Below are 57,671 nucleotides of genomic sequence, written 5' to 3'. Positions count from 1 at the left end.
GCCGGGCTCGGCGAGGCGTACGGGCCGTGCGGCGCGAACGGAGGCCGGTACCCGGACGGTGGCGGGGCGGTCGGATAGCCGGACGGGGCAGCGGGTGCGCCGGTCACGGGCGCCGAGGGCCAGCCCGCGCTGGGGGTGGTGGTGCTCGGCCAGCCGGTGGAAGGTGTCGGCCAGTCGGCCTGGACAGCCGTCGTGCCGGTCGGTTGCCCGAACCCGGGACCGGCCCCGGACACCGGCTGCGTGGGGGCGGAGAGCTGCGGACCGGCGGTCGGCTGCACGTCGTACGCCATGGTGGGTGTTCCCCCCGTCGTCGCGGTGACGTACGCGGGATCGCCGCTGGCCCCCGGTGTCGTGGTGAGCGGTCCGGTCGACGGCGCGACGCCGTACGACGGCGCTGGCCAGGCCACCGGTGGGACCGGCCCGGGTGGCGGGCCGGTCGGCACCGGCGCGCCCGGGGCACCGGGCTGCGGGTTGCGGCTGTCCCGGTTGAGCAGCAGCGCGCCGGCGACCAGGATGGCCGCGCCGAGCAGCACCGCCCGGAAGGCGTCGGTGACGATGTAGCCGAAGCTGGCCGCGACCAGGATGCCCAGGACGATCACCGTCACCGGCGACATGCTGGAACGGCCGCGCCCGAGCATCGACTCGATGGGGGACGCGGTGTCGCCCTCGTTCGGAATGATCAGCCAGGCGGCGACGTACACCAGGATGCCGATGCCCCCGAAGAACCCGAGCACCGCGAGCAGCACCCGCCACAGCACCGGGTCGGTGTTGGTGGCTCGTCCGATCGCCGCGCAGACGCCGGCCAGATACCGTCCCTCGCGCGGCCGGACCAGCCCGTACCGCGAGGTGAAGCCGGTGCCGCCCAGCGGTGGCGGCGCGGACGGACCGGGGCCGCCACCCTGCCCGGGTGGTGTGCCCGCGGCCCCGCCGGCTCCGTAACCGGTGCCGGCCGCGAAGCTGGGGCCCGGCCCGGTGGGCGGCCCGTAGCCGCCGTACGGATCGGTCGGTGCGGCGCCGGGGTGCGGACCGGACGTGCCGGGTTCGGTCCATCCGCCGGGCGGCGGGGGCGGCGACGTGCCTCCCGGTTGTGCCGACCCGGGACGGGGTGGCGGGACAGCTTCCTCGGTCATGCTTCGATCCTGCTGCCCGGTGCACCCGTTCGACCTCAGGACCCGACCCTGACCCCACCCTGAGATCCGGCGGCCGGAATGTCGGGGGCGTCCCCGTGGTCGTGGAGGCCGCAGCGTGTGACGATCGAATCACCGACCTCGACCATCCCGCCACCGCGACCAGGGAGCCTCCGATCAGCACCATGACCTCGCCTCCGCGCCTCTACCGCGCACCCGAGCACCGGATGGCCGCCGGCGTCGCCGCCGGTATCGCCGACCATCTCGGCATCTCGGTGCTGCGGGTGCGCGTCGCGTTCATGGTGCTGCTCGGGCTGAGTGGGCTCGGCCTGCTGCTCTACGCGGCCTTCTGGGCGGTGGTGCCGCTGCGACCCGGTGACACCGCGGTGCCGCCCCGGCGCGACGTGGCCCAGCTCCTGCCGTTCGTGGGGATCGGGCTCGGTGTCCTGTTGATCCAGGTGATGGTCTTCGACTCGGTCGGCGCGGCCGGCACCGCCGGCTGGCTGGTGGCCATCATCGCGGTCGGCGCCGGGGTCATCTGGCACCAGTCGGCGCCCGAGCGGCGGCGGCAGTGGGGCGACACGATGCCGGTGCCGTGGCTCGGCGCGGTCGTCGAGGAGAGCGACCGGCGGGCCTTCGTGCTCCGCTTCATCGGCGGGGGAGTGCTGGTCGCGGTCGGCATCATCGGCGTCGCGGCCGTCTACTCGCCGGCACAGAACTTCGACGCGGTGATCAATGGCGTGATCTTCGCGCTGGTCGGTCTCGCCGGCGTCGGCGTGGTCGCCGCACCGGTGCTCTGGCGGACGTACAGCCAGCTCCGCTCGGAGCGCGAGGGGCGCATCCGCGAGCAGGAGCGGGCCGAGTTGGCCGCCATGGTGCACGACCAGGTGCTGCACACGTTGGCGCTGATCCAGCGCAACGCCGGCGACGTCAAGACGGTGCAGCGGCTGGCCCGGGGGCAGGAGCGTTCCCTGCGCAACTGGCTCTACAAGCCCACCGCGTCGCCCAGTGAGCGCTTCGCCGCCGCACTGGAGCAGGCTGCCGCCGAGGTCGAGGACACCTTCGCGATCACCGTCGAAGCGGTGGTGGTTGGCGACCGGGAAACCGACGAGAAGGTCGGGGCGCTGGTCGCGGCAGCGCGGGAGGCGCTGGTGAACGCGGCCCGGCACGCTGGCGTGCAGACCGTGTCGCTCTACGCGGAGGTGGAGCCCGATCAGGTCAGCGTCTTCATCCGGGACCGGGGCAAGGGCTTCGATCCGGATACCGTGGAGGACCACCGGCACGGCGTACGCGGCTCGATCATCGGGCGGATGAAGCGGCACGGCGGACGGGCCGAAATCCGGTCCGGCCCGGGGGAGGGGACCGAGGTCCGGCTGATCCTGCCGATCTCCCGGGACTCGTCCGCAGCGGAGAGGAACAGATGACCATGGCCGAGCAGTCGACCGAGCACCTCGACCCGGCGGAGGCCCGCCCCGAGCGGCTGCGGGTGTTCCTGGTGGACGACCACGCCATGTTCCGGGCCGGGGTGCGTGCGGAGCTGGGCGCCCACGTCGAGGTGGTGGGCGAGGCGAGCACGGTGGCCGAGGCCATCACGCGGATCGCCGCCGTCGGACCGGACGTGGTGCTGCTCGACGTGCACATGCCCGACGGCGGCGGACGTGCGGTGCTGGAGGCGATGCGCCGTACCCACCCGCAGGTCAAGTTCCTCGCGTTGAGCGTCTCCGACGCGGCGGAGGACGTGATCGGGCTGATCCGCGCCGGTGCCCGGGGGTATGTCACCAAGACCATCTCCCCGGACGAGCTGGCCGCGGCGATCCGCCGGGTGGCGGACGGGGACGCGGTCTTCAGCCCTCGGCTGGCCGGCTTCGTGCTGGACGCCTTCGCGGCCCGACCGGACGCCCCGGTGGCCGACCCCGAGCTGGACCAGCTCACCAACCGTGAGCGGGAGGTGTTGCGGCTGCTGGCCCGGGGGTACGCGTACAAGGAGATCGCCAAGGAGCTGTTCATCTCCATCAAGACGGTGGAGACGCACGTGTCCAACGTGCTGCGCAAGCTCCAGATGTCCAACCGCTACGAACTCTCCCGTTGGGCGGCGGACCGCCGGCTCGTGTGACACCACGTCGGCGTGTGACACCACGTCGCCGTGTGACATCACGTCGCCGCGTGACACCAGGTTGCCCGGTGATACCGCCTCGCCCTGGCCGAGGATCAGACAAACGATCTTTGCGCCCTCGTCCACCCAGTTGGGTGATCGTGCCCGTGCAGCCGTAGTCGGCCTCATCCGGACGGGTCGAAAAACGGATGGTGACGGACGTCCCATCGGGCAGACATGAGCCCGACGTGTGCGCACCGGCCGGAGCCAGGTTTACGAGCGACGCAACGTATTTCCTGCTCAGTGCCGCCCGTGCCGACCGTTTTATGATCATTTTTCAAGTATCGGCAACGTGGCGGGCAACTAACGGCTTGATAACGGCACCTTCACGGAAGAGGCCAGTTGGTGTCACAGTGGCAGCACCTCACCATCGGTGTGTGGCACTCCGTACGGCCAACGACCACGTCCTCGCCGCTCGCGGCGGTTCGTGGCTGTGCCTCCTGCGTCGTGTCGCGCCTCGTTGGCGGGGGAGCCCGGCGGATCGGAACATCAGGGGTGTCCCCAACTTCCCTGTGGTCCCGGCGACCCGCGCCCCGGGGTGGTCGGGCGGTGTCACCCCCAAAACGTGCGTGAAACCCACGACGGAACCTGGTTAGAAAGAGGAGGCCCCTCGGAATGAGAGTCTCGAAGCGGGCGACGAGCGCAATCGCGCTCAGCGCGGCTGCCGCGCTTGTCGCGAGCGGTTGCTCGAGCGGTGACGGCGACGGCGACGCCGCCGCCAGCAAGGACGGCTCGATCATCGTCCACGGCGTCCAGCCGGAGAACCCGCTGGTCCCGTCGAACACCACGGAGACCGGCGGTGGCAAGGTCATCGACTGGCTGTTCACCGGCCTGGTCGAGTACCCGAACGACGGTGGGGCCCCGCGCAACGCGCTGGCCGAGTCCATCAACACCACGGACTCCAAGGTCTTCACGATCAAGATCAAGAAGGGCACGAAGTTCCACGACGGCACCGAGGTGAAGTCGAAGAACTTCGTCGACGCCTGGAACTGGGCCGCCTACTCGCCGAACGGCGCGCAGAACGGCACCTTCTTCTCCGACATCCAGGGCTTCGACCAGACCTACACCACGGACCCGGATGGTGCGGACGGCCCGCAGAAGGCCCCCGCGCCGACGGCTGACAAGCTGTCCGGCCTGAAGGTCGTCGACGAGCAGACCTTCGAGGTCACCCTGGCAGCGCCGACCGCGGTCTTCCCGACCAAGCTCGGCTACAGCGCCTTCATGCCGCTGCCGGACGTCTTCTTCACCCAGAAGCCGGAAGAGTTCGGCAAGAAGCCGGTCGGCAACGGCCCGGTGAAGTTCGTGTCGTGGGAGGACAACGTCCTCATCAAGCTGACGCGCTTCGACGACTACAACCTGCGCGACAAGATGAAGATCAAGGACGTCGACGTCAAGCTGTACCAGGACGAGACGGCCGCCTACGCCGACCTGCTGGCGAACAACCTCGACTTCATGGAGGTTGTCCCCACCTCGGCGCTCGCCGGTGACAAGTGGAAGACCGACCTCGGTGACCGGGGCCTGTCGACCGTCACGCCGTCGACCGCGCTGATCGCGTTCCCGACCTACGACAAGCGCTTCCAGAACCCGAAGCTGCGTCGTGCCGTGTCGCTGTCGATCAACCGGCAGGAAATCTCGGACAAGATCTTCTTCGGTACCCGCAAGCCGGCCGACAGCTGGGCGAACCCGCTGACCCCGGGCGCCAAGCCGGGCAACTGCACCGCCTGCAAGTTCGACCCGGCCACGGCCAAGACGCTGCTGACCGAGGCCGGTGGCTTCACCGGTGAGATGGTCTTCTACTACAACTCGGACTCCAGCCACAAGGACTGGATGGACGCCGTTGCGCAGCAGGTCAAGACCAACCTGGGCATCAACGCTCGGGCCGAGGGCGTGCCGACCTTCGCGGTCTTCCGCCAGAACATCAACGCCCACAAGATGAGCGGCCCGTACCGCGCTGCCTGGCAGCAGGACTACCCGGACGTCGAGAACTGGGTCAACCCGCTCTACATCACGGGTGGCTCCTCGAACGACGGTCTGTACAGCAACAAGGAGGTCGACGCCCTGGCGAAGCAGGCCAGCGGCGCGCCGAGCCTGGAGGCCTCGCACGAGGCGTTCTCCAAGGCCGTCGAGCTGGTCGACCAGGACGTCCCGAGCATCCCGATCTACTTCTACGGTCAGCAGTCCGGCCACTCGGAGAAGATCAAGAAGCTCGAGCTGAACAACGTCGGCGAGATCGACATCACCTCGGTCGAGCTCTGATCCGTTCGGTCTGACCCCGGGTCGGGCTCGCCACATCCGGTGAGCCCGACCCGGGGCCGTTCCGCGAGTGGGTGTTACAACACTCCACTCGCACGTTGTCACCACCGTGTCGGCCGTCCGACGCGCCCCCTGTCTGGAGGACCACCCCATGGGCCGTTATCTGTTGAGACGGCTGCTCCAACTCGTGCCGGTCTTCATCGGCTCGACGTTCCTGATCTACTGGCTCGTCTGGGCCGTCCCGGGCGATCCGTTCGCCGGCAAGTGCGGCGAGCGACGCTGCCCGGACCAGTACGTCGCCTTCATGACCGAGAAGTACCACCTCGACCAGAACGTCTTCGTGCAGTACGCCAACTACATGAAGAACCTGCTCCAGGGCGACTTCGGTCAGACGTTCTCGCAGCGCGACATCGGCGGCATCATCGCGACGGCGTACCCGAACACCCTGAAGCTGGCCCTGGTGGCGCTCGCCATCGAGGCCGTGATCGGCCTCGGTGCCGGCATCCTGACCGGTCTGCGCCGCAACGGCTTCCTGGACAACCTCGTACTGGTCTCCACCCTCTTCCTGCTTGCGCTGCCGGTGTTCGTCGTCGGTTTCGTGCTGCAGTGGCTGCTGGGCGTGCAGTGGCAGATCGTCAAGCCGACCGTCTCCTCGGAGATGCGGTGGTCCGAGCTGATCGTGCCGGGCTTCGTGCTCGGTAGTGCGTCGGTGGCGTACATCGCCCGGGTGGCGCGCACGAGCATCGCGGAGAACCGCCGCGCCGACTACGTGCGCACGGCCATCGCCAAGGGCCTGCCGATGCGCCGGGTGGTGGGCGTGCACCTGCTGCGCAACTCGCTCATCCCGGTGGTCACCCTGCTCGGCACCGACCTCGGTGCCCTGATGGGCGGCGCGATCGTCACCGAGGGCATCTTCCAGATCAACGGAATCGGCCGCGAGGTCTACCGCGCGATCATCACCAAGGAGAGCGCCACCGTGGTGGGCATTGTGGTCGTCCTGGTGGTCGTCTATCTCGTGATGAACCTGCTGGTTGACCTGCTCTACGCCGCCCTGGACCCGAGGATCCGTTATGAGTGACCCGAGTACCGCATCGATCGTCAGCACCCCGTCCGCGCAGCCGACCGACCCGGTCGGCCCTACCGTCGCCGGGCAGGGCAACGAAAAGCCGCGTGGCCTGCTCGGTGACGCCTGGCGGGACCTGCGCCGTAAGCCCCTGTTCTGGATCTCCGCGACGATCATCATGATCTTCCTGCTGATGGCCGCCTTCCCGGCGCTGTTCGCCCCGGGCGACGCGGTCAACGGGTCGCTGTCCCGCAGCCTCGTGAAGTCGAACGGGGACGCCTGGTTCGGGTACAACCTGCAGGGTCAGGACGTCTACGCGCGGGTCATCTACGGCGCGCGTGCCTCCATCGTGGTCGCCGTGCTCTCCGTGATCGGCACCCTGCTGGTCGGCGGCACCATGGGCATCATCGCGGGCTACCGCGGCGGTTGGGTGGACGCCCTGCTCAGCCGGATCGGCGACGTCTTCTTCGGGGTTCCGTTCGTGCTGGGTGCGATCGTCATCCTGACCACGTTCAACGGCTCGGGCTCCAACAACAGCAAGGCCGAGATCATGAGCCTGGTGACCATCTCGCTGATCGTGCTGAGCTGGCCGGTCGTGATGCGGTTGATGCGCTCCTCGGTGCTCGCCACCAGGGACGCCGACTACATCATCGCGGCTCGCGCACTGGGTGCCGGCACCGGCCGGATCATCCTCAAGCACCTGCTGCCGAACTGCCTGGCACCGCTGCTGGTCTACGGCACGATCATGGTCGGCTCGTTCATCGGCGCCGAGGCCACCCTGTCGTTCCTGGGTGTCGGCCTGAAGTCGCCGGTGGTGTCCTGGGGCATCATGATCAGCGAGGGTAAGGATTTCATCCGGGTCGCACCGGGGCTGGTCTTCTTCCCCGCCGCGTTCCTCGTCGCCGCCGTCCTGAGCTTCGTGATGCTCGGTGAATCGGTCCGCGAGGCCCTCGATCCGAAACTCCGCTAGGGGAGATCCAGTGTCCGACATTCTCGTGTCCGAGCAGTCCGCGCCGGGACCCGGCGGGTCCGGACGTCCCTCCGGCCGGCTGCTCGAGGTCGAAGACCTGCGGGTGGAGTTCCGTACCCGGGACGGCGTCGCAAAGGTCATCAACGGGGTCACCTACCACGTCGACGCGGGAGAGACCCTCGCCGTGCTCGGCGAGTCCGGCTCCGGTAAGAGCGTCACCGCGCAGACCATCATGGGCATCCTCGACACGCCGCCCGGCTTCGTCACCGGTGGGCAGGTCCGCTTCCACGGCAAGGACATGCTCCGCATGTCCGACGAGGAGCGCCGCCGCATCCGCGGCGAGGGCATCGCCATGATCTTCCAGGACGCGCTCTCCGCACTGAACCCCGTCTTCACCGTCGGGTTCCAGATCGCCGAGCAGTTCCGAGTCCGGCGGGGCATGGGTCGCGCGGAGGCCAAGAAGCGCGCGATCGACATGCTCGACCAGGTCAAGATCCCGAACGCCAAGAGCCGGTTCAACAACTACCCGCACCAGTTCTCCGGCGGTATGCGGCAGCGCGCGATGATCGCGATGTCGTTGGCGCTCGACCCGGAGGTGCTGATCGCGGACGAGCCGACCACCGCCCTCGACGTGACCGTGCAGGCCCAGATCATGGACCTGCTCGCCGAGCTTCAGCGTGAGCGGCAGATGGGCATGATCCTGATCACCCACGACCTCGGCGTGGTCGCCGACGTCGCGGACCGGATCGCGGTCATGTACGCGGGCCGGATCGTCGAGGAAGCCGACGTGTACGAGCTGTACGCCAAGCCGGCGCACCCGTACACGATCGGCCTGATCGACTCGATCCCGCGCCTGGACGAGAAGGGGCAGCAGCTCCGGACGATCAAGGGCCTCCCGCCGAACCTGATGAACATTCCGCCGGGCTGCCCGTTCAACCCGCGCTGCCCGATGGTCCAGCCGGTGTGCCGGGAGAAGGTCCCGCCGCTGCTGCAGGTCGGCGCCGCCCGGGCCAGCGCCTGCCACTTCGCCGAGGAGCTGGTGAACCGTGTCTGAGAACATCCTCGAGGTCAACGACCTGGTTAAGCACTACCCCGTCACGCAGGGTGTGGTGTTCAAGAAGACCGTCGGTCAGGTCAAGGCGGTCGACGGGGTCTCGTTCGGTCTGCGCGCCGGCGAGACGCTCGGTGTGGTCGGCGAGTCCGGCTGCGGCAAGTCGACCCTCGCCCGGGTGCTGATGAACCTGGAGAAGCCGACCGCCGGCAACGTGGTCTACAAGGGCCAGGACATCTCCAAGCTGTCCGGTGGGGCGCTGCGACGCCTCCGCCGGCAGATCCAGCTGGTCATGCAGGACCCGTACACCTCGCTGAACCCGCGGATGACCGTCGGTGACCTGCTCGGTGAGCCGTTCGAGATCCACCCGGAGGTGGCGCCGAAGGGCAGCCGCCGGGCCAAGGTCCGCGACTTGCTGGACGTGGTCGGGCTCAACCCGGAGCACATCAACCGGTACCCGCACCAGTTCTCCGGCGGTCAGCGTCAGCGCATCGGCATCGCCCGCGCGCTCGCGTTGCGGCCCGAGATCATCGTCTGCGACGAGCCGGTGTCGGCGCTGGACGTCTCCATCCAGGCTCAGGTGATGAACCTGCTGGAGCAGCTCCAGGGCGAGTTCGGGCTGTCGTACGTCTTCATCGCGCACGACCTGTCGGTGGTCCGCCACCTCTCGGACCGGGTCGCGGTGATGTACCTCGGCAAGATCGTCGAGATCGGCACCGAGGACGAGATCTACGAGCGGCCGACCCACCCGTACACCCAGGCGCTGCTCTCCGCGGTGCCGGTGCCGGACCCGACGCAGCGGAACAACAAGACGATCATCCGGCTCACGGGTGACGTGCCCTCGCCGATCAGCCCGCCCTCGGGCTGCCGGTTCCGGACCCGCTGCTGGAAGGCGCAGGACGTCTGTGCCGAGCAGGTCCCGCTGCTGGAGATCCGACGGGACTCGGACCACCCGAGCGCCTGCCACTTCGCGGAGCGGCGTCAGATCGTCGCCACCCACGAGGCGTGAGTCACCGGAACCGCCTGCCGACGTCACCACGACGACGGCAGGCGGTTTCGTCTGTCCGTGGCCCGGGACCGGCCGGAGCCCACGAGGGGCCGGCGGGCCGCACGAGTCAGCGTGGGTGGGTGCGGCTCACAGCGGGCCGCGGCCCGCACGGAGCAGCAGCAGGGCCAACTGGGTGCCGTCGGCGCCGAGCGCGACGCGGAAGCGCTCCAGGATCTCGCGCTCACGGGAGAGCACCAGGCGTGTGCCGCCGGACGCCATGCGGGTCACCCCGACCTCCTGGGACAACGCGGCCCGCTCCTGCCAGAGGGTGATCAGGGCGTGGTCGATCTCGTCGATCCGTTCTCTGATCTGCACGATCCGCGCGGAGGCGGACGGCTCCTCGGTGCCGGTCCGTGCCTCGGCCGGCCCGGTGTTCTCGCCCGCCGGCTCGCTCCCGTTGACCGCTGGCTGCTCAGCCTTCGGTCGGATCGGGCCGCCGCTCTGCTCCATCACGTCTGTCATCATCGGGTACCTCTCGCACGGTGGTGCCCCGTGCCCGGAACCCGGGACGGAAAAAGCCCCGGACTCCAGGAGCCCGGGGCTTTCGTAGGTCTGAATCGATCAGGCGCGACCCACGGCAGCCGGACTCCCGGTGCCGTAGTAAAAGTAGTAGCGCGCAGCGATCACGCCGTCGAGTATGCCCACGTCGATGCCGGGTGCGCAAGCATTCCGGTTTGAGATTCCCAGACCTCGGCGCGCGGCGCGGTGGCGGCACGCGGTCGGGCACGAGCTGCTGAGCGCCGAAGGCACAGTGTCCGGGTGGCGGCATAGACTTGTCAGGCGATGCATCCTCTCTTCGACATTCCCGCGTCCCCGCCTGCGCCGGAGTCCGCGCCGGCCCGCCCGGACCGGCCCCGGCCCGCCGCCGTACGCCTCGATCCGCAGCAGTTGCTCGCCGGGCTCAACGGGCCGCAGGGCGACGCGGTCAGCCACGCCGGCTCGCCGCTGCTGATCGTTGCCGGCGCCGGGTCCGGCAAGACCAGGGTGCTCACGCACCGGATCGCCTACCTGCTGGCCGCACGGGACGTCCACCCCGGCGAGATCATCGCGATCACCTTCACCAACAAGGCGGCCGGCGAGATGAAGGAGCGCGTCGCCGCGCTCGTCGGTCCGCGGGCGCGCCTGATGTGGGTGTCGACGTTCCACTCCGCGTGTGTCCGCATCCTGCGCGCCGAGCACGAGCACGCCGGCCTCAAGTCGACCTTCTCCATCTACGACGCGGACGACTCCCGCCGGCTGATGCAGTTGGTCACCCGGGAGCTGGATCTCGACCCGAAGCGCTACCCGGCGCGGGGGTTGGCCGCCCAGGTCAGCAATCTCAAGAACGAGCTGGTCGACCCGGAGCAGTTCGCCGCACGGGCCACCGGGCCCAACGAGCGGGCGCTGGCCGAGGCGTACACGCTCTACCAGCGCCGGCTGCGTGAGGCGCACGCACTGGACTTCGACGACCTGATCATGACGACGGTGCACCTGCTCCAGTCCCATCCGCACGTCGCGGAGAGCTACCGTCGGCGGTTCCGGCACGTGCTGGTGGACGAGTACCAGGACACCAACCACGCCCAGTACGTCCTGATCAAGGAGCTGGTGTCCGGCACCGACGGGCTGGAGCCCGCCGAGCTGTGTGTGGTCGGCGACGCGGACCAGTCGATCTACGCGTTCCGGGGTGCGACGATCCGCAACATCCTGGAGTTCGAACGGGACTTCACCGACGCGCGGACGATCCTGCTGGAGCAGAACTACCGCTCCACCCAGACCATCCTCAACGCCGCCAACGCGGTGATCGACCGGAACACCTCCCGCAAGCCCAAGCGGCTGTGGAGCGAGGCCGGCGCGGGCGAGCGGATCGTCGGTTACGTGGCCGACACCGAGCACGCCGAGGCGGACTGGGTGGCCCGGGAGATCGACCGGCTGGTCGACGCCGACGAGACCCGCCCCGGCGACGTCGCGGTCTTCTACCGCACCAACGCCCAGTCCCGCGTGTTCGAAGAGGTGTTCATCCGCGTCGGCCTGCCCTACAAGGTGGTCGGCGGGGTGCGCTTCTACGAGCGCAAGGAGGTCCGCGACGCGCTGGCGTACCTGCGTTCGGTGGTCAACGACGACGACACGGTGAGCCTGCGGCGGGTGCTCAACACCCCGCGCCGGGGGATCGGCGACCGCGCCGAGGCGTGCGTCGAGGCGCTCTCCAGCCGGGACCGGATCTCGTTCGGGGCGGCGCTGCGGCGGGCCCGGGAGGCGCCGGGCATCTCCAGCCGGGCGGCCAATGGCATCGCCGACTTCGTGGCGCTGCTCGACGGGGCCCGGGAGCTGTCCGAGACCGGCACTCCGGAGGAGGTGCTGGAGGCGCTGCTGACCCGCTCGGGCTACCTCACCGAGCTGGAGGAGAGCCTGGACCCGCAGGACGCCGGTCGGGTGGACAACCTCCAGGAGCTGGTCAGCGTCGCCCGCGAGTACACCGAGCGGATCGAGGCGCTGGGCGAGGAGGGGGACCGGGCCACCCTGGCCGGTTTCCTGGAGCAGGTGGCGCTGGTCGCCGACGCCGACCAGATCCCCTCCGACGACCCCGACCACCAGGGGGTGGTCACCCTCATGACGTTGCACACCGCCAAGGGGCTGGAGTTCCCGGTGGTCTTCCTGACCGGGCTGGAGGACGGCGTCTTCCCGCACCTGCGCTCGCTGGGCGACACCCGCGAGCTGGAGGAGGAGCGCCGGCTGGCGTACGTCGGCATCACCCGCGCCCGACAGCGGCTCTACCTCTCCCGGGCGGTGACACGCTCGGCCTGGGGGCAGCCGTCCTACAACCCGCCGTCGCGGTTCCTGGAGGAGCTGCCGACCGAGCTGGTGCACTGGGAGCGCACCGAAGGGTCGTACACCTCGTGGGCCGGCGGGGGCGGCGGCGTCGGTGGCCGCGCGGACCGCTCGCCCGGCGTGCGTGGCAACTTCACCGGGGGTACGCCGAAGGCGGCCCAGCTGGCGCAGCGGCTCGGCGTGGACGCCAGCCGGCTGACCACGGCCAGTGAGTTGCCGCAGGGGCCGAAGGTGGCAGCCGGCGACCGGGTGAACCACCAGCGGTACGGGCTGGGGCGGGTGCTCGCCGTCGAGGGGCACGGCCCGGGCGCCCGCGCGCAGATCGACTTCGGTGACCAGACCATGTGGCTGGTGCTGCGACACGCCCCGGTCGACAAGCTCTGACCTCACCGGGACCTGTGTAGCGGGTAGGGCCTACCTCACCGACGACCTTCCCGCTCACCGGCTGTCACCGCGACGGACCGCTTCGTAGGGTCACAGGACAGTCACTCCTGTCCGGGTCGGAGGTTGTCCCGTGAGCCACTCCATCAAGGGTCCGCCCGTCGAGAATCGGGCGTCGTCCGGGACGCTTCCCCGGATCGTCGACGTCGACGCGTTGCGCGCCGTGGCGCTGCTCCTCATCCTGGTCGTCAACGTCGCCTTCTTCGCCTCCGGCTATCCCTTCCACCTGGTTCCGGATCCCGCGCACGACTCGTGGGGCGACCAGACGGTCCGGTGGCTGGTCGAGCTGCTCTTCGCGATGAAGGCGTACCTGCTCTTCTCCTTCCTGTTCGGCTACAGCTTCACGCTCCAACTCGACTCCGCCGCGCGGCGCGGCGTCGACGTCGCCCCACGGTTCCGGCGACGGCTGGCCGGGCTCTTCGTGCTCGGCATCCTGCACGCGGTGCTGCTGTTCCAGGGCGACATCCTGGCCACGTACGCGTTGCTCGGCCTGGTCCTGCTTGCCATGCGGAGAGTCGGCGTCGGGACCGCGCTGCGCGTCGCCGTACTCCTGACCGGCGCTATCGGCTTCGTCCTCGCGCTCGCCGCCACGGGCGGGGTCCAGCTGGTCACCGATCCGGCGACGGCACTCGCGGCCGGGCAGCGGTCCACCGAGGCACTACAGGGCGGGATCGGCTCGGTGATCACCGAGCACGTACGCCAGCTGCCGGCGATGTTCGGCACGCTCCTCGTGCAGGGGCCGCTCGCCCTCTCGGCCTTCCTGTTCGGTTACGCGGCCGGGCGGCGGCGCCTGCTCACCGACGTCGTCGGCAACCGGCAGCTCCTGCGCCGGGTGCAGCAGCTGGGCTACCCGATCGGTCTGGCCGGTGCGGTGATCTTCGCATCGGGCGGCGGCACCGCCAACCTGACCGGGCTGACGGCGGGCGTGCTCACCGCACCGCTGCTCGCGGCCGCGTACGCCGCCACCCTGCTCCAGTTCTTCCAGACCGACCGGGGGCGGCGGGTCGTCGTCGTACTCGCCCCGGCCGGACGGATGTCCCTGTCGAACTACCTGGGTCAGTCGCTGCTCTGCGTGCTGGTCTTCACCGGAGTCGGGCTGGGCCTCGCCGGTGCCGTCGCGCCCCTGGTCGTCGTCCTCATCGCGGTCGCGATCTACGGTGTGCAGCTCGCTGCCAGCGCGGCGTGGATGGCCCGGTTCCGGTACGGGCCGATGGAGTGGTTGTTGCGGGCCTGGACCGAGCAGCGGTGGCCACGGCTGCGGGCCACGGACCCGGCATAGCTCTCGTCGAGACCGGCCTGCGGTGGCTCAGCAGCCGAGGTCCACGCCGCGTGTCCGCATGAACGGGGCCGGGTCGATCTGGTTCCACATGCCCTGGTGCACCTCGAAGTGCAGGTGCGGGCCGGTGGCGTCACCGGTCGCGCCCTCGTACCCGATGACCTGGCCGGCCTTGACCTTCTGGCCGACAGTGACCGCGATGCGGCTCTGGTGGGCGTAGTGGGTCAGGTATCCGTTGCCGTGGTCGACGAAGACGGAGTTGCCGTACCCGTCGGAGGCGTCACCGGCCTGGGTCACGGTGCCTGCGGCCGCGGCGCGGATCGGTGTGCCGGAGGGCAGCGCCAGGTCGATACCGGCGTGCAGGGTGCCCCAGCGCTGTCCGTAGCAGGAGGTGACGGCTGCGCCCGGCATCGGGTCGACCCAGGCGGGCGTGGGCTTGGTGGTCTTCTTCGGCTTCGGCTTGGCCTTCGCGGTGGCCGTCTTCGCGGGCGTCGGGCTGGCGCTGGCCACGGACGGGCTCGCTGTCGGGCTGGCCGAGGGGGCGACCGGTGTGCTCGACTCGCGGGCGGAGCGGTCCGCCCGGCTGGCGGCCTCGGCCCGGTTCTGCGCGTCCAGGGAGACGGCGGCGGGCGCCGGGTGGTCGGGGCCGGTGGTGGCGACGGCGACGCCACCGAGGCCCAGGGCCACCAGGGCGGCGGCGCCGAGCACGATGAGTCGGTTCCGCCGGCCGGCGCGCTGCGGCTGCACGGTCTGGGCGGCGTCGCGGGTGTTCTCGTTCTGGACGGGGCTGTCTTCCTGCACGGCGGACCTTCACAGTCGAGGGGCACTTGACCTCGAAATACTGGTGTCGGACCGAGTCGGGGTGGGCGCGGGGACCAGGGCACCGCACGCCGGGCGGCGTAGCCGCTGCCCGGATATGACCCGCTCTGCGGCGCTCTATCCAGAAAAGTGATCATGCTTGGTGGTGTCGCCGGTCACAATCGCGACTGTGACCCGGGATACATCCACCCGGCTGGAGCAACGAAAAACCGCCCGGATCAACAGATCCGGGCGGTCAACGGTCGTTACGCACCGTCAGGAGGCGGCTACCTCGCTGTAGATTGCCTCGACTTGCAGCTTGATGTCCACTCCGCGCTCCTGGAGGAACGGCACCGGGTCGATCGGCTGGCCCTTGACATGGATCTCCAGGTGCAGGTGCGTGCCGTAGGCGTGGCCGGTCTGGCCCACCAGCCCAAGCTGGTCGCCGGCCTTGATCTGCTGGCCTTCCTTCACGCTCACCGCGGAGGAGTGGCCATAGATGGCCTCGCTGCCGTCGGCGTGCTGAACGATCACCGCATTGCCGTACCCGCCGAACCAGCCGGCCTTGGTGACCAGCCCGTCGTGGATCGCCACGTAGGGAGTGCCCTCGCCGGCGACCAGGTCCACGCCGGTGTGCAGCTTGCCCCAGCGCATCCCGTAGGGCGAGTTGAAGTCGTAGCCCTGCAGCGGCAGCAGCCAGACCTCGGGCTCGGCGCTGTCCTTGCTGCGGCTGTCGCGCGAGGCGCGGTCGGCGTTGTCCGCACGGGCGGCCGCGTCCTGACTGGTGACCGACGCCTGCTTGAGCTCGTCGAGCACCGTCGGGCTGACGTCCTTGGCGTCCGGCAGGGCGCTCGCGCCGAGGGCGACGATGCCGGCCCCGACGAACGCCGTGGTGACGACAGCGGCGTAACGGCTGCGCGGTGGGGTGGGCACACGGCGACGACCGCGATATCGATCGGGCTCAGACGACAGGCGCTGGCGCACGCACACCCTCCGTTGTCGGGGTTCCGAAGCGGCCGGTGGGCGTTCGTGAAGCTCAAGTGAACGTCCGCTGACCGCGTCGTCACCCGTCCATGGACCTGATGACAACCGTGGACACGTTAGCCAACCACCAGGCGAGTCACAAGCTAGACGGCAAAACTGGCGTGTCGATCTGTCCGTTTGCGTCCACGATTGTCATGCATCGCGACGCCGAACGGTGCCCTCGATGCTGCCCGTTCGTCGCCGAGCGTGACCGATCCGGCGGAGTCGTCCGACTTGACTCGGGGCGGTGCCGGAACCACCCCGCCGGCGGGCCCGGATCGGCTCCGCCGGCCTTGCCGGGCGGTCGGGGTCCGCTGCCCGCCGGCCTTGCCGGGCGGTCGGGGTCCGCTGCCCGCCGGCCTTGCCGTCCGGCCGGGCAGGGCAGCCCGCCAGCCGGTACGACAATGCCGGGCGGGGACCGGCGGCGAGCCGGGTATCCGGCCCGGATTTCCTGGGCCGGGCTCGCCGGGTTACCGTTCGTTCAGGTGAAGGCCGTGATGCCGGTGAAAGGTGTGCGCTGATGAGCTCTCGTATTCGGGTCGTCGTCGCCAAGCCCGGCCTGGACGGCCACGACCGGGGCGCGAAGGTGGTCGCGCGCGCTCTGCGGGACGCCGGCATGGAGGTCGTCTACACCGGCCTGCACCAGACTCCCGAGCAGATCGTGGAAACCGCCATCCAGGAGGACGCCGACGCGGTCGGCCTGTCCGTCCTCTCCGGCGCGCACATGACGCTCTTCCGGCGGGTGCTGGAACTGCTCGGTGAGCGGGACGCCCGCGACATCGTCGTGTTCGGCGGCGGCATCATTCCGAACGGCGACATTCCCGAGTTGGAGAAGCTGGGCGTGGCAAAGATCTTCACGCCGGGTGCCACCACTCAGGCGATTGTCGAGTGGGTCCGAGAGAACGTCGCGCAGCCGGTTTCCTGAGGCTGGGTGCGAAAGCCGCTCGCCTATCCGATTTTGGGCACGGGGGAGGGGCCGGACGCACCCCTCACACGTCCGGCCCCTCTATGCACGATGCCCCGCCGCCACCCCTCGACCGACAGGGCATCGGCCGTCTCCCGTCATCACGCTTCTCAGCGCTCCGACATCTGACTCAACGACGCCCCCACGGCCGGGTTACGCAAGCCGGACAACATCGCCCAGATGGTTGATGCCGTCCGGGTCCCGGACGGAAACCGGCCGCGTCCGATGTCCGGTTGTGCATTACCGCACACCGCGCACCCGCTCGGTTGCCGGTGGTGCCGACCTCGCTAGGCTGCGGCCAATGGCCTGTTTCAACTGATGACAGGCGTCAAACTGTTTTTTGAACGCTGGTGGCGGCGCGACGGCGCGCCGCGGAGACGGGACGGGACGCGCAATCGTGGACCTGTACGAGTACCAGGGGCGGGACCTGTTCGAACGGCACGGCTTGCCCGTGCTGGCCGGCGGCGTCGCCACTACCCCGGAAGAGGCCCGTGCGATCGCCGAACGCCTCGGCGGTCGCGTGGTCGTCAAGGCGCAGGTGAAGGTCGGCGGCCGAGGTAAGGCCGGCGGCGTCAAGCTGGCCGAGGGCGCCGAGGAGACGGTGGCCCGCGCCACCGACATCCTCGGCATGGACATCAAGGGTCACACCGTCCACAAGGTCATGATCACGGTGACCGCGGACGTGGCCGAGGAGTACTACTTCTCGTACCTGCTCGACCGAGCGAACCGCACCTTCCTCTGCATCGCCAGCGTCGCCGGCGGCATGGACATCGAGCAGGTCGCCGCCGACACTCCCGACAAGGTCGTGAAGGCCCCGATCGACGCCGTGAAGGGCGTGGACGAGGCCAAGGCCCGCGAGATCGTGACCGCCGCCGGCTTCCCGGCCGAGGTCGCCGACCAGGTGGTCGAGATCGCCGTCGGCCTGTGGCAGGCGTTCGTCGCCGAGGACGCCACCCTGGTCGAGGTCAACCCGCTCGCCAAGAACGGCGACGGACGGATGCTGCTCCTCGACGCCAAGATCAGCCTGGACGAGAACGCGGCGTTCCGGCACCCGGACCACGAGGCGCTGGTCGACCAGGCCGCGGTGGACCCGCTGGAGCAGGCCGCCAAGGCCAAGGACCTCAACTACGTCAAGCTCGACGGCGAGGTCGGCATCATCGGCAACGGCGCGGGTCTGGTCATGTCGACCCTCGACGTGGTCGCGTACGCCGGGGAGCGGCACGGCAACGTCAAGCCGGCCAACTTCCTCGACATCGGCGGCGGCGCGAGCGCCGCCGTGATGGCGAACGGGCTGGAGATCGTGCTCTCCGACCCGGCCGTGAAGAGCGTCTTCGTCAACGTCTTCGGCGGCATCACCGCCTGTGACGAGGTCGCGAACGGCATCATCCAGGCGCTGGCGCTGCTGGAGCAGCGTGGCGAGCAGGTCACCAAGCCGCTCGTCGTCCGTCTCGACGGCAACAACGCCGAGGCTGGCCGGGCGATCCTGGACAGCGCGAACAACCCGCTCGTGCAGCGGGTGGACACCATGGACGGTGCGGCCGAGCGGGCCGCCGAGCTGGCAGCTGCGGGGGTCTGATCATGGCTATCTGGCTGACCAAGGACTCGAAGGTCATCGTCCAGGGGATGACCGGTTCCGAGGGTTCCAAGCACACCCGGCGGATGCTCGCCGCCGGCACCAACGTGGTGGGCGGCGTCAACCCGCGCAAGGCGGGCCAGAAGGTCGACTTCGACGGCACCGAGCTGCCGGTCTTCGCGTCCGTCGCGGACGCGATGGCCGAGACCGGGGCCGACGTCACGGTCATCTTCGTGCCGCCGCAGTTCACCAAGGCCGCCGTGGTCGAGGCGATCGACGCCGCGATCGGCCTGGCCGTGGTGATCACCGAGGGCGTGCCGGTGCACGACACCGCGTCGTTCTGGGCGTACAACGTGTCCAAGGGCGAGCAGACCCGGATCGTCGGGCCGAACTGCCCCGGCATCGCCTCGCCCGGCGCGTCCAACGCCGGCATCATCCCGGCCGACATCACCGGCTCCGGCCGGATCGGTCTGGTCAGCAAGAGCGGCACGCTGACCTACCAGATGATGTACGAGCTGCGTGACATCGGCTTCTCCACCTGCGTCGGCATCGGCGGTGACCCGATCATCGGGACCACCCACATCGACGCCCTGGCGGCGTTCGAGGCCGACCCGGAGACCGACGCCATCGTCATGATCGGTGAGATCGGTGGCGACGCCGAGGAGCGGGCCGCCGAGTTCATCAAGGCCAACGTCACCAAGCCGGTGGTCGGCTACATCGCCGGCTTCACCGCTCCTCCCGGCAAGACCATGGGTCACGCCGGGGCGATCATCTCCGGCTCGGCCGGCACCGCCGAGGCGAAGCAGGCGGCGCTGGAGGCTGTCGGCGTCAAGGTCGGCAAGACGCCGACCGAGACCGCGAAGCTGATGCGGGAGATCATGTCCGGCAACTGAGCCGGTCAGGCAACGTTGAAGGGGGTCGACCGCAGCCGGTCGGCCCCCTTCGGCGTACCTGCGCCGGCGGCGCGTCCCGCTGGTGGCGCAGCCCGCTCAGTCGTTGTTCCAGAACGGGTAGTTGCCGGTGGCGCGCAGGATCGCCCCGCCGATGATGTTGATCACGCCGAACACGATGGCGAGGTAGCCCAGTAGCGGTGACTGCCCGTACCGACGGGCGTCGCGGATGGACAGGTAGCCGAAGATGATGCCCAGGATGCCGCAGCAGATCAGCCCGAGCACGATGCCCAGCACGCCCCAGAGCGTGGTCCGGTCCCGTCCCCGGGCCGGTGGGGGCGGGGGCGGCGGGTACGGCGTCGTCACAGCGTCCTCCGGGCGGTCGTGGGCGGCGAGCCGGCCGGACCGCGACCGGCGGACCCGACCCGGGTGGCGGCGACTCGCGCCCCCTCTGGCCGAGGCTAGACCGGGCCGGCCGGGCGCGGCCCAGGTTCGGTCAACTCGCCGCCCTTCGGGCGGGTTAACGGACTGCCACCGCCCGCGCGACGTGCCAGAGTAGAGCGGATGTCCCCCGTCACCCCTGACCGTCCCAGCCGTCCCGGCGGTGTGAGCGCCGACGACCGGCCGGTCGATCGTGCCGCCCGGGCCCGACGGGTGCCCGCGCCCCGCGTTGGCGGGTCCCCACGTGGGCGCGCGCCGTTGCCCGTCGCCGCCGGGGTGGCGGCCGGCTGGGCCGCCCTCACCTCCTACCTGCCGGTCGCCGTCGTGCTCGGTCTGGTCCAGCTCGGCACGGATTCGACGACCCTGGTCAGCACCCTGCGCACGGCGCTGGCCGGTTGGCTGCTCGGCCACGGCGTGCCGCTGCACACCGACTCCGGCCCGCTCGGGCTCGCCCCGCTGGCGCTGACGGTGCTCGCGCTCTGGCGGCTCAGTCGGGCCGGCGTGCACGTCAGTCGCGCGATCGGCGCCCGGGACACCCGCTCACCGCGCCGCGCGCTGCTCGCCGCGGGCGCGGTCGGCATCGCGTACGCGCTGCTGGGCGCACTCGCGGCGGTGCTGGTCGGCGCCGGTGGGCCGACGGTGTCCCTGATCCGGGCGGGCGCCACGTTCGCGGTGGTCGGCACACTCGCCGCGCTGATCGGCGCGGTCCGGATCACCGCCGTCACCCGGCTGCTCGTCACCCGGCTGCCCAACCCGGTACGGGACGGCGTTCGCACCGGTCTGGTGGCCGGGCTGCTGCTGCTCGGGGCCGGTGCCGGTGCGGCCGGCCTGGCGGTGGCCACCGGCGGCGGTGACGCGGCGGACATGATCGGGGCGTACCGGACGGGGGTCGCCGGGCAGGCCGGGATCACCCTGGTCAGCGTCGCGTACGCGCCGAACGCGGCGATCTGGTCGGCCAGCTATCTGCTCGGGCCGGGCTTCGCGGTCGGCACCGACACCGCGGTTCGCACCAGCGAGGTGTCGGTCGGCGCACTGCCAGCCGTGCCGCTGCTCGCCGGCCTGCCGCGGGGCCCGGTGGACGGCATCGGCGCCCTGCTGCTCGCGGTGCCGGTGTTGGCCGGAATGGTGGCCGGCTGCCTGCTCGCCCGCCGGGTGGCTCGACTCGTCGGGCCGGAGCGGGCCCCACAGCGGTGGGCCGAGGTGCTGGGGCCGGCGGCGCTGGCCGGGCCGGTGGCCGGCGTGCTGCTCGGTGTGGCCGCCGCGGTCTCCGGCGGGCCGCTGGGCGCCGGTCGGCTGGCACAGGTCGGGCCGGTGGGCTGGCAGGTCGGTGCGGTGGCGACAGCCGTCATCGCGGTCGGGGCACTGCTCGGCGCCGCCGCCACCCGGGCCCTCACCCGCACCCCCGCGCAGTAGACGCGCGCGGGGCGCCCCGGACGAATCCGGAGCGCCCCGTCGAATCCGAGCTTGTCAGGGCTGGGTGGGCAGGGCCACGTTCGCCACGATGCTCAGGATGATCAGGATGATGCCCAGACCGACACCGACGGCGCCGCAGATCAGGCCGGCCTTGGCCTGCCCGGCGTTGTTGGCCAGGCCCTGGGCGACCTTCTGGCGGGCGAGGTAGCCGGTCACCACGGCCGCGATGCCGATCGGGATGCCCAGGTAGAAGCAGCAGATCAGCGGGATCGAGGCGATACCGAGGATCATCGACACCAGGCCGAGGGTGTTGTTCTGCCCCTGGCCTCCCTGCGGGTAGCCGACGTTGGGGGGCGTCGGGCCGCCGTACTGGGGCTGCTGCTGGCCGTACGGGTCCTGGTACGGCTGCTGCCCGTACGGCTGACCCGAGGTCGGCTGCTGACCGTACGGGGCGGCCGGCGGCTGGCCGTACGGGTTCTGCGGCGGCTGGGGTGCGTTCGGGTCCTGGTTGGGCTGCTGGCCGTACGGGTCCTGGCCGGGGTTACCGGGTTGCATTCGAGAGCTCCTTGAACTGGTTCCGTCAGTTGCTGCTGTTGTTTCCACCCATGATCGCTGTCAGTCCTCGGAAAGCACAGCGCGGCAAGACCACGACATCGTCACGGTGCTGCCGATCGACGGTTGCCGTTGGGGGTGGTGACCGGGCGACACGGGTGCTCCTCAGTGCAGCGACACCGCTGGTGCGCCGATCGGCGGACCGACGAGGTGTTCGGCCCGAGCGAGCGGCAGCGTACCGGGTCGATGCACGTCGGCACTGTCAAAGATCGGCGCGCCGCCCAGCCGGAGGGCGTCCTGACCTGCCCGATAGGGTGGCCCGGTGACCGAGCCCGCGCCTGTCGCCCGCATCGTCGTCCTCATCTCCGGCTCCGGGAGCAACCTCCAGTCGCTGCTGGATGCCGCCGTCGATCCCGCGTACGGTGCGCAGGTCGTCGCGGTCGGCGCGGACCGCGACGGCATCGCGGGCCTGGACCGGGCCGAGGCCGCGGGGGTGCCGACCTTCGTCGAGCGGGTCCGTGATCACGACACCCGGGAGGACTGGGACCGGGCGCTCACCGCGCACGTCGCGAAGCACCAACCCGACCTGGTCATCTCCGCCGGTTTCCTCAAGCTGGTCGGCCCGCACTTCCTCGCCGCCTTCGGTGACCGCTACCTGAACACCCACAACACCCTGCTGCCGGCGTTTCCCGGCATCCACGGCCCCCGGGACGCCCTCGCCTACGGCGTGAAGCTCACCGGGGCCACCCTCTTCTTCGTCGACGCCGGCATGGACACCGGGCCGATCGTCGCGCAGGTCGCGGTGCCGGTGCTCGACGACGACGACGTGGACACGCTCACCGAGCGCATCAAGGAAGCCGAGCGGCGCCAGCTCGTCGAGCAGGTCGGTCGCCTGGTCCGCGAAGGCTGGACCATCACCGGAAGGAAGGTCACGGTTCCGTGAGTCCCACTCAGGACGGGCGCCGCCCGATCAGGCGGGCGCTGGTCAGCGTCTACGACAAGACCGGGCTGGTCGAGCTGGCTCAGGCCCTGCACGCCGCCGGTGTGGAGATCGTGTCCACCGGAAGCACTGCGGGCACCATCGCCGCCGCCGGTGTGCCGGTGACGCCGGTGGAGACGGTGACCGGGTTCCCCGAGGTGCTCGACGGCCGGGTGAAGACCCTGCACCCGAAGGTGCACGCGGGTCTCCTCGCCGATCTGCGAAAGGACACGCACGTCGCGCAGCTCGACGAGCTGGGGGTGGCGGCGTTCGACCTGCTGGTCTCCAACCTCTACCCCTTCCAGGCGACCGTGGCGTCGGGTGCGGGCGTCGAGGAGTGCGTGGAGCAGATCGACATCGGTGGCCCGGCCATGGTGCGGGCCGCCGCCAAGAACCACGCCTCGGTCGCGGTGCTCACCGACCCGGCCGGTTACCCGGCACTGATCGGCGCGCTCGGCGAGGGGGGCTTCACCCTGGCCCAGCGCCGCGCGCTGGCCGCCCGGGCGTTCGCCGACATCGCCGAGTACGACGTGGCCGTGGCCCGGTGGTGCGCACAGGAGCTGGCACCCGCCGACGACTGGTGGCCGCAGTTCGCGGGGCTGGCGCTGCGCAAGTCGACCGCGCTGCGGTACGGCGAGAACCCGCACCAGGCGGCGGCGCTCTACACCGACCCGGACGCCCCGGCAGGGCTGGCTCAGGCCGAGCAGTTGCACGGCAAGGAGATGTCCTACAACAACTACGTCGACGCGGACGCTGCCTGGCGGGCGGCGAACGACTTCGCCGACCAGCCGGCTGTCGCGATCATCAAGCACGCCAACCCGTGCGGCATCGCGATCGGCGCGGACGTGGCCGAGGCGCACCGCAGGGCGCACGCCTGCGACCCGGTGTCGGCGTACGGCGGCGTCATCGCGGTCAACCGGCCGGTCTCGGTCGAGCTGGCCCGACAGGTGGCCGAGATCTTCACCGAGGTGGTGGTCGCGCCCGGCTTCGACGATGGCGCGGTCGAGGTGTTGCAGGCGAAAAAGAACATCCGGCTGCTGCGGGCGCCGGCCTGGACGCCGGCACTGGTGGAGTTGCGGCCGGTGACCGGTGGTGTGCTGGCGCAGGTCGCCGACCGGGTGGACGCCCCCGGCGACGACCCGGCGACCTGGCAGTTGGCGACCGGCGAGGCCGCCGACGAGGAGTTGCTGCGGGACCTGGCGTTCGCGTGGCGGGCGGTCCGGGCCGTGAAGAGCAACGCGATCCTGCTGGCCAAGGACGGCGCGACCGTCGGGGTCGGCATGGGTCAGGTCAACCGGGTCGACTCGGCGCAGCTCGCGGTCAGCCGCGCCGGTGCCGAGCGGGCTCGGGGTTCGGTCGCCGCCTCGGACGCGTTCTTCCCGTTCGCCGACGGCCCGCAGATCCTCATCGACGCCGGCGTCCGCGCCATCGTGCAGCCCGGAGGCTCGATCCGCGACGAGGAAGTCATCGAAGCGGCCAAGAAGGCCAACGTGACGATGTACCTGACGAAAACCCGCCACTTCTTCCACTGACCGGTCGCGCCGCCTCGTTGATCATGAAGTTATTGCCCTGACACGCCGACGTGCAGGGCAATAACTTCATGATCGACGGCAGGGTTCGGTCAGGCCGCTGGGGTTGGGCGGAGTTCGGCGAAGTGGCAGGCGGACGGGTGGGGGTCTGCCGCTCTCGGGACCGTTTTCGGGTCTTCCACGGCGCAGATCTCCTGGGCCTTCCAGCAACGGGTCCGGAAGTGACACCCGCTCGGCGGGTCGGCCGGGCTGGGCACGTCGCCGACCAGGCGGATCATGTTGCGCTGGTCGCGGGCCTCCGGGTCCGGCACCGGCACCGCGGAGAGCAGAGCCTGGGTGTACGGGTGGGTGGCCCGCTCGTAGATCTCGTCCTCGGTGCCGATCTCGACGATCCGACCGAGGTACATCACCGCCACCCGGTCGGCGATGTGCCGCACTACGGACAGGTCGTGGGCGATGAAGATGTACGACAGCCCCAGCTCGTTCTGCAACTGCTTCAGCAGGTTGATCACCTGGGCCTGGATGGAGACGTCCAGCGCCGACACCGGCTCGTCGCAGACGATCACCTCGGGCCGCAGCGCGAGCGCCCGGGCGATGCCGATGCGCTGACGCTGACCGCCGGAGAACTGGTGCGGGTACCGGTTGATGTGTTCGGGGTTGAGCCCGACCACGTCCAGCAGTTCCTGGACCCGCTTCTGCTTGCTGCCCTTCGGCGCGGCATCCGGGTGGATCTCGAACGGCTCGCCGATGATGTCGCCGACGGTCATCCGCGGGTTCAGCGACGTGTACGGGTCCTGCATCACCATCTGCATGTTGCGGCGCACCCGGCGCAGCTCGCCACCGGAGGCCTTGAACAGGTCCCTGCCCTCCAGGGTGGCCCCTCCGGAGGTGGGTGTCTCCAGTCGCATCAGCAGCCGGGCGAGGGTGGACTTGCCGCAGCCGGACTCGCCGACCACACCCAGGGTCTCGCCCCGACGCAGCTCGAAACTCACCCCGTCCACAGCCTTCACCGCGCCGACCTGCCGCTGGAACAGCACGCCCTGCGTGATCGGGAAGTGCTTCACCAGGTTGTCGACGGAGAGGATCGTCTCGCCGCGGACCTTGCCGGGGCTAGCGGGCGGCGCTGTCATCACGGACCTCCTGCGCGAAGTGGCAAGCGCTGGTCCGGCCGTCGCCGAGGACCAGGTCGTGCGGCACGACGTCCACGCAGACCTGCTGGACGTACGGGCACCGGGGGTGGAACGGGCAGCCGGACGGGATGCGCATCAGGTTCGGCGGCAACCCCTTGATCGTCGACAGTTCCTCGCCGCGGACGTCCAGGCGCGGGATCGACTCCAACAAACCCTTGGTGTACGGGTGGGCGGGCGCCTTGTAGAGCGAGCGGACGTCGGCGTGCTCGACGATCCGGCCGGCGTACATGACCGCGATCCGGTCCGCGACACCGGCGACCACGCCCAGGTCATGGGTGATCAGGATCATCGCCATGTCGCGTTCCTGGCGCAGGTCGGCCAGTAGATCCATGATCTGGGCCTGGACGGTCACGTCGAGGGCCGTGGTGGGCTCGTCGGCGATCAGCACCTTCGGGTCCAGCGCCAGCGCCATCGCGATCATGACGCGCTGCCGCATACCGCCGGAGAACTGGTGCGGATAGTCGCCGATGCGCTTGGCGGCACCGGGGATCTTGACCAGGTCCATCAGCTCGATGGCACGGCGTCGGGCGTCGGACCGGGACAGGCCGGCGCGCTGGCGCAGCGTCTCACCGATCTGCCAGCCGACCGGAAACACCGGGTTCAGTGCGGAGAGCGCGTCCTGGAAGATCATTGCGATCTCCTTGCCGCGTACCTGCCGGCGCTGTTCCTCGGATTGGGTGAGCAGGTCCTGGCCCTGGTAGAGGATCTGACCGGAGCGGACGAACGCGGGCGGGGTGTCCAGGATGCCCATGATCGCCTGGGCGGTGACCGACTTGCCCGAGCCGGACTCGCCGAGCACGGCCAGTGTCTCGCCGGCGTCCAGGTGGTACGACACGCCGTTGATCACCCGGGCCACGCCCTCGTTGGTGCGGAACTCGACGTGCAGGTCCCGCAGCTCCAGCAGGTGACCGCCCTCGGGCGTGGCGGAGGCGGGCGTGGGTTGAACGGTCATGGCTGTGCCTGCCTTTCGCTCGCGACTGCGGGGCTCGCTTCGCTCACTCCTCGCGCTCGCATGAGTCACCGCAGCTTCGGGTCGAAGGCGTCACGGATCGCGTCGCCGAGCATGATGAACGCCAGAACGGTCAGCGCGAGGAATGCCGACGGGACGATCAGCGGTGTGGCGGCCTCGCGCATGTGGATCCGGCCGGTGTCGATGTCCTGGCCCCACGAGATGGTCGGCGCCTTCAGGCCGATGCCCAGGAAGGAGAGCGTCGCCTCGGCCGCGATGAACGAGCCGAGCGCGATGGTCAGCACGACGATGACCGGGGCCAGCGAGTTCGGCAGGATGTGCCGCCACATGATCCGGCTGTTGCCGGCGCCGAGCATCCGGGCCGCCGCGACGTAGTCCTGCTCCTTGGCGGTGATCACCGAGGAGCGGACCACGCGGGCGGCGGTGGTCCAGCCGAGCAGGGCGAGCACGAAGACGACCGCGCCGATCCGTGCCCACTGGCTGTCGCTGGACACCCGCTTGAGCAGCACGATCGCGGCCAGCAGCAGCGGGATGCCGAGCACCACGTCGATCACCCGGGAGAGCACCGCGTCGACCCACCGGCCGAAGTAACCGGCCAGCATACCGATCACCAGCGCGATGATCCCGGTGCCGAGCGCGGCGAGCGCGCCGACCAGCAGCGAGGCGCGGGTGCCGTAGACCGCACGGGAGTACGTGTCGCAGCCCTGGAAGTCGTACCCGAAGATGGCCCCGCCGGACGGCCCCGCGTGCTGCCGGGAGAGCAGGCAGTCGTTCGGGTTGTTGGCGGTGAACACCCCGGGGAGCAGCGCCATCAGGGTGAAGATGACGACCAGCGCCAGCGAGATCCAGAAGATCGGGTTGCGGCGCAGGTCCCGCCAGGCGTCTCCGGCCAGGCTGCGGGGCTTGTTCGCGGCACCGACCTGGTTGGGTGTGCCCGGCTCGCCCGAGGGGCCACGCCGCGCGGCCTGGTTCTCGGTCGCCGCCACAGTCTCGAAGTCACTCATGCGGCACCTCGCTGCGCTCACTCATAGCGGATCCTCGGGTCGAGTACGGCGTACAGGACGTCCACCACCAGGTTCGAGACCAGGTAGACCACGACGAGCACGCTGACGATGCCCACCACCAGGGGGCCGTCCTCGGTGCGGATGCCGCGGAAGAGGTTGAATCCGACGCCGGGGATGTTGAAGACGCCCTCGGTGATGATCGCGCCGCTCATCAGGTTGCCCAGCTCCACACCGAGGAAGGTGACCACCGGGATCAGCGAGTTGCGCAGTACGTGGACGATGACGATGCGGCGCTTGACCAGACCCTTGGACCGGGCGGTCCGGACGTAGTCCGCGCGCAGGTTCTCCGCCACCGAGGCCCGGGTGAGCCGCAGCGCGGTGGCCAGCGACAGCGAGCCGAGCACGATGCCTGGCAGCAGGAGCGCGTAGAACGTCGGGTCCGAGCCGGCGGTGGGCGGGAACAGCTGCCACTTGACGCCCAGGAAGTACTGCGCCAGCGGCGCCAGCACGATCGTCGGGATGCCCAGCACCAGCAGGGTCAGCACCAGGGTCGAGTTGTCGAAGATGCTGGCTCGGCGGATACCGGCGATCACGCCCGCGCTGACTCCGAAGATGATCGCCACAGCGAGCGCGATGAGAGCGAGCCGCACGGTGACCGGCCAGGCCTGCTGGAGGATGTCACCGATGCTCCGACCGGTGAGGGACTCGCCCAGGTTGCCCTGGAGCAGGTCCTTCACGTAGTCGAAGTAGCGGTAGAAGAAGCCGCCGACGCCCGTCTGATCCAGGTTGTACTTCTCGGTCAGGTAGGCCCGTTGGGCTGGCGTCACCGGCCGCTCGCCGGCGAGCGCCTGGATCGGGTCGCCCTGTCCGGCGAATGTCAGCGCGTAGACGATCAGGGTGGTCCCGAAGAACGCCAGGACCATCTGCAGTAGGCGCCGCAAGATGTAGCGGAACATGCTTAGCAGTCTCTCCGGAAATGTGCGAAAGGGTCGCAGGACGGCATCTCTGGTCGTACCCGAAATATCCGAGACGTGCCGTCCGGCCCGGGGGAGCCGGCGCCACCGACGCCGGGTCCGCTGCTGCGGCCCGGCCCCGGTGGCGCGGTCCGGGCCACCCGGGCATCGTCGCCCGGGTGGCCCGCACCATGGTCAGCTCAGCTGGCCGCTTCGATCTTGACGAGGTTGACCCGCTGGAACAGGTCCATCTGCACGTTCTTGACCTTGGACGAGTGGCCGAACACGTTCTCGCCGAAGCGGAGCGGGATCACCGGCATGTCCTTGGCCAGGATGTCCTCCGCCTGCTGGTACTTGGCGATCGCCTCGTCCTGCGTCTTGGCGGCGGAACCCTCCTTGACCAGCTTGTCGAACTCCGGGTTGCTGTAGCCGTAGTAGTTCGACGAGCCGTTCGTGCTGTACAGCGGGCCGAGGTAGTCCTCCATGGTCGGGTAGTCCATGACCCAACCCATCCGGAACGCACCCACCGGCGTCTTCTTCTCGACCTTGGTCAGCAGGTCGGCGAACTTCGGCTCGGCCGAGCCGACGGCGTCGACACCCAGGTTGGCCTTGAGCTGGTTGACCGTGGCGTCGACCCAGTCCTTGTGACCGCCGTCGCCGTTGTACGAGATGACGATCTTCGACGGACCACCCGCGGCCTGGTAGAGCTTCTTGGCCTCGGTCGGGTTGAACTCGCCGGCCTTGCCCGCGGTGTTCTCCCGGTAGCCCGGGAGGACCGGCGAGACGAAGGAGCGCGCCGACGTCTGCGAGCCCTTGAAGACCGACTTGGTGATCTCGTCACGGTCGATCGCCATCGAGATGGCCTTGCGCACGTCCGGGCTGCTGTAGTCCTTGTCGAACGTCGGGAACGCGAGGAACTGGAACGACGACATCGGGCTGGTCTGGTACCGGTCGCCCAGGTCGCTCGGCGCGGTGCTCAGGCTCTCGGTCGGGATCGTCGGCAGCACGTCCAGGTTGTCCGCCAGGACGTCCGCGTAGGCCGCGGTCAGCTGCTGGTAGATCCGGAACTCAACGTCCTTGACCTTGGGCTTCTCACCCGGGTACGCGTCGTAGCGCTCGACATCGATCTTGCTGTCGTGCTGCCAGGTGCCCTTCATCTTGAAGGGGCCCTGCCCGATCGGCGCCTGCTCGTAGGAGTCCTTGAGCACGCCCGGGGCCGAGAACGCGGCGTCCGGCATCGGGTAGAACGCGTTGTAGCCCAGAGTCGTCTTGAAGTCGATGTACGGCTCGGACAGCGTCGCGGTGAAGGTGAGGTCGTCGACCTTCTTCAGGCCGGACATCTCCTTGGCCTTCGGCGCCTTGCCCTGCAGGTCCGCATAGCCAGCGATCTTCTCGAAGAAGTAGTTGCTGTCCTGACCGTTGGGGGCGTACGCGCCGTAGTTCCAGGCGTTGATGTAGTTCTGGGACGTGACCTTCTCACCGTTGTGGAAGGTGAAGCCGTCCTTGAGCTTGATCGTCCAGACCTTGTTGTCGGACGAGGTGATCGACTGGGCGGCGACCTCGTACGGCTTGTTCTGGGCGTCGTAGTCGACGAGCGGGCTGAACAGGCCGGCGATCACCTGTGACCCGGACGTCTCGGTGGTGTTGGTGGGAACCAGGTGCTTCGGCTCGCCGATCTGGATGCTGACCGCCGAATTGCCGCTGCCGCTGGATCCACCGTCTCCGCCGCTGCCGCAGGCCGCGAGGCCCAGCGTCACCGCGAGCGGGAGGGCGGTCCAGGCGGCGAGTCTACGAACTCGCATTGAGCCTCCTCATCTCCTCACGCTGCGCAGTCAGGCCCGACGCTGGGTTACGCTGCGCAACAAGCGGTAACGGTAGGTCGGCGACGGCCCTTCGGCAACGACGCGGTTGCGGGTGGGTAACGGTCCGGGGTCGGTCCTCTTGCGGAAGGCGGATCCCTCTGCTAGCCGAAACTGCTGAAAGCGTTGTTGAGCTGGGGTAATCTCGCCATTCGTCGGGACGACCCTGCCGGTCTGCCGCTGGCTGTCCCTTCCCGGGACCGAACTCCCATCTCCGCCGCGCACGGTCTGCCTGTCTGGTTCGATGGTGACCGAAGGAACAGATTGTGACCGAGAGTGACGAGCGACACGTCACCGAAGGTCACATCCGACACGCGCGGCCAAGGTGGCGGCGGGCCTGCCCGCTGAGGTCCGTCGGAACCGCGGGCAGGGGCCGTGAGACGATCGGGACGTGACGGCGACGCTTCTGGACGGCAAGGCAACCGCGGCGGAGATCAAGGACGAGCTGCGAATTCGGGTGAAAGCACTCGCGGAACGCGGCATCATCCCCGGGCTGGGCACGGTGCTGGTCGGTGCGGACCCGGGCAGCCAGGCGTACGTCAACGGAAAGCACCGCGACTGCGCCGAGGTTGGCATCGCCTCGATCCGCCGGGAGCTGCCGGCGGACGCCACCCAGCAGCAGGTCGACGACGTGCTGGCCGAGCTGAACGCCGACCCGGCGTGCCACGGCTACATCGTCCAGCTGCCGTTGCCGGCCCATCTCGACACCCAGCGGGTGCTGGAGCTGATCGACCCGGACAAGGACGCCGACGGGCTGCACCCGGTCAACCTGGGCCGGCTCGTCCTCGGCTACGACGGCCCGCTGCCCTGCACCCCGCGCGGCATCGTGGAGCTGCTCCGCCGGCACGACGTGGCGCTTCGCGGCGCGACCGTCGCCGTGGTCGGTCGGGGCAACACCGTCGGCCGGCCGCTCGGCCTGCTGCTCACCCGGCGCTCCGAGAACGCCACCGTCACCCTCTGCCACACCGGCACCCTGGACCTCGCCTCGCACACCCGGGCCGCCGACATCGTCATCGTCGCGGCCGGCGTGCCGGGCCTGCTCACCGCCGACATGATCAACCCCGGTGCGGTCGTGGTGGACGTCGGAATCACGCGCGTCATCGGCGCGGACGGCAAGGGCCGCTACACCGGCGACGTGGACCCGGAGGTGGCCGAGACCGCCGGTGCCCTGGTCCCCATGCCCGGCGGTGTGGGGCCGATGACCCGGGCCATGCTGCTCACCAACGTCGTCGAGCGCGCCGAGCGCGGCTGACCCCGCCCGCTGGCAGGGTCGAACGGGACGGCGGTGACGTTCGCCCCATCCCGGCGATGGCCGCCGCCCCTGGCCTGATCGGTGCCAGGATGACTGATACGGTCCGGAAAACCGACTGGTATCAGGGAGTGGGACGACCATGGGTAAGAAGGTCACTGTCGTCGGGGCTGGCTTCTACGGCTCCACCACCGCACAGCGCCTGGCCGAGTACGACGTCTTCGACACCGTAGTGATCACCGACATCGTGGAGGGCAAGCCCGCGGGCCTCGCGCTCGACCTCAACCAGTCCCGGGCCATCGAGGGCTTCGAGACCAAGGTGGTCGGCGTCACCACCGGCCCCAACGGTGAGGGCTACGAGAACATCGAGGGCTCCGACGTCGTCGTGATCACCGCTGGTCTGCCGCGCAAGCCCGGCATGAGCCGGATGGACCTGCTGGAGACCAACGCCAAGATCGTCCGCCAGGTCGCCGAGAATGTCGCCAAGTACGCCCCGAACGCCGTCGTCATCGTGGTCTCCAACCCGCTGGACGAGATGACCGCGCTGGCGCAGCTCGCCACCCAGTTCCCGAAGAACCGGGTGCTCGGCCAGGCCGGCATGCTCGACACCGCCCGGTTCAGCAACTTCGTCGCCGAGGCGCTGAACGTGCCGGTCGCGTCGGTCCGCACGCTGACCCTGGGCTCGCACGGCGACACCATGGTCCCGGTGCCCTCGAAGAGCACCGTCAACGGCAAGCCGCTGCGTGACGCGATGCCGGCCGAGCAGATCGAGGAGCTGGTCGTCAAGACCCGCAACGGTGGCGCCGAGGTGGTCGCGCTGCTCAAGACCGGTTCGGCGTACTACGCCCCGTCCGCTGCCGCGGCCCGGATGGCGAAGGCCGTCGCCGAGGACTCCGGCGAGGTCATGCCGGTCTGCGCCTGGGTCGACGGCGAGTACGGCATCTCCGGTGTCTACCTGGGTGTCGAGGCCGCGATCGGCGCCGAGGGCGTCAAGCGGGTCGTCGAGACCGACCTGGACGCCGACGAGCGCGCCAGCCTCCTGGAGGCGGCCGAGGCCGTCCGCGCGAAGCAGGGCGACATCTCCAGCATGTAGTTCCGCGAACCAGACCACCGAAGGGCCCGCCGGCAAACCCGGCGGGCCCTTCCCCGTCCCCCACCCCGCCCGCCCCGGCCCCCGGCCCCCGCCCCCCGCCTCGGGTGATCAAGAGGTTTGCGTCACCGAGACCGCGATTCCTGACGCGAACCTCTTGATCACCAAGGTGGGGGGTGGGGTCACGGCAAGGGGGTGAAGGGGGTGAAGGGGGTGAAGGGGATGCTCAGGTGGGGGGTGGCCAGGACGGTGGGGGAGTGGGCGCGGAGCGCGGCCTGCCGGGAGGCGCGGGCCAGGTCCGGGTCCTCCTCGTGGGCGTACGCCAGGTCGGGGTCGACGAGTTGCACGACGTGCACCAGCAGGTCGCCGGTGACCAGGATCCGCTCGTCGGCCGAGGTCACCAGCACCGACTGGTGGCCCGGGGTGTGGCCGGGGGTGGGCAGCAGGCGTACCGCCGGGTTGAGGATGGTCTCGCCGTCGACCACCCGGAGCTGGCCGGCGGCGCGCAGGGGTGCGATCAGGCCGGCCGGCAGCCCGGGATTGAGCATCTCCGCCGCGTCCAGCTCGGCGCGCTGCACCAGATAACTGGCGTTCGGGAAGTACGGCCGACCCGGCGTGCCGGTGACGGCCCAGCCGATGTGGTCGCTGTGCAGGTGGGTCAGCACGACCGTGTCGACGTCGGCCGGGTCGATGCCCGCCGCGGCCAGCTCGGCGGGCATCCGGCCGGGCACGGGCGCCCAGCTCGCGGCCGGCGCGTCGACCGGCCCGATGCCGGCGTCGACCAGGGTGACCGGCCCGTCGCCGGTGCGGATCGCGAAACTGCGGAACGGCAGCCACCACTGCCCGTCGGCGGTCACCGAGCCGGGGTCGCGCCGGTCGGCCTCGGCCCAGTGCGCCGCCGTGGCCTGCGGGAACGCCTCCGCGCGGGGCTGGAAGAAGGCACCCTCACCGTCGGTGAGTGCGGTGACCGTGATAGACCCAAGGGTGCGGTTCAGTGGCATCGGGCGATGATTCCAGGGCATTCCTGTTCCGCGCAGCCCGGTTTCCGCCGGTCGGTCGAGGCCGGCTGGGGGCTGCCGGCCCAATTGCAGTACGCTCGTACTGCTTGAGCACGTGTCCCCCGAGAGGAGCGCCGGTCGATGGCGAAGATCAAGGTAAACAACCCGGTCGTTGAACTCGACGGCGACGAGATGACCCGGATCATCTGGAAGCAGATCCGGGAGCAGCTGATCCTGCCCTACCTCGACGTCGACCTGCACTACTACGACCTGTCGATCCAGCACCGGGACGAGACCGACGACCAGGTCACGATCGACGCCGCCAACGCCATCAAGGAGCACGGCGTCGGCGTCAAGTGCGCGACCATCACCCCGGACGAGGCCCGGGTCGAGGAGTTCGGCCTGAAGAAGATGTGGCGGTCGCCCAACGGCACCATCCGCAACATCCTCGGCGGCGTCGTCTTCCGTGAGCCGATCATCATGTCCAACGTGCCGCGCCTGGTCCCCGGCTGGACCAAGCCGATCATCATCGGCCGGCACGCCCACGGTGACCAGTACAAGGCCACCGACTTCGTCGTCCCCGGCCCGGGCACGGTGACCATCACCTACACCCCCGCCGACGGTGGCGCGCCGATGGAGATGGAGGTCGCCAACTTCCCCGGCGGCGGCATCGCCATGGGCATGTACAACTACGACGAGTCGATCCGGGACTTCGCCCGGGCGTCGTTCCGGTACGGGCTGGACCGCAACTACCCGGTCTACCTGTCCACCAAGAACACCATCCTCAAGGCGTACGACGGTCGGTTCAAGGACCTCTTCGCCGAGGTGTTCGAGGCCGAGTTCAAGGCCGAGTTCGACGCCGCCGGCATCACCTACGAGCACCGGCTGATCGACGACATGGTCGCCGCCGCGCTCAAGTGGGAGGGCGGCTACGTCTGGGCCTGCAAGAACTACGACGGTGACGTGCAGTCCGACACCGTCGCGCAGGGCTTCGGCTCGCTGGGTCTGATGACCTCCGTCCTGCTCTCCCCGGACGGTCGTACCGTCGAGGCCGAGGCCGCCCACGGCACGGTCACCCGGCACTACCGGCAGTACCAGAAGGGTGAGAAGACGTCGACCAACCCGATCGCGTCGATCTACGCCTGGACCCGGGGCCTGGCCCACCGGGGCAAGCTGGACGGCACCCCGGCGGTCACCGAGTTCGCCAACACCCTGGAGCAGGTCATCGTCGACACCGTCGAGGGTGGTCAGATGACCAAGGACCTGTCGCTGCTCATCTCGCGCGACGCCCCGTGGCTGACCACCGACGAGTTCATGAACGCGCTCGACGAGAACCTGGCCCGCAAGATCGCCGCCTGATCCAGGCGTACCGCATCATCGGAGCCCGCCGGCAGCTCAGCCGGCGGGCTTCGGCGTGTCCGGCGCTGACGCGCCGGTTGTCGTCACCGCCTTCGGCGCGCCTCGTTGACCAGGATGGACGAGATGCCAGTCGCGTCCAGGAAGGTTGACCTCGGTCGACCCGCGGCACCCGTGCGCCGATCAGCCAGCCTTCCCGGCTGTGCCGTGCACAGCCAGCCGTCCCTTCCCTGCGGGGGGCCCTGTCCCGGGCCCCCCGCGCCCTGTTTCGCAGCGTTCAGCGCGGGGTTTCCCGGCGCCCATCCGCAGGCTGCCCGTCGCGCACCGCGGGGACGCGACGGCGGCGCAGCTCAGGCGGCGCGCAGCAACTCGGCGGCGCGCTCCGGGGAGATGTCGTTGATGAAGACACCCATCCCGGACTCGGAGCCCGCCAGATACTTCAGCTTGTCCTTGGCGCGCCGGATGCTGAACAGCTGAAGGTGCAGGTGGCCGAGCTCCCGGTCGATGCGCACCGGCGCCTGGTGCCAGGCCGAGATGTACGGCATCGGCATGTCGAACAGGCCGTCGAAGCGGCGCAGCAGATCCAGGTAGAGCGGCCCGAAGGCGTCCCGCTCACTGTCGCTGAGCGCCGGGATGTCCGGCACCACCCGGCGCGGTGCGACGTGCACCTCGAACGGCCAGCGGGCCGCCGCCGGGACGAACGCCGTCCAGTGCTCGTTCTCGGTGACCACCCGGTCGCCGGCGGCACGTTCGGCGGCCAGCACGTCCGCGTACAGGTTGCCCCCGCCGGTCCGCTCGGCGTGCCGGCGGGCCGCGGCCAGCAGCGCGCGGGTGCGCGGCGTCACGAAGGGGTACGCGTAGATCTGCCCGTGCGGGTGGTGCAGCGTGACACCGATCTCGACGCCCCGGTTCTCGAAGCAGAAGACCTGTTCCACGCCGGGCAGTGCGCCGAGCACCTCGGTGCGGTCGGCGAGCGCGTCCAGCACGGTGCGGACCCGGCGCGGGGGCAGGCTGGCGAAGGACGCGTTGTGGTCCGAGGTGAAGCAGACCACCTCGCACCGCCCGAGGCCGGGCCGGACCGACGTGAACGGGGTGATCTCCCCGGGCTCGTCGGCCACCCGGCCGCTCAGCGACGGGAACCGGTTCTCGAAGACCACCACGTCGTAGTCGGGCGCGGGGATCTCGGTCAGCCGGTCGCCCACCGACGGGTCGAGCGGGCACTCGTTGGCGGGCGGCAGGAAGATGCGGGTCTGCCGGTGCACGGCGACCGCCACCCACTCGTCGGTCAGCGGGTCGTAGCGCAGTTGGGACGCGGCAGGCGGCGGCGGCAGGTCGCGGCGGTCCGGCTGGTCGCGGACGGCGTCGTCACGCTCGTCGAAGTAGATCAGCTCCCGGCCGTCGGCCAGGTCGATCGCGGTGCGCTTCACGGCGCCGTCTCCTCACTCGTCGGCGTGCGCGTCGCGCGGCCCGCCCCTGTTGCCCTCACCATGATCAATTCGCCCACCTGTTCGCCGAGTACCCGTCGAGCGGGCGGAGGCAACCGGTCGTCGCTGACCAGTACGTGTGCGGCGGCCAGCTCGACGATCGAGGAGATGCCGACCGTGCCCCACTTGGTGTGGTCGGCGAGCACCACCAACCGGTCCGCCGCGGCCACGAGCGCCCGGTCGGTCTCCGCCTCCATGAGGTTCGGGGTGGTGAAGCCGGCCCGCTCGGTGATGCCGTGCACGCCCAGGAAGAGCAGGTCCAGGTGCAGCGACCGGACCGCCCCGACCGCGAGTGGGCCGACCAGCGCGTCCGACGGTGTGCGTACGCCGCCGGTGAGCACCACCGTCTGGTCCGGTCGACCGCCGGCGTGCAGGATCTCGGCCACCGGCAGCGAGTTGGTCACCACGGTCAGGCCGGGCACGTCCACCAGCCTCCGGGCCAGCTCGGCGGTGGTGGTGCCGGCGGAGAGGGCGACCGCCGCCCCCGGCCGGACGAGTTGGGCGGCCCGGTCCGCGATGGCGGCCTTCTCGGGCAGTTGGCGGACCGACTTGGCGTGGAAGCCCGGCTCGTCCGTGGAGCCCGGGCCTGCGGTGGTGGCGCCGCCGTGCACCTTGGCCAGCAGGCCGCGCTCGTGCAGCGCCTCCAGGTCGCGCCGGATGGTCATGTCGGAGACGCCGAACTCGGTGGCCAGCTCGCTCACCCGGACGCCGCCGGTCGACCGGACCCGCTCCAGGATGGCCACCTGCCGCTGCTGAGCGAGCATCGCCGTGCCTCCCGGGGGTCCCCGTACTCTCACGCGGTCAAACGTGTTCCAACAAAGATGAACACTAGCGCGTAGCGGGCAGCGGTGGAAGGAACGGGGGTACGGCGACGCCTCAGGCGGACGCGATCTTCAGCTCCACCCAGCCGGTCTCGGTCAGGTGGTGCAGCAGCGCCTGCACCGCGTCCGGAACGCTCAGGTCGGTGGTGTCGAGCACCAGGTCGGCGTCGGTCGGCTCCTCGTACGGGTCGTCGATGCCGGTCATCCCGGTGAGCAGGCCCGCCCGCGCTCGCGCGTACAGGCCCTTGCGGTCCCGCTGCTCGCACACCTCCAGCGGGGTGGCCACATGCACCAGCACGAAACCCGCACCGGCGGCCAGGGCCATCTCCCGGGCAGTGGCGCGGGCGGCCGCGTACGGGGCGATCGGGCAGCAGATGCCCACCCCGTGGTGCCGGGCGACCTCGGCGGCCACCCAGCCGATCCGTCGGACGTTGAGATCCCGGTCGGCCTTGCTGAAGCCCAGCCCGGCGGACAGCTCCCGGCGCACCACGTCCCCGTCGAGCAGGGTCACCGTCCGGTCGCCGCTCTCGCGCAACGCGTCCGCCAGCCCTCGGGCGATGGTCGACTTGCCGGAACCGGAGAGGCCGGTCATGAAGACCACCAGCCCCCGGTGCCGACGGGGCGGCCGGGCCCGGGCCAGCTCCCTCGCCACGGCCGGCGGGGTGTGCCACTCCGGCAACGGGAAGCCCCGGTCGAGCAGGTCGTCGATCTCCTGCTGGGTCAGCGCGAGCCGGCGGTTGCGCGGCGGGATGTCCTCCCGCCAGCGCCACTGCCCGTCCCGGTTGTCGTACGCCAGCTCGCGGGGCACCAGCACCCGCAGCCCGGCACCGGAGAGCATCTCCCCGGTGGAGAGAAGGTGGGTGACCCCGTACGAGGCGGAGACCCGGGCGCGCAGCAGGGCGTCGCTGATCTCCTCCCGTCGGTGCGACAACGGCACCGCGACCAGGGTGGCGGGCGGCATCCGGTCGCGGGCGGCGAAGACGGCGCGTACCAGCGCCTCCGGCGGGAGACCGCCGACGCCACCCTCACCGACCGGGATCATCACGAGCAGGTGCGCGGCCAGCGTGCGGGCGGCATGGGCGATCTGGGCGAGCTGCGGACGGTGCAGCGGCCGATCGGCGATGACACCGAGCACCCGGCCCGGGGGCAGCAGCGCGCGGACCTCTTCCGGGCTGCGGCGCAGCCTTTGGAAGGGGCCGTGACCACCGTCGCCCAGCCGCCGGACCTGCCCACCGACCCCTGCCACGCCCTCACGGACCGGCCAGACGTCCGCCACGTCCAGGGCAGCGGCCGGGGCACCCTCGCCGTCGGTGAGCACCAGCGCCCGGCGGGCCGGGTCGCGCGGATCGAAGCTCTGGGCCAGGGCGGCCGGCACCTGGAGGGTCACCGCGACCTGCCACGGCGCGCCGTCGGCCAGTCGGCCGCGTCGGCTCACCGAGACCAGGTCGGCGCGGGTCATGAAGCCGTTCAGAGGGGCGTACGCGCCAGTCAGCAGCAGCTCAAGATCCGCGAGCTCACCCGGACGCGGCGTGTACGCCGGTGCGTCCCGCAGCACCTCGTCGGGCAGCACCCAGCCGTTGCTCATCCACACCCCCCACTCGCTGACCGGCACACAGTTTCGCAGCCGACCGCCGATCGGTCGAGGGCGCCACTCCACGACCCCGACGGGCGGGAGCAGCGCCGGATCCGTCAGCCCGTCACCGACAGCACCCGGCTGCACACCTTCCGCTCGTCGCGCAGTCGGGCCGTACACCCGTCGGCATGCCCACCGCGGCCGTCACCAGCCGACGATCACCTGCCCGATTACTGCCCGTTGAACGGAACGTGAATCGTCCCACCCTCGATGGGCTTTTTCCGAGGCGGGGTGGCGCAGGGCGCCGGACTGCGGAAAGACCTCCCCAGCAGCGGGGCAGCGGACCTTAGGGGTCTGCTGGACCAAGGATCAGGGAAGCGCCGGGGGCGCGCCGGTGTCTGCGGCGGGCTCGTACTCCCTACGCTGGGCAGCGTGACACTGATCGCGACCCAGTCGCTCACCAAGACGTACGGAGGTCGGGTCACCGCGCTCGCCGACCTCACCGTCGCCGTCGAGCCCGGGATCATCGGCCTGGTGGGCGCGAACGGCGCCGGCAAATCCACCTTGATCAAGATTCTGCTCGGCCTGATCGCCCCGACCAGCGGTCAGGTCTCGGTGCTCGGCATCGACCCGACCTCCGACCCGGCGGCGGTCCGCGCCCGGGTCGGCTACATGCCCGAGCACGACTGCCTCCCACCGGACCTCTCCGCCTCCGAGCTGGTCACCCACCTCGGCCGGATGAGTGGCCTGCCCCGCACCGCCGCTCGCGAGCGGGCGTCCGAGGCGCTGCGGCACGTGGGGCTCTACGAGGAGCGCTACCGCCCGGTCGGCGGCTACTCGACCGGCATGAAGCAACGCGTCAAGCTGGCCCAGGCGCTCGTGCACGACCCCGACCTTCTGCTGCTCGACGAGCCGACCAACGGCCTGGACCCGGCCGGCCGGGACGCCATGCTGGCCCTGGTGCACCGGATCGGCACCGAGTTCGGCATCTCGGTGCTGGTCTGCTCGCACCTGCTCGGCGAGGTCGAGCGGATCTGCGACACGCTGATCGCCATCGACGGCGGCAAGCTGCTGCGCGCCGACAACATCTCCGCGATGACCACGGCCACCGACGTGCTCGCCGTGGAGGTCAGCGAGGGCACCGAGGAGCTCGCCGCCCGGCTCGCCGAGCTGAAGCTGCCGGTCGCCCGGGACGGGCGACTGCTCCTCGTGCCGCTGGCCGACGACAGCACCTACGACCTGATCCTCGGTGCGGTCGCCGAACTGGACCTGCCACTGCACCGACTGGACCAGCGCCGGCACCGGGTGGCCGAACTCTTCGCCACGAGGGAGCTCTCCCATGCCTGAGCCGACCGCAGCCGCCGTGCGTCCCGCGCCGACAGGCGTCATCCACGACATCGGCTACCAGCGCTACGAGGGCCCGAGGCTGGGCCGCCGCCAGGTCTTCGGCGCCCTCTACGGGCACGGGCTGCGCACCGCGTTCGGGTTCGGGCGCAGCGCCAAGGCCAAGATCTTCCCGTGGCTCGTGGTCGGCATCGTCTCCCTGGTCGCGGTGGCCCTCGCGGCCATCCGCAGCCAGATCGGCGAGCCGGTCGCCACGTACGCCCAGTTCGCCGACGCGATGAGCTGGCTTGTCATCTTCTTCGTCGCGGTCGTCGCTCCGGAGCTGGTCTCCCGCGACCTGCGCAGCGGTGTGCTGCCGCTGTACTTCTCCCGGCCGCTGCCGCGCAGCGACTACGCGCTGGCCAAGCTGCTGGCGCTGGTCACGGCCCTCTGGCTGCTCCTCGGCGGACCACAGTTGCTGATGTTCCTGGGTGCCGCCTTCACCACCAAGCAGGGCATGCGCGGGGTGTGGAACGAGCTGCTCGACCTGCTGCCCGGGCTGCTCTACGCCGGGCTGTGGGCGGTGGTCTTCGCCTCGATCGGGCTGCTGGTCGCCTCGCTGACCGGCAAGCGCGCCTTCGCCGCCGGTGGGATCGTGGCGGTCTTCCTGATGACCACCCCGATCGTCGGGGTGCTGAGCATCCTGCCGTCGCGCGCCGCCAACGAGCTGGCCGGGCTCGCCTCGCCCTCCACGCTGGTGCAGGGGGTGGGCATCTGGTCGCTGGGTGACCTGCTGGTCGAGGGCGATCCGGGCGAGATGATGATCGGCGGGTTCGGCCCGGTCTACGCCCTGGCCGCGGTGCTGTTGGTCGCCGGCGCGACCGCCCTCCTGCTGGTCCGCTACCGGAAGGTCGCCTCCTGATGAGCACGCTGAGCCTGACCGGGGTGTCCCGGTGGTACGGCAACGTGGTCGCGGTCAACGACATCAGCATGGCCCTGGGGCCGGGCGTGACGGGCCTGCTCGGCCCGAACGGCGCCGGCAAGACCACCCTGCTGCACATGATGGCCGGTTTCCTGTCCCCGTCGCGCGGCACGGTCACCCTCGACGACCAGCCGACCTGGCGCAACCCCGACGTCTACCGGCGGCTGGGCCTGGTCAGTGAACGGGAGGCCGTGCAGGGCTTCCTCACCGCGTACGAGTTCGTGCTGGCCAGCGCGAAGCTGCACCGGCTGGCCGACCCGGCGGCGGCGGCCCGGCGGGCGATCGACCTGGTGGAGCTGGAGTCGGCGCAGGACCGCCGGATCGGCACGTACTCCAAGGGGATGCGGCAGCGGGCCCGGGTGGCCGCCGCGTTGGTGCACGACCCGCAGGTGCTGCTGCTCGACGAGCCGTTCAACGGGATGGACCCGCGCCAGCGGCTGCACATGATGGAGCTGCTGCACACCCTGGGCGACGCCGGCCGGACGATCCTGTTCAGCTCGCACATCCTGGAGGAGGTCGAGCAGGTCTCCGGCACCGTGCAGGTGATGGTGGCCGGGCGGTTGGCGGCCTCCGGCGACTTCCGGACCATCCGCCGGTTGATGACCAATCGCCCGCACGTGTTCGCGGTGCGGTCGACGAACGACCGGGCGCTGGCCGTCGCGCTGATCGCCGAGCCGTCGGTCAGTGGGGTCGAGTTGGACCCCACGGGCCTGACCGTGCGCGCCGGTGACTACGGCGCCTTCACCCGGGCTCTACCCCGGATCGCGCTCAAGCAAGGCATCCGGGTGCGCCAGCTGGTGCCGTCCGACGAGTCTCTGGAGAGCGTCTTCTCCTACCTCGTGGAGGCCTGACCAGGTGAGTGCGAGGAGTGAACGAGCGCAGCGAGTGAGCCCCGCAGTCACGAACGAAAGAAGCTGACATGTCGACAATTACCTGGATCACCGCACGCGGGCTGTTCGGCCGGCGTCGGTTCCTGCTGCTGCTCCCGCTGCCGTTGGTGCTGCTCGGGCTGGCCGTGCTCTGCCGGTCGCTGGGCGTGGACCCGGGCGAGTGGGGGCCGCCGGTGCTGGTCGGCCTCGGGCTGGCCGTGGTGCTGCCGGTGGTCGCGCTGATCGTCGGCACGGGCGTGCTGGGCGCCGAGATCGACGACGGCACTGTCGTGCACATCCTGACCAAGCCGCTGCCGCGCTGGCAGATCGTGCTGCCGAAGCTCGCGGTGGCCGCCGGCGTCACCGCGGCCACCGTGGTGGTGCCGCTCTACGTCGCGGGCGTGCTGGCCGCTTCGGTACGCCTCGGCCTCGCGTTGGCCGTCGCCGCGGCGCTCGGCGCGCTGGCGTACTCGGCGTTGTTCCTCGCGCTCAGCCTGGTCACCCGGCGGCCGGTGCTGCTCGGGCTGGTCTACGTGCTGATCTGGGAGGGGCTGCTGGGCAACTTCGTCAGCGGCACCAAGGTGCTCTCCATCCAGCAGTACGTGATCGCCCTCGCCGACCGGATCGCCCCCACCGAGCTGCTGGAGACCACCGTGTCGGTGCCGGTGGCATCGGTGATGACCGCGCTGGTCAGCGTCGGCTTCACCGTGCTGGCCATCGACCGTCTGCGCTCGTTCAGCGTGGCCGGCGAGACGAGCTGACACCGGTGCGAAACGCTGCTCCGGCCAGCCCCCGCCTGGCGGTAGGGCTGGCCGGATGGACCGGTCAGGCCCCGTCGGGCCAGGCTGGTGGGCGTGAGCGTCGAAGCGGAGCAGACGTCGTTGGCTGAGCCGTACTCCCGGAGCAGTCGGCCCTGGTTGACCAGCCTGGCCGTCGCCGGGCTGGCCTGCGCGACGGTCGCCACGGCCGCCCAGGGCACCGGTCAGTTCCACTGGTGGGCCGTGTTCATCCTGATCCCGGCCGCGTTGATCGCGGCCAGCGGCGGGCCGTTGCTGGCGCGAGGTGGTGGCCGGGCCTTCGCCGGTTACATGCTCGCCTGCGTCGGCACCCTGGTGTTCGCGGTGGGCGCGCTGCTGATGTTCGGTGTGATGGGGCGGGGCTGGCCGCTGCTGGTGGTGCTGCCCTGTCTGGCGGTCGCCGGCACCTACTACTGGCGGGCGGCCCACCCGCTGGCCCGTGGCCTGCACCGGGCGGTGGCCCTGCTCGCGCTGACCGGCGCGTTGCTCGGCCTGACCCTGCAACTGATCCGGGTGGACCTGATCGACCCGGAGACCGGCTGGTGGGGTGCGTTCCTGATGCTGGCCGGGGCCATCGTCCTGGGCAACGCGGGGGAGCTGACTCGGCACCGGATGCCGTACCGCCTCCAGGCGATCACCCTGCTGGTGGGGCCCGCCGTGGTCGCGTTCCTGCTCGGGCTGCGCTTCCTGCGCGGTTGGTGACCGCCGGCCCGCCGCCGCCCCAGGGGGGTGGGCGGCGGCGGACCGGCCACCTGATCAGGCGGTCACGGAGACGGTGACCGTGCCGATGACGATCCGGTGATCCGAACAGGGGCCGCCGCAGGTGGTCGAGATGGCCAGTGAGTCGCCGCTGTACGACCCGGCGATCCGGTCGTTGCGTACGAAGATCAGGTCGATCTTCTTACCCTGGCCGCAGAGGCCCTCGGTGTTGCCGTCGTAGACGGTGGTCTCGCCGTACCCGGGGCAGCGGCTGTCGGTGTCGTCGAGCTCCCGGTAAGCGCCGGTGTTGGCACCGTTGTTCGGCGTGTTCAGAGTGGTCGAGTACCAGGAGTCGAGCCGCCCGTAGTGCGGCTGGGCGTTGAAGTCACCGGCGATCAGGACGGTGTCCCCGTTGGCGGCGAAACTGTCGATCCTGCTGCGGACCTCGTCCAACTGGGTCGCGTTGATGGTCCTGCCGTTGATCACCGCGTTCGACGGCGTGATGTGGGTGGTGCAGAACCGCAGGTGCGGGCGCGCTTCGAGCGGTGCGCAGAGCAGTTTGCGCCGCTCGCTGGTGCCGTCCGCGGCCAACGCGTAGCGGTTGGCCGCCCCGAGGGGTGCCCGGCTGAAGAGGGCCACGCCGAACGGTTCACCGCCACACGCGGTCTCGTTGTGCGCCTCGAACCGGGAGAAGTTGCTGTCGTCCTGCGGCCAACCGGACGCGAGCAGGTTCGCCTGGACGGCCTTGTACTGGCTCCAACAGAGCTCGTTGAGGGCGGCGAAGGTGGCGGCCCGGTTGCGGATGGAGTCCGAGAGGGCCGGGATGAGGCCGTTGTTGGTGGCGCCTCGGTGGATGGTCCAGCCGGCGACGTTCCACGTCCATCCGGTGTAGGTGGCGGTGACGGTCGCCGCCTGGGCGGGGCCGGTCAGGCCGACGGCGACGAGCAGGCCGGCGGTGAGGCCGGCGACGAGTGTACGAATGCGCATGATCCCCGTATTCACTGTGTTGGATGATGACCCATGATCATCGCATCGCTCCGAGTGAGCGTCCAGCACACATACCGGGTCAGAAGGCGCAGGCGATGACGAGCTCCGGGGTGCGGTCGGGTAGCAGGTCGAGCTTGCCGATCCGGCCGGCCGCCCGCAGGTCGTCGGCGACCAGGGTGAGCTGCTCCAGCAGCGCCGCCGGGCCGAGCGCCTCGGCCAGCGGCACCTCCGCCTTCATCGACAGCTTCCGCTCCGACTTGGCCCGCCGCACCTGGCTCAACGCGTCGCCGGCGAGCCGCAGCAGCGCCGGGTCACCCGACCCCTCGATCGTCCGGGCCACCTCGTGGGTGGTGGGCCACGGCGCGCGGTGCACCGAGCCGTACAGCCACCACGACCAGACCTCCTCGGTCACGTACGGCAGGAACGGGGCGAACAGTCGCAGCTGCACCGACAGCGCCGAGGCCAGCGCCGCCCGCGCCGAGTCGGCCCCCGCGCCGGTGCCGTAGGCGCGTTCCTTGACCAGCTCGATGTAGTCGTCGCAGAACCGCCAGAAGAACGCCTCGGTGGCCTGCAACGCCGCCGTGTGGTCGTACGCGTCGAAGGCGGTGCTCGCGGTGGTGACCACGGTGGCCAGCTCGGCGAGCATGGCCCGGTCCAGTGGGGAAGTCGCCGGAGCGCGTAACGCGTCCGCCGCACCCAACCCGAGCGCGAACTTGGACGCGTTGAGCAGTTTGGTGGCCAGCCGCCGGCCGATCTTGATCTGTGCCGGGTCGAACGCCAGGTCCATGCCGGGCTTGCCGCTGGCCGCCCAGTAGCGCACCGCGTCCGAGCCGTGCTGCTCCAGCAGCGCCAGCGGGGTGACCACGTTGCCCTTGGACTTGGCCATCTTCTTGTGGTCCGGGTCGAGGATCCAGCCGGAGAGCACGGTGTCCCGCCAGGGCAGCACACCGTGCTCGAAGTGCGACCGGACCACCGTGTCGAAGAGCCAGGTCCGGATGATCTCCTGCCCCTGGGGGCGGAGGTCCATCGGGAAGATCGCGGCGAACAGGTCCGGATCGGTCTCCCAGCCGCCGACGATCTGCGGGGTCAACGACGAGGTGGCCCAGGTGTCCAGCACGTCCGGATCGCCGACGAAGCCACCCGGACGGCCGCGCTGCGACTCGTCGTAGCCGGGTGCCGGATCGCTGGATGGATCGACCGGCAGCGCGGACTCGTCCGGCGTGAGAGGGTGGGACCAGTCCGGCTCGCCAGTGTCGTCGAGCCGGTACCACACCGGCACCGGCACCCCGAAGAAACGCTGGCGACTGACCAGCCAGTCCCCGGTCAGGCCACCCACCCAGTTGTCGTAGCGGTGTTTCATGTGCGCCGGCACCCAGCGCAGCTCCCCGCCCCGGGCCAGCAGCGTCGCCCGCAGCTCGGCATCCCGGCCACCGTTGCGCAGATACCACTGTCGAGTCGAGACGATCTCCAGTGGCCGGTCGCCGCGTTCGTAGAACTTGACCGGGTGGGTGATCGGGCGCGGCTCGCCGATCAGGTCACCCGCGTCGGCCAGCATCCCGACGATCTCGCGGCGGGCGCCGTTGACGGTCTGCCCGGCCAGCGCCGCGTACGGCTGCGCCGGCACCCCGGCCGGCGGCTCGGGCAGCAGCCGGCCGTCCCGGCCGATCACCACCCGGGTGTCCAGTCGCAGCTCACGCCACCAGGTCACGTCGGTCAGGTCACCGAACGTGCAGACCATCGCCACGCCGGTGCCCTTGGCCGGATCGGCGAGGGGGTGGGAGTACACCGGCACCTCGACGGCGAACAACGGGCTGCGCACCGTGGCGCCGACCAGGTCGGCGTACCGCTCGTCGTCGGGGTGACAGACCAGCGCCACACAGGCCGGCAGCAGCTCGGGTCGGGTGGTGTCGATGAGCACCTCACGCCCCTCGGGCGTGGCGAACCGCAGCCGGTGGTACGCGCCGGGGCGCTCCCGGTCCTCCAGCTCCGCCTGGGCGACCGCGGTGGCGAAGCCGACGTCCCAGAGCGTCGGCGCCTCCGACTGGTACGCCTCGCCCCGGAGCAGGTTGCGCACGAACGCGCGCTGGCTGGTGGCCCGGGCGACCCGACCGATCGTCGTGTAGGTCAACGACCAGTCCACCGAGAGCCCGAGCCGCCGCCACAACGCCTCGAACACCTGCTCGTCGGTGACCGTCAGTCGTTCGCACAGCTCGATGAAGTTGCGTCGGGAGATCGGGGTGGGGTCACGGCGGGCCGCGTCGTCCACCGGGGTCGACGGTGGCCGCCACACCGGGTCGTACGCCAGCGCCGGATCGCAGCGCACCCCGTACACGTTCTGCACGCGGCGCTCGGTGGGCAGCCCGTTGTCGTCCCAGCCCATCGGGTAGAAGACGGCCTTGCCGTGCATCCGCTGGTAGCGCGCGACGGTGTCGGTGTGCGTGTACGAGAAGACGTGCCCCATGTGCAACTCGCCCGATACGGTCGGCGGCGGGGTGTCGATGGCGTACACGTCCTTGCGCTCCTTCTTCGAGCGGTCGAACGCGTACGTGCCCTCCTCCTGCCAGCGGCGTGCCCAGCTCTCCTCGAGCCCGTCCAGGGTCGGACGCTCGGGAACGCCCGCTCGGGCCGTCCTCGCCGTTTCGGTCATCCTGCGATCGTAGGCACCTCGCGGGTGCCCGGCCACGTAGTTGCCGCCGAACACACCGGCCGCCGGGCGGCCACCGACCGGGGGCAGGCGGTCAGATCAGCGAGTCGCGCCACTGCCGGTGCAGGGCCGCGTACCGGCCGTCGGCCTCGGCCAGCACGGCGGGCGGGCCGTCCTCGACGACCTTGCCGTCGTCGAGGACGAGCACCCGGTCGGCGGTTTCCACGGTGGAGAGTCGGTGCGCGATCACCAGGGCGGTGCGGTCGCGCAGGATGGTGCCGAGGGCCCGCTGCACCAGCCGCTCGGTCGGCACGTCCAGCGACGACGTGGCCTCGTCCAGGATCAGCACGGCCGGGTCGGCCAGGAAGGCACGGGCGAACGCGACGAGCTGCCGCTGCCCGGCGGAGAGCCGGCCGCCGCGTCGGTGCACCTGGGTGGCGTACCCCTCGGGCAGTGCGGCGATGAAGCTGTGCGCGCCGATCGCCTGCGCCGCGGCCTGGACCTCGGCGTCGTCCGCGCTCGGGCGGCCGAACCGGATGTTCTCCGTGACGGTCCCGCTGAACAGGTGGTTCTCCTGCGTCACCAGCACCACCGCCCGACGCAGGTCGGCGTCGCGCACGTCGCGCAGGTCGACCCCGTCCAGCCGTACCGTGCCGGTGTCCGGGTCGTGGAACCGGGCGACCAGCTTGGCGATGGTCGACTTGCCCGCGCCGGTCGGCCCGATCAGCGCCACGGTCTGCCCGGCCGGCACGGTCAGCTCCAGCTCGGCGAGGATCGGGGTGTCCGGGCGGTAGCCGAAGGAGACCGCCCGGAAGGTCAGCTCGCCGCGCCCGGGGCCGGTCGGCAGCGGGGTGGGCCGGGCCGGTTCGGCGACGGCTGGTCGTTCGTCGAGCACCCCGGCCAGTTTCTCCAGGGCCGCGGTGGCCGACTGGAGCGAGTTGTAGAACTGGCTCAGCTCCTGCATCGGCTCGAAGAAGCGGCGCAGGTAGAGCAGGAACGCGGCGAGCACGCCGATCTCGGTCTGCCCACCGAGCACCCGCCAACCGCCGTAGCAGAGCACCACCGCCACGGTGATGTTGCCGATCAGCTTGATCGCGGGCGAGTACGTGGCGATCAGCCGGAACGCGTGCAGGCTGGTGCGTCGGTAGTCGTCGCCGAGGGCCACGAAGATCCGTTGGTTGCGCGGTTCCCGGCGGAACGCCTGCACGGCCCGGATGCCCCGCATCGACTCGACGAAGTGCACGATGACCAGTGCGACAGCGTCCCTGGTCCGCCGGTACGCGCCGGCCGACGACCGGGCGAACCAGCGGGACAGCCAGAACAGGAACGGGAAGGCGAGCAGCGTCACGGAGGCCAGTGGCAGGTCCAGCCAGAGCAGGATGGCGGCCACCGACAGGATGGACAGCCCGGCCAGCACCAGGCTGTCGATCCCCCCGTCGACCAGCTCGGCGATCGAGTCCAGGTCACTGGTGAGCCGGGAGACCATCCGGCCGGAGGTGTACCGCTCGTGAAAGCCCACCGACAGCCGCAGGAAGTGCCCGAACACCTGCTGCCGCAGGTCCAGCAGGACGGCCTGGCCGATGCGCGCGGAGAGGGTGAGGAACCCGCGACGGGCCGCGTACTCGGTCACCGAGGCGGCCGCGAACGCCCCGGCGACGGCGATCAGCGGCCCGGGGTCACCGGCGCGCAGCGGCGGGATGGCCCGGTCGATGCCGATCATGACCAGGTACGGGCCGGCCATCGCGGCGGCGTTCTGGGCCAGCAGGAGGCCGACCGCGACGGTGAGTCGCCCCCGGTGCGGGCGGAGCAGGTCGGCCAGCAGGACCCGGCTGAGCCGGCGGAGCCGGGCCACCGCCTCGGGCGCGGTGTCCTCGGCCCGGCTCCGGTCGGCCTCCGGGTCGGTGGCGGTTCCGCGCCAGCGGGTGAGTTCGGGCTCCTCCTCGGGCGGTGGGTCGGCCTGCTTCGGAACGGTCACGAGTGCACCAGCCCCCACCCGTCCGAAGCGGACGGACTCGACCCGGTGGCTCCGGACGGCGGCGGGTGCCCGGCGGGCGACTCGCCGGCTGCGGTCTGCGGTTCGGCGGCAAGAAGCGCCCGGTACGCCGGCCTGGTGGCCAGCAGCTCGGAGTGCCGGCCGATCGCGGTGATCCGGCCGTCCTGGAGCAGCGCGACCCGGTCGGCCAGCGCGATCGTCGACGGCCGGTGCACCACCAGCAGCGCGGTGCTGTCGCGCAGGACCCGGCGCAGCGCCGCCTCGACCAGCGCCTCGGTGTGCACGTCGAGCGCGGACAGCGGGTCGTCCAGCACCAGCACCGCTGGCCGGCCGAGCACGGCCCGCGCCAACGCGAGCCGCTGCCGTTGCCCCCCGGAGAGGGACAGCCCCTGCTCACCCACGCGGGTGGCCAACCCCCACGGCAGGTCGTACGCGAAGTCGGCCTGAGCCAGCGCGAGAGCGGCGCGGACGTCGTCGTCGCCGGCGTCCGGGTGACCCAGGGTGAGGTTCTCCCGGACCGACATGGAGAACAGCGTGGGTTCCTCGAACGCCACCCCGACCAGCCGGCGTAGCGAGGCCAGTCGCAGCTCGCGCAGGTCGTGCCCGTCCAGGGTGATCCGACCGGCGGTCACGTCGTGCAGGCGGGGGACCAGGGACAGCAGTGTGCTCTTGCCGGAGCCGGTGGCGCCGACCAGGGCCAGTGTCTCGCCGGGCTCGATGGTCAGGTCGATCTCGTGCAGCACCGGTGCGGCGGCACCCGGGTAGCTGAACGCGACACGTTCGAAGCGGAGCCGGCCGTGGACCGCGTCGCGGGGCAGCGCGAGGGCGCCGGGGGAGTCCACGATCCGGGGTGGGGTGTCCAACACCTCCTGGATCCGGTCGGCGGCGGTGGCGGCCTCCTGGCCGTTGGCGATGATCCAACCCAGCGACTGCACCGGCCAGATGAGCATCAGTTGGAGGCTGACGAACGCGACCAGCTCGCCGATGGTGAGCGCGCCTCCCGCGGCGGCGGCTGCCCCGGCCACCAGCACCACGCCCAGGGTCACGTTCGGCACCAGGTCGAGCAGCGCTGAGGTGTTGGCCAGCAGCCGACCCTTGCCGACGCCCGTGTCGTGCAGCCTCCGGGCCCCACCGGCGAAGCGGGCGGCCAGTTCGGGCCCCCGGCCGTACGCCTTCATGGTGCGCAGGCCCTGCGCGGTCTCCTCGACCAGGGTCGCCACGTCGCCCTGCTGGTCCTGCATCCGTCGGGAGGCGGCGTGGTAGTGCCGCCCGAACCGGCGGCTGATCAGCAGCAGCGGCACCGCACTGGCCGCCACCAGCACCCCGAGTGCCGTGTGCAGGTTGATCAGCAGCACCACCACGACCACGTAGGTGGTCAGGTTGAGCACCAGGAAGAACACGCCGAAGGAGAGGAACCGGCGGATCACCGACAGGTCGCTGGTGATCCGGGAGAGCAACTGGCCGGACTGCCAGCGGTCGTGGAAGCTCGTCGGTAACCGTTGCAGGTGGGCGTAGACGTCGGCGCGCAGCGCTGCCTCCATCCCCACCGCCGAGGAGGACTGCACCCACCGGCGGATGAAGATGAGCACCGCCTCGACCACGCCGAGCAGCAGCGCCAGGCCCCCGAGCTGGAGCAGCCCGGCAGGTTCCTGGCGGGCCACCGGGCCGTCCACCACCCGCTGCACGACCAGCGGTACGGCGATCCCGGCCGCCGTGCCGGCGAGCCCCGCGACGAGCAACCAGGCGAACTCGGCGGCGTACGGGCGCAGGTAGGGGCGCAGCCGCCAGAGGTTGTGCACGGGGTGGGTGCCCGCGGCGGCCCGGGCGGCCGGGTCGCCGTCGCTCTCCACAGGCACTACCAGACGGTAGCGTCTAACAGGTGTCGATGCCTCTGTCAGCTTGCTGTCAAGCGCCGCTCATGACCGAGAAGCCACTTCTTCACGTCCAGCCCCCAGCGGTACCCGCCGAGCGTCCCGTCGGTGCGGAGCACCCGGTGACAGGGCACGAACAGTGCCGCCGCGTTCCGGGCGCAGGCGGCTGCGGCGGCCCGCACCGCCGGTGGCCGGCCGGCCAGTGCCGCGTACCCGGTGTAGGTGACCGGCGTGCCCGGCGGCACCTCACGCAGCACCTGCCAGGCGTGTGCCATGAACTCTCCGCCGGTGAGCTGGCGGACCGGCACCGCGTCGATGGCGGCGAGGTCGCCGTCCAGGTAGGACCGGACTGCCGTGCTCACCGGGCCGAGGTCGGCCCGCTGTCGCAGGGGCGCGCGCAGGGTGGGGTGGACCAGGGGCAGCAGCGCCGCCGGGTCCGGGGTGAAGCCGGCCGCCCGTACGTCGCCGTCCGGGCCGATGAGGATGCTCAGCGGGCCGGTCGGTGTGCTCAGCACGGTGCTGTCGATGCTCATGCCGCTCTCCAGAGTCTGATCGTGGCGTAGGACCGCCAGGGACGCCAATGGTCGGCGTACCCGTCGAGGGTTTGCTGGGTGTGGGGCAGGCCGAGCGCGGCGGCGCCGCGCCGGACCGCGAGGTCGGTGCTGAGCAGGATGTCGGGGTCGCCGAAGGCGCGCATGGCCAGGTAGTTGGCGGTCCACGGGCCGATGCCGGAAAGGGCGAGCAGCCGTCGCACGGCTTCCTCCCGATCCACCCCCGGCGCGAGGTCGAGCGCCCCGTCGACGACCGCCCGCGCCAGCCCCCGCAGGGTCTCCCGCCGCCCAGCGGGCATCCCGAACCCCGAGTCCGGCAGGCCCAGCAGCTCCTCCGCGCTCAAGAACCCCCGCAGCCCGCCCGCCCCCGCCGGTCTGCCCCACCCCCCGTAGCCCCGTTGATCATGAAGTTGTTGTCCCGACACGCCGGTGTCGGTGGCAATAACTTCATGATCAACGCGGTCGTGGGCGGCCAGGAGGCGGGACAGGGTTTTCTGGGCCGCGGTTACCGAGATCTGTTGACCGACGATGGCGCGGACGGCCATCTCGAAGCCGTCGACCGCGCGGGGCACCCGGATGCCGGGCTCGGCGGCGACCGCCGGCGCCAACGCCGGGTCCGCGGCGAGCGTGGCGTCGATCGCCGCCGGGTCCGCGTCAAGGTCGAGCAGCCGGCGACAGCGGGCCACCGCGGGTGCCAGGTCGCGCAGGTCGGTCAGCCGCAGCGTCGCCGCCACGTGCCCGTCCGTCGGGGTCAGCGCCACCTCACCGGTGCCGTGTGGCAACCGCAGACCCCGGTGGTACGTCCCGTCGCGGACCTCCTCCACGCCGGGCAACGCCCGCACCGCGAGGAAGTCCAGCAGCGCCCGGGCGTGCAGCGGCGGGCGGTACGCCAGCCGGAGCGCGATGGTCCCCGCCCCGACCGTCGCCTGCTGACGCCCGCGGGCCGTGCGCAGGTCGGACGGGGCGCTCGCGTACACCTCGCGGAGCGTGTCGTTGAACTGCCGCACGCTGCCGAAGCCCGCCGCGAACGCGATCTCGGCCATCCCGAGGTCGGTCGTCTCGATCAGGATCCGGGCGGTCTGCGCCCGCTGGGCCCGGGCCAGCGCCAGCGGCCCGGCGCCCATCTCGGCGCTCAACATCCGGTGCAGGTGCCGTTCGGTGTAGCCCAGACGGGAGGCCAACCCCGGTACGCCGTCCCGGTCGATCACCCCGTCCGAGATCAACCTCATCGCCCGGCCGACCACGTCGGCGCGGATGTCCCACTGCGGCGAGCCGGGCGCGGCGTCCGGCCGGCAGCGGCGGCAGGCGCGCAGCCCGGCACCCTGCGCCGCGGCGGCGGACGGGAAGAACCGGACGTTCTTCCGCTTCGGCGTGATCGCCGGACAGGACGGCCGGCAGTAGATGCCGGTGGACGTCACGCCGGTGTAGAACCAGCCGTCGAACCGCTGGTCACGGCTGTCCACGGCCCGGTAACACCGCTCGAAGTCCATCTCCATGCCACCGATGATGCCCCGCTCGGTGCGTCCTCGGCTGGCGGGAATCGGACCTCGGCGTGCGACCGGCGCGGTCAGCGGCGACGCCGGTGCGGCTGACCGGACCGCGCCGACTGACCTGTGCGGCTGGGCTGCCCGGATCTGCTGGGCTGGCTCGCACGGGTGGACTGGCCAGAACGCGCCGACTGGCCGGTCAGCAGCGCCGAGCGGAACACCCCGTCCGGGTCGTAGCGCTTCCACAGCCGCCGCACCCGGGCCCCCGTCTCACCGGGGTAGATCCGGGCGAACGCGGTCGGGTCCGGTCGGCTCTCGAAGTTGACGTACGCGCCGTCCGCGCGGGCACCCACAGCCCGCCAGGCCGCGTCCAACGCCCCGGCGCCCTGCGGTGGGAACACCGAGGCGACCACCATCGTGTCCTGGTGGCGATGGGAGTACGCGGTCGCGCCGGGCGCGACGTCGTTGACCGCCCCACCCAACGAGCGGAGTTGGACCACCGCCCGCCCCGGCCCGGTCACCGCGCGCGTCACGGCCCGAGCGCCGGCGTCGTCCAGGCCGGTGAACAGACCGTTGGTGGTCGTGCCGCGCTGCTGCCCGACGTTGGGGTGCAGGTGCGCGGTCGGCACCAGCGTCGGGTAGGGCAGCAGGTCGGTCCGGTGTTCGAGCACCTTGCCGATGGCGAGCAGTGGCTCCACCGCCGGGCGGGCCCGGCGCAGGCTCTCGGCGGCCACCACGGCGGTGATGGACATGAGCACCGAGCGGCCCTCGGCGTACACCACGGCGGCCGCGGACAGCTCCCGTGGGGCCTGCGCGAGGTAGCTCGTCCACTCCCGGATGGTGCGACCGTCCGGGTGCGCCTCGACGACCAGTTGCGCCACACCGACGTTGCGCTGCTCGGCCGCCTCGATCTCGAAGGCCACCACGATCCCCGCGCCGGCTCCGGCGCCCCGGACCAGCCAGAACAGCTCCGGCTCGTGCTCGGCGTCGGCGCGTACCAGCGTCCCGTCGGCGAGCACCACCTCGACCGCGCGGACGCGGTCGATGGTGAGGCCGTGGGCGCGGACCAGCCAGCCGACGCCGCCGCCGGTGGCCAGGCCGCCGACGCCCACGCCGCCGTAGTCACCCGAGCTGACCACCAGGCCGTACGGGGCCAGCGCCTTCGCGACGTTCGCCCAGCGGGCACCGGCCTCGACCCGGACCAGCCCGGCCCGCTCGTCGAGGACCTGCACCCGGTTGAGCATGGACAGGTCGATGACCACCCCACCGTTGTTGGAGGAGGCCCCGGAGAAGCCGTGCCCGCCGCTGCGGACGGCGATGGGCAGCCGCTGCTCCCGCGCGTACCGGAGCGCGTCGACCACCTGCGCGGTGGTCTTCGGCAGCAGCACGGCCGCCGGCGACGCCGACGTGGTGTACGTCGAGCGCAGGTGCGCGTACCGGCGGTCGCCGGGTGTGACGATCTGCCCCCGGAGGGAGTCGGGCACCCGGGCCGTGGCGGTGGTCATCGCTGCCCCCGGGCTGCTCGGCCGTCATCGGTCATGGCCCAAGAGTGGGTCGGGGGCGACGGTGTGGCAAACCTCGGGTCGTCCACCAACCATTGGTAGGTGGTCAACGAGCGCTGGGTGGCGGCACGTGCCCGGTCGGAGTGACCCGAATCTCCACCGGGTCACTCCGACCGGCGACGTCGTTCGGGCCGGTCCGACCGGGGCGTGGAGATCACCTCGGTCGGACCGGACCCGAATCACCGTGTGGGGCTGGGCACCGCGGTCGGGGTCGGGGAGATCGGCAGGCCGGGAACGCCGGGCGCCCCACCCGGGACGGCTGTCGGTCCCTGCTCACCTGGCCTGCCCGGCACACCCGGAGGGCCCGCCTTGTCCGGCCCGGCCGGCAAGCCGGGGGCACCCGGCAAGCCCGACATCGTCGGCGACGGCACCGGCCGGCCGGGCCTAGCAGGCACGCCGGGCGGCCCGGACGGCTCGGGGATCGCCGGGCTGGGTACGGCCGCCGGGCCCGCCGGGCTCGGCACCGCTGGTGGAGGCCCGTCCGAGTCGGTCGCGGCCAGGGCGATCGGAGCCGCGATCAGGATCGCCGCCAGGGTGCCCACCGCCCCCATCGTCACCGTGGCGCGGCGTCTGTTGCGAACCCGCCGTTCCGCTCGGTTCAACTGGTCATGCACGATCGGTGCCTCCTCGGCCAGGTCGGTGAGGGTGGATCGGATGAGGCTCTCGAAGGGATCGATCATCGCCGTACCTCCAGCAACTCGATCTCCGGCAGCAGGTCGCGCAGGCGCTTGACCGCCCGGTGCGTACGGCTGCGGACGGTGCCCACCGAGCAGCCGAGCAGCTCGGCCACCCGGGCTTCGGGCAGGTCCTCGTAGTAGCGCAGGACCACCACCGTCCGCTGCGCCGGTGGCAGGTGGCGCAGCGCGGCACGCATCGCCAGCCGTACGTCGGAGCCACCGCTCGGGTCGGCGCCGACCGGCTCGTCGGCCGGGTTGAGCGGCGTCTCCCGTCGTCGGCGAAGTCGCCGCCACCAGCTGATCTGCTGGCGGTACATCACCACGCGGAGATACCCCTCGGGATCGGCGTGCCGGATGGTGTCCCACTTTGGGATGGTTCGCGCCAACGCCGACTGGAACAGGTCCTCGGCGGCGTTGCGGTCCCCGGTCAGCAGGTACGCGACCCGCATCAGCGCCGGCGTCCGGCTGCCGACGAACTCGGCCAGCCGAGCGCGTTCGTCCTCGTCCACCCACACCCCCGTTTCGTTGTCACCCATACAGACGCCCCAGGTCATCGTCGCTATCCGCGATCCGGGGTGTTTTTCCGGCCCGGAAGTGTCGGTCGTGACGGGTACCGTCCGGCCACCAACTGAAGAAGGGGTGCGGAACATGACGAGCGTGGCGGGTTGGGCGGCGGCGTCGACACCGGGCGCGTTCCCGCCGCTGCCCCGCGCGGTGGCGCAGTCCTTCTACCGCCGGATGCGGGCCGTCGCGCCGGCCGCCGTCGGCGCCATCGAACGGGACCGGGCGGCCGACCCCGAGCAGATCTTCTCCGACACCGCCTGCGGCCGGTTGGTCGGCTCACTCGACAACGCCGGCCTTCGGGCACTGGGGATGTGGACCCACCACTGGTGCATGCGCTTCTACGACGACGACACCCGCGTGGGCCGGCGGTTGGTGCGCGAGATCGCCGCCCGGGCCGGGTTGGGCTGGACGGCCGACGAGGTGCGCTGGATGCTGCGCGAGTCGTTCTCCGCCGGCCCGGCCGCCGCCGACCGGTTCACCCTGCCCCGTGCCGCCGCCGCACAACTGCCCCCGGCCGACCGGCCGCCCGTGGACGACTGGCCCGAGGTCGAGGTGCCCCGCCAGCGACGAGGCCGGCACGCGGGCGGGTGATCGGCTGCCGCTTCGCTGCGGCAGGATGGACGCCGCACCACCCCGACGGAAGGACGCGCCGATGCCCGCCAGCGAACCGACCATCATCGCCACCAGCATGGGCTTCTCCCGGGGCGACCGAGGGCCGTACGACATGCGCCCCAGCCCGGTCTTCGAGCTGGCGGCGGAGCTGGCCGAGGCTGGTCCGCAGCCGCGAATCTGCTACCTCGGGCAGGCCGTCGGTGACCAGCCCACCTCGCTGACCGCCATCTACGGCGCGTTCGCCGACACCCGGTTCCGGCTGTCACACCTCGCGCTCTTCCCCATGCCGAACGTCGAGGACGTCCGCGCCCACCTGCTTGCCCAGGACGTGATCTGGGTCGGTGGCGGCAGCGTGGCCAACCTGGTCGCCGTCTGGCGGGTGCACGGGCTCGACGACATCCTGCACGAGTGCTGGCAGGCCGGTGTGGTGCTGGCGGGCGTCTCCGCCGGCTCGATCTGCTGGCACGTCGGCGGTGCCACCGACAGCTTCGGGCCCCGGCTGCGCGGCTTCACCGAGGGGTTGGCCTGGTTGCCGTACGGCAACGGGGTGCACTACGACAGCGAGGGCCAGCGCCGTCCGCTGATGCACGAGCTGGTGGGCAGCGGGACGCTCCCGACGAGCCACTGCACCGACGACGGGGTCGGCCTGGTCTACCGGGGCATCCGGCTGGTCGAGGCAATCGCGGACCGCGAGGGCGTCTCGGCGTACGAGGTCAGCCGCGGCGCGGACGGCAGCGTCCGCGAGGCCGTCATCGCCCCACGCCTGCTCGGCTGACGACCGATCGGCGTCGCCCCTCGCCGGGGGCCGTGCCGCCGGAAACCGAGCCGCGTGGACCGGCCCCGTCGGCGTCGGCGTAAGCTGGCCGGTCGTGAGTCTTTCCATCGGCATCGTCGGCCTGCCCAACGTCGGCAAGAGCACGCTTTTCAACGCGTTGACCAAGAACGACGTGCTGGCGGCGAACTACCCGTTCGCCACCATCGAGCCCAACGTCGGCGTGGTCGGGCTGCCCGACGAGCGGCTGGGCAAGCTGGCCGAGATCTTCTCCTCGCAGAAGGTGCTGCCCGCCCCGGTGTCGTTCGTCGACATCGCCGGCCTGGTCCGCGGCGCCTCCAAGGGGCAGGGTCGCGGCAATGCCTTCCTGGCCAACATCCGGGACG

Annotated in this window: 50 protein-coding genes (2 of these 50 running past the window's edge); 26 read left to right on the top strand and 24 right to left on the bottom strand. The window is 71.0% G+C overall.

Annotated features, from left to right (window positions below; translation table 11 throughout):
* Positions 1-1,130 carry the 5' portion of a PspC domain-containing protein gene (locus tag LADH09A_RS10555; protein WP_238644694.1) on the bottom strand. 655 nt of this gene lie to the left of the window's left edge, so 1,130 of the gene's 1,785 nt are visible here — the first part of the coding sequence; its start codon is at positions 1,128-1,130; the stop codon falls past the left edge of the window.
* Positions 1,131-1,312: 182 nt separating this feature from the next.
* On the opposite strand from LADH09A_RS10555, the gene LADH09A_RS10550 reads away from it, so the two are divergent.
* From LADH09A_RS10550 to LADH09A_RS10520, 7 genes are all read left to right on the top strand, one after another.
* A complete protein-coding gene (locus tag LADH09A_RS10550; protein WP_238644693.1) occupies positions 1,313-2,551 on the top strand; it encodes an ATP-binding protein in 1,239 nt (412 codons plus the stop codon).
* A gap of 2 nt (positions 2,552-2,553) precedes the next feature.
* Complete coding sequence (locus LADH09A_RS10545; protein WP_238644759.1) at positions 2,554-3,240, top strand: response regulator; 687 nt, start codon at positions 2,554-2,556, stop codon at positions 3,238-3,240.
* Between the two features lie 654 nt (positions 3,241-3,894).
* A complete protein-coding gene (locus LADH09A_RS10540; RefSeq protein WP_238644692.1) occupies positions 3,895-5,535 on the top strand; it encodes a peptide ABC transporter substrate-binding protein in 1,641 nt (546 codons plus the stop codon).
* Positions 5,536-5,683: 148 nt separating this feature from the next.
* The gene (locus LADH09A_RS10535; RefSeq protein WP_238644691.1) at positions 5,684-6,610 is read left to right on the top strand and encodes an ABC transporter permease; all 927 of its coding nucleotides are present in this window, start codon (positions 5,684-5,686) and stop codon (positions 6,608-6,610) included.
* Complete coding sequence (locus tag LADH09A_RS10530; RefSeq protein WP_238644690.1) at positions 6,603-7,565, top strand: ABC transporter permease; 963 nt, start codon at positions 6,603-6,605, stop codon at positions 7,563-7,565. Before LADH09A_RS10535 ends, LADH09A_RS10530 begins: the two co-directional genes overlap by 8 nt.
* Positions 7,566-7,590: 25 nt before the next feature.
* Entirely contained in the window at positions 7,591-8,619 is a 1,029-nt protein-coding gene (locus tag LADH09A_RS10525; protein ID WP_238644758.1) for an ABC transporter ATP-binding protein, read from the top strand.
* A complete protein-coding gene (locus LADH09A_RS10520) occupies positions 8,612-9,625 on the top strand; it encodes an ABC transporter ATP-binding protein (RefSeq protein ID WP_308194524.1) in 1,014 nt (337 codons plus the stop codon). Before LADH09A_RS10525 ends, LADH09A_RS10520 begins: the two co-directional genes overlap by 8 nt.
* A gap of 126 nt (positions 9,626-9,751) precedes the next feature.
* Here the strand turns inward: LADH09A_RS10520 and LADH09A_RS10515 are convergent, their stop codons facing one another.
* Entirely contained in the window at positions 9,752-10,129 is a 378-nt protein-coding gene (locus LADH09A_RS10515; protein WP_238644689.1) for a chorismate mutase, read from the bottom strand.
* 318 nt (positions 10,130-10,447) lie between these two features.
* Here LADH09A_RS10515 and pcrA point away from each other — a divergent pair, with 318 nt between their 5' ends.
* Positions 10,448-12,853, top strand: a complete 2,406-nt coding sequence (gene pcrA, locus LADH09A_RS10510; protein WP_238644688.1) for a DNA helicase PcrA — start codon at positions 10,448-10,450, stop codon at positions 12,851-12,853.
* A gap of 130 nt (positions 12,854-12,983) precedes the next feature.
* The gene (locus LADH09A_RS31875; protein WP_238644687.1) at positions 12,984-14,189 is read left to right on the top strand and encodes a DUF418 domain-containing protein; all 1,206 of its coding nucleotides are present in this window, start codon (positions 12,984-12,986) and stop codon (positions 14,187-14,189) included.
* A 27-nt stretch (positions 14,190-14,216) separates the two neighbouring features.
* Here the strand turns inward: LADH09A_RS31875 and LADH09A_RS10500 are convergent, their stop codons facing one another.
* Together LADH09A_RS10500 and LADH09A_RS10495 are read right to left on the bottom strand one after the other, a co-directional pair.
* Complete coding sequence (locus tag LADH09A_RS10500; protein ID WP_372492256.1) at positions 14,217-14,987, bottom strand: M23 family metallopeptidase; 771 nt, start codon at positions 14,985-14,987, stop codon at positions 14,217-14,219.
* A gap of 273 nt (positions 14,988-15,260) precedes the next feature.
* The gene (locus LADH09A_RS10495) at positions 15,261-15,968 is read right to left on the bottom strand and encodes a M23 family metallopeptidase (protein ID WP_238644686.1); all 708 of its coding nucleotides are present in this window, start codon (positions 15,966-15,968) and stop codon (positions 15,261-15,263) included.
* A 559-nt stretch (positions 15,969-16,527) separates the two neighbouring features.
* Between LADH09A_RS10495 and icmB the strand changes: the two genes are divergently transcribed.
* From icmB to sucD, 3 genes are all read left to right on the top strand, one after another.
* Positions 16,528-16,932, top strand: coding sequence for a coenzyme B12-dependent isobutyryl CoA mutase small subunit (icmB, locus tag LADH09A_RS10490; protein WP_088987674.1), 405 nt, complete (start codon positions 16,528-16,530; stop codon positions 16,930-16,932).
* 436 nt (positions 16,933-17,368) lie between these two features.
* A complete protein-coding gene (gene sucC, locus LADH09A_RS10485) occupies positions 17,369-18,547 on the top strand; it encodes an ADP-forming succinate--CoA ligase subunit beta (protein WP_204942002.1) in 1,179 nt (392 codons plus the stop codon).
* A 2-nt stretch (positions 18,548-18,549) separates the two neighbouring features.
* A complete protein-coding gene (gene sucD / locus LADH09A_RS10480; RefSeq protein ID WP_238644685.1) occupies positions 18,550-19,437 on the top strand; it encodes a succinate--CoA ligase subunit alpha in 888 nt (295 codons plus the stop codon).
* Positions 19,438-19,533: 96 nt separating this feature from the next.
* Here the strand turns inward: sucD and LADH09A_RS10475 are convergent, their stop codons facing one another.
* On the bottom strand, positions 19,534-19,800 hold the full coding sequence (locus LADH09A_RS10475) for a DUF4190 domain-containing protein (RefSeq protein WP_179780945.1): 267 nt from the start codon (positions 19,798-19,800) through the stop codon (positions 19,534-19,536).
* Positions 19,801-19,998: 198 nt separating this feature from the next.
* On the opposite strand from LADH09A_RS10475, the gene LADH09A_RS10470 reads away from it, so the two are divergent.
* The gene (locus LADH09A_RS10470) at positions 19,999-21,288 is read left to right on the top strand and encodes a cell division protein PerM (protein ID WP_238644684.1); all 1,290 of its coding nucleotides are present in this window, start codon (positions 19,999-20,001) and stop codon (positions 21,286-21,288) included.
* 54 nt (positions 21,289-21,342) lie between these two features.
* Here LADH09A_RS10470 and LADH09A_RS10465 read toward each other — a convergent pair whose 3' ends face one another.
* Positions 21,343-21,843 carry a DUF4190 domain-containing protein gene (locus LADH09A_RS10465; RefSeq protein ID WP_238644683.1) on the bottom strand — a complete coding sequence of 167 codons (501 nt, stop codon included), beginning with the start codon at positions 21,841-21,843 and terminating at the stop codon, positions 21,343-21,345.
* A gap of 319 nt (positions 21,844-22,162) precedes the next feature.
* Here LADH09A_RS10465 and purN point away from each other — a divergent pair, with 319 nt between their 5' ends.
* Complete coding sequence (purN, locus tag LADH09A_RS10460; RefSeq protein ID WP_088950139.1) at positions 22,163-22,783, top strand: phosphoribosylglycinamide formyltransferase; 621 nt, start codon at positions 22,163-22,165, stop codon at positions 22,781-22,783.
* Positions 22,780-24,351 (top strand): bifunctional phosphoribosylaminoimidazolecarboxamide formyltransferase/IMP cyclohydrolase, encoded by a 1,572-nt coding sequence (gene purH, locus LADH09A_RS10455; protein ID WP_238644682.1) that lies wholly within the window; start codon positions 22,780-22,782, stop codon positions 24,349-24,351. The genes purN and purH overlap by 4 nt, the downstream gene beginning before the upstream one ends.
* A gap of 89 nt (positions 24,352-24,440) precedes the next feature.
* Here the strand turns inward: purH and LADH09A_RS10450 are convergent, their stop codons facing one another.
* The 5 genes from LADH09A_RS10450 to LADH09A_RS10430 all read right to left on the bottom strand — a co-directional run bounded on the left by LADH09A_RS10450 (position 24,441) and on the right by LADH09A_RS10430 (position 30,267).
* The gene (locus LADH09A_RS10450) at positions 24,441-25,478 is read right to left on the bottom strand and encodes an ABC transporter ATP-binding protein (RefSeq protein WP_238644681.1); all 1,038 of its coding nucleotides are present in this window, start codon (positions 25,476-25,478) and stop codon (positions 24,441-24,443) included.
* Positions 25,459-26,490: an ABC transporter ATP-binding protein gene (locus tag LADH09A_RS10445; protein ID WP_238644680.1), complete on the bottom strand. Its 1,032-nt coding sequence runs from the start codon at positions 26,488-26,490 to the stop codon at positions 25,459-25,461. The genes LADH09A_RS10450 and LADH09A_RS10445 overlap by 20 nt, the downstream gene beginning before the upstream one ends.
* 65 nt (positions 26,491-26,555) lie before the next feature.
* Positions 26,556-27,512 (bottom strand): ABC transporter permease, encoded by a 957-nt coding sequence (locus LADH09A_RS10440; RefSeq protein WP_238644679.1) that lies wholly within the window; start codon positions 27,510-27,512, stop codon positions 26,556-26,558.
* Between the two features lie 17 nt (positions 27,513-27,529).
* Positions 27,530-28,468 carry an ABC transporter permease gene (locus tag LADH09A_RS10435; protein WP_088950134.1) on the bottom strand — a complete coding sequence of 313 codons (939 nt, stop codon included), beginning with the start codon at positions 28,466-28,468 and terminating at the stop codon, positions 27,530-27,532.
* Between the two features lie 197 nt (positions 28,469-28,665).
* On the bottom strand, positions 28,666-30,267 hold the full coding sequence (locus LADH09A_RS10430; RefSeq protein ID WP_238644678.1) for a peptide ABC transporter substrate-binding protein: 1,602 nt from the start codon (positions 30,265-30,267) through the stop codon (positions 28,666-28,668).
* A gap of 448 nt (positions 30,268-30,715) precedes the next feature.
* Here LADH09A_RS10430 and LADH09A_RS10425 point away from each other — a divergent pair, with 448 nt between their 5' ends.
* Positions 30,716-31,576, top strand: a complete 861-nt coding sequence (locus tag LADH09A_RS10425; RefSeq protein WP_238644677.1) for a bifunctional methylenetetrahydrofolate dehydrogenase/methenyltetrahydrofolate cyclohydrolase — start codon at positions 30,716-30,718, stop codon at positions 31,574-31,576.
* Between the two features lie 139 nt (positions 31,577-31,715).
* Complete coding sequence (locus LADH09A_RS10420; RefSeq protein WP_238644676.1) at positions 31,716-32,666, top strand: malate dehydrogenase; 951 nt, start codon at positions 31,716-31,718, stop codon at positions 32,664-32,666.
* A gap of 179 nt (positions 32,667-32,845) precedes the next feature.
* Here LADH09A_RS10420 and LADH09A_RS10415 read toward each other — a convergent pair whose 3' ends face one another.
* Positions 32,846-33,664 carry an MBL fold metallo-hydrolase gene (locus LADH09A_RS10415; protein WP_274529317.1) on the bottom strand — a complete coding sequence of 273 codons (819 nt, stop codon included), beginning with the start codon at positions 33,662-33,664 and terminating at the stop codon, positions 32,846-32,848.
* Between the two features lie 138 nt (positions 33,665-33,802).
* Here LADH09A_RS10415 and LADH09A_RS10410 point away from each other — a divergent pair, with 138 nt between their 5' ends.
* Positions 33,803-35,020: an NADP-dependent isocitrate dehydrogenase gene (locus LADH09A_RS10410; protein WP_091406326.1), complete on the top strand. Its 1,218-nt coding sequence runs from the start codon at positions 33,803-33,805 to the stop codon at positions 35,018-35,020.
* A gap of 347 nt (positions 35,021-35,367) precedes the next feature.
* Here the strand turns inward: LADH09A_RS10410 and galT are convergent, their stop codons facing one another.
* The 3 genes from galT to cysC all read right to left on the bottom strand — a co-directional run bounded on the left by galT (position 35,368) and on the right by cysC (position 38,907).
* Positions 35,368-36,444, bottom strand: coding sequence for a galactose-1-phosphate uridylyltransferase (galT, locus tag LADH09A_RS10405; protein WP_238644675.1), 1,077 nt, complete (start codon positions 36,442-36,444; stop codon positions 35,368-35,370).
* Positions 36,441-37,265 carry a DeoR/GlpR family DNA-binding transcription regulator gene (locus LADH09A_RS10400; RefSeq protein ID WP_238644674.1) on the bottom strand — a complete coding sequence of 275 codons (825 nt, stop codon included), beginning with the start codon at positions 37,263-37,265 and terminating at the stop codon, positions 36,441-36,443. The genes galT and LADH09A_RS10400 overlap by 4 nt, the downstream gene beginning before the upstream one ends.
* Positions 37,266-37,377: 112 nt before the next feature.
* Positions 37,378-38,907, bottom strand: coding sequence for an adenylyl-sulfate kinase (cysC, locus tag LADH09A_RS10395; RefSeq protein WP_238644673.1), 1,530 nt, complete (start codon positions 38,905-38,907; stop codon positions 37,378-37,380).
* Positions 38,908-39,327: 420 nt separating this feature from the next.
* Here cysC and LADH09A_RS10390 point away from each other — a divergent pair, with 420 nt between their 5' ends.
* The 5 genes from LADH09A_RS10390 (at position 39,328) to LADH09A_RS10370 (ending at position 43,568) form a co-directional block, all read left to right on the top strand.
* Entirely contained in the window at positions 39,328-40,242 is a 915-nt protein-coding gene (locus LADH09A_RS10390; RefSeq protein WP_238644672.1) for an ABC transporter ATP-binding protein, read from the top strand.
* Positions 40,235-41,140, top strand: coding sequence for an ABC transporter permease (locus LADH09A_RS10385; RefSeq protein WP_238644671.1), 906 nt, complete (start codon positions 40,235-40,237; stop codon positions 41,138-41,140). Before LADH09A_RS10390 ends, LADH09A_RS10385 begins: the two co-directional genes overlap by 8 nt.
* Positions 41,140-42,051: an ABC transporter ATP-binding protein gene (locus LADH09A_RS10380; RefSeq protein WP_238644670.1), complete on the top strand. Its 912-nt coding sequence runs from the start codon at positions 41,140-41,142 to the stop codon at positions 42,049-42,051. The genes LADH09A_RS10385 and LADH09A_RS10380 overlap by 1 nt, the downstream gene beginning before the upstream one ends.
* 68 nt (positions 42,052-42,119) lie before the next feature.
* Positions 42,120-42,830, top strand: coding sequence for an ABC transporter permease subunit (locus LADH09A_RS10375; RefSeq protein ID WP_238644669.1), 711 nt, complete (start codon positions 42,120-42,122; stop codon positions 42,828-42,830).
* A 93-nt stretch (positions 42,831-42,923) separates the two neighbouring features.
* The gene (locus LADH09A_RS10370) at positions 42,924-43,568 is read left to right on the top strand and encodes a hypothetical protein (RefSeq protein WP_238644668.1); all 645 of its coding nucleotides are present in this window, start codon (positions 42,924-42,926) and stop codon (positions 43,566-43,568) included.
* Between the two features lie 54 nt (positions 43,569-43,622).
* Here LADH09A_RS10370 and LADH09A_RS10365 read toward each other — a convergent pair whose 3' ends face one another.
* The 9 genes from LADH09A_RS10365 to LADH09A_RS10325 form a co-directional block, all read right to left on the bottom strand.
* On the bottom strand, positions 43,623-44,552 hold the full coding sequence (locus LADH09A_RS10365) for an endonuclease/exonuclease/phosphatase family protein (RefSeq protein ID WP_238644667.1): 930 nt from the start codon (positions 44,550-44,552) through the stop codon (positions 43,623-43,625).
* A gap of 79 nt (positions 44,553-44,631) precedes the next feature.
* Positions 44,632-47,199, bottom strand: a complete 2,568-nt coding sequence (gene valS, locus LADH09A_RS10360) for a valine--tRNA ligase (protein ID WP_238644666.1) — start codon at positions 47,197-47,199, stop codon at positions 44,632-44,634.
* A gap of 91 nt (positions 47,200-47,290) precedes the next feature.
* Positions 47,291-49,171, bottom strand: coding sequence for an ABC transporter ATP-binding protein (locus tag LADH09A_RS10355; RefSeq protein WP_238644665.1), 1,881 nt, complete (start codon positions 49,169-49,171; stop codon positions 47,291-47,293).
* A complete protein-coding gene (locus LADH09A_RS10350; RefSeq protein WP_238644664.1) occupies positions 49,168-51,045 on the bottom strand; it encodes an ABC transporter ATP-binding protein in 1,878 nt (625 codons plus the stop codon). Before LADH09A_RS10350 ends, LADH09A_RS10355 begins: the two co-directional genes overlap by 4 nt.
* 38 nt (positions 51,046-51,083) lie before the next feature.
* Complete coding sequence (locus LADH09A_RS10345; RefSeq protein WP_238644663.1) at positions 51,084-51,593, bottom strand: methylated-DNA--[protein]-cysteine S-methyltransferase; 510 nt, start codon at positions 51,591-51,593, stop codon at positions 51,084-51,086.
* A complete protein-coding gene (locus LADH09A_RS10340; protein ID WP_238644662.1) occupies positions 51,590-53,107 on the bottom strand; it encodes a DNA-3-methyladenine glycosylase 2 family protein in 1,518 nt (505 codons plus the stop codon). Before LADH09A_RS10340 ends, LADH09A_RS10345 begins: the two co-directional genes overlap by 4 nt.
* Before the next feature lie 71 nt (positions 53,108-53,178).
* Positions 53,179-54,603: an FAD-binding oxidoreductase gene (locus LADH09A_RS10335; protein ID WP_238644661.1), complete on the bottom strand. Its 1,425-nt coding sequence runs from the start codon at positions 54,601-54,603 to the stop codon at positions 53,179-53,181.
* Between the two features lie 236 nt (positions 54,604-54,839).
* Entirely contained in the window at positions 54,840-55,340 is a 501-nt protein-coding gene (locus LADH09A_RS10330) for a hypothetical protein (protein ID WP_238644660.1), read from the bottom strand.
* Positions 55,337-55,846, bottom strand: a complete 510-nt coding sequence (locus LADH09A_RS10325) for a SigE family RNA polymerase sigma factor (protein WP_238644755.1) — start codon at positions 55,844-55,846, stop codon at positions 55,337-55,339. Before LADH09A_RS10325 ends, LADH09A_RS10330 begins: the two co-directional genes overlap by 4 nt.
* A 139-nt stretch (positions 55,847-55,985) precedes the next feature.
* Here LADH09A_RS10325 and LADH09A_RS10320 point away from each other — a divergent pair, with 139 nt between their 5' ends.
* The 3 genes from LADH09A_RS10320 to ychF all read left to right on the top strand — a co-directional run.
* On the top strand, positions 55,986-56,492 hold the full coding sequence (locus LADH09A_RS10320) for a hypothetical protein (RefSeq protein ID WP_238644659.1): 507 nt from the start codon (positions 55,986-55,988) through the stop codon (positions 56,490-56,492).
* A 61-nt stretch (positions 56,493-56,553) separates the two neighbouring features.
* Positions 56,554-57,288 (top strand): Type 1 glutamine amidotransferase-like domain-containing protein, encoded by a 735-nt coding sequence (locus tag LADH09A_RS10315; RefSeq protein ID WP_238644658.1) that lies wholly within the window; start codon positions 56,554-56,556, stop codon positions 57,286-57,288.
* Positions 57,289-57,382: 94 nt separating this feature from the next.
* Positions 57,383-57,671, top strand: partial view of a redox-regulated ATPase YchF gene (gene ychF, locus LADH09A_RS10310; protein WP_238644657.1) — the start only. The gene runs 797 nt beyond the window's last position; the window shows 289 of its 1,086 coding nt (coding positions 1-289); the start codon lies at positions 57,383-57,385; its stop codon lies off the right edge, out of view.

Source organism: Micromonospora cabrerizensis (assembly GCF_022230955.1).
In the GTDB taxonomy this organism is placed as follows: Bacteria; Actinomycetota; Actinomycetes; order Mycobacteriales; family Micromonosporaceae; genus Micromonospora; species Micromonospora cabrerizensis.
This window is presented reverse-complemented; position numbering and strand designations above follow the sequence as displayed.

Coding starts and splice junctions, on each gene's coding strand:
- LADH09A_RS10550 (WP_238644693.1), top strand. CDS start 1,313: ATGACCTCGCCTCCGCGCCTCTACCGCGCACCCGAGCACCGGATGGCC.
- LADH09A_RS10545 (WP_238644759.1), top strand. CDS start 2,554: ATGGCCGAGCAGTCGACCGAGCACCTCGACCCGGCGGAGGCCCGCCCC.
- LADH09A_RS10540 (WP_238644692.1), top strand. CDS start 3,895: ATGAGAGTCTCGAAGCGGGCGACGAGCGCAATCGCGCTCAGCGCGGCT.
- LADH09A_RS10535 (WP_238644691.1), top strand. CDS start 5,684: ATGGGCCGTTATCTGTTGAGACGGCTGCTCCAACTCGTGCCGGTCTTC.
- LADH09A_RS10530 (WP_238644690.1), top strand. CDS start 6,603: ATGAGTGACCCGAGTACCGCATCGATCGTCAGCACCCCGTCCGCGCAG.
- LADH09A_RS10515 (WP_238644689.1), bottom strand. CDS start 10,129: ATGATGACAGACGTGATGGAGCAGAGCGGCGGCCCGATCCGACCGAAG.
- pcrA (WP_238644688.1), top strand. CDS start 10,448: ATGCATCCTCTCTTCGACATTCCCGCGTCCCCGCCTGCGCCGGAGTCC.
- icmB (WP_088987674.1), top strand. CDS start 16,528: ATGAGCTCTCGTATTCGGGTCGTCGTCGCCAAGCCCGGCCTGGACGGC.
- sucD (WP_238644685.1), top strand. CDS start 18,550: ATGGCTATCTGGCTGACCAAGGACTCGAAGGTCATCGTCCAGGGGATG.
- LADH09A_RS10470 (WP_238644684.1), top strand. CDS start 19,999: ATGTCCCCCGTCACCCCTGACCGTCCCAGCCGTCCCGGCGGTGTGAGC.
- LADH09A_RS10465 (WP_238644683.1), bottom strand. CDS start 21,843: ATGCAACCCGGTAACCCCGGCCAGGACCCGTACGGCCAGCAGCCCAAC.
- LADH09A_RS10450 (WP_238644681.1), bottom strand. CDS start 25,478: ATGACAGCGCCGCCCGCTAGCCCCGGCAAGGTCCGCGGCGAGACGATC.
- LADH09A_RS10445 (WP_238644680.1), bottom strand. CDS start 26,490: ATGACCGTTCAACCCACGCCCGCCTCCGCCACGCCCGAGGGCGGTCAC.
- LADH09A_RS10440 (WP_238644679.1), bottom strand. CDS start 27,512: ATGAGTGACTTCGAGACTGTGGCGGCGACCGAGAACCAGGCCGCGCGG.
- LADH09A_RS10435 (WP_088950134.1), bottom strand. CDS start 28,468: ATGTTCCGCTACATCTTGCGGCGCCTACTGCAGATGGTCCTGGCGTTC.
- LADH09A_RS10430 (WP_238644678.1), bottom strand. CDS start 30,267: ATGCGAGTTCGTAGACTCGCCGCCTGGACCGCCCTCCCGCTCGCGGTG.
- LADH09A_RS10420 (WP_238644676.1), top strand. CDS start 31,716: ATGGGTAAGAAGGTCACTGTCGTCGGGGCTGGCTTCTACGGCTCCACC.
- LADH09A_RS10415 (WP_274529317.1), bottom strand. CDS start 33,664: ATGCCACTGAACCGCACCCTTGGGTCTATCACGGTCACCGCACTCACC.
- LADH09A_RS10410 (WP_091406326.1), top strand. CDS start 33,803: ATGGCGAAGATCAAGGTAAACAACCCGGTCGTTGAACTCGACGGCGAC.
- LADH09A_RS10400 (WP_238644674.1), bottom strand. CDS start 37,265: ATGCTCGCTCAGCAGCGGCAGGTGGCCATCCTGGAGCGGGTCCGGTCG.
- cysC (WP_238644673.1), bottom strand. CDS start 38,907: ATGAGCAACGGCTGGGTGCTGCCCGACGAGGTGCTGCGGGACGCACCG.
- LADH09A_RS10385 (WP_238644671.1), top strand. CDS start 40,235: ATGCCTGAGCCGACCGCAGCCGCCGTGCGTCCCGCGCCGACAGGCGTC.
- LADH09A_RS10380 (WP_238644670.1), top strand. CDS start 41,140: ATGAGCACGCTGAGCCTGACCGGGGTGTCCCGGTGGTACGGCAACGTG.
- LADH09A_RS10375 (WP_238644669.1), top strand. CDS start 42,120: ATGTCGACAATTACCTGGATCACCGCACGCGGGCTGTTCGGCCGGCGT.
- LADH09A_RS10365 (WP_238644667.1), bottom strand. CDS start 44,552: ATGCGCATTCGTACACTCGTCGCCGGCCTCACCGCCGGCCTGCTCGTC.
- valS (WP_238644666.1), bottom strand. CDS start 47,199: ATGACCGAAACGGCGAGGACGGCCCGAGCGGGCGTTCCCGAGCGTCCG.
- LADH09A_RS10345 (WP_238644663.1), bottom strand. CDS start 51,593: ATGAGCATCGACAGCACCGTGCTGAGCACACCGACCGGCCCGCTGAGC.
- LADH09A_RS10340 (WP_238644662.1), bottom strand. CDS start 53,107: ATGGAGATGGACTTCGAGCGGTGTTACCGGGCCGTGGACAGCCGTGAC.
- LADH09A_RS10335 (WP_238644661.1), bottom strand. CDS start 54,603: ATGACCACCGCCACGGCCCGGGTGCCCGACTCCCTCCGGGGGCAGATC.
- LADH09A_RS10330 (WP_238644660.1), bottom strand. CDS start 55,340: ATGATCGATCCCTTCGAGAGCCTCATCCGATCCACCCTCACCGACCTG.
- LADH09A_RS10320 (WP_238644659.1), top strand. CDS start 55,986: ATGACGAGCGTGGCGGGTTGGGCGGCGGCGTCGACACCGGGCGCGTTC.
- LADH09A_RS10315 (WP_238644658.1), top strand. CDS start 56,554: ATGCCCGCCAGCGAACCGACCATCATCGCCACCAGCATGGGCTTCTCC.